This is a genomic window from Enterobacter cloacae complex sp. HYC074_NIDB, assembly GCF_056673345.1.
On sequence record NZ_CP114214.1, the window covers coordinates 1,091,391 to 1,148,542 of the forward strand.

54 protein-coding genes, 1 other RNA gene and 1 other annotated feature (2 of these 56 cut by a window edge) are annotated in these 57,152 nt (G+C 55.3%); of the genes, 36 read left to right on the forward strand and 19 right to left on the reverse strand.

Features of this window, described 5'->3' with window-relative positions:
• From cyoA to O1724_RS05260, 3 genes are all read right to left on the reverse strand, one after another.
• Positions 1 to 344: the 5' portion of a cytochrome o ubiquinol oxidase subunit II gene (cyoA, locus tag O1724_RS05250; protein WP_003859054.1), read on the reverse strand. It extends 604 nt beyond the left edge of the window; 344 of the gene's 948 nt are visible here — the first part of the coding sequence; the start codon lies at positions 342 to 344; the stop codon falls past the left edge of the window.
• Positions 345 to 822: 478 nt separating this feature from the next.
• The gene (gene ampG / locus O1724_RS05255; RefSeq protein WP_050870337.1) at positions 823 to 2,298 is read right to left on the reverse strand and encodes a muropeptide MFS transporter AmpG; all 1,476 of its coding nucleotides are present in this window, start codon (positions 2,296 to 2,298) and stop codon (positions 823 to 825) included.
• A gap of 45 nt (positions 2,299 to 2,343) precedes the next feature.
• Positions 2,344 to 2,922, reverse strand: coding sequence for a lipoprotein (locus O1724_RS05260; protein ID WP_003859052.1), 579 nt, complete (start codon positions 2,920 to 2,922; stop codon positions 2,344 to 2,346).
• Positions 2,923 to 3,225: 303 nt separating this feature from the next.
• Here O1724_RS05260 and bolA point away from each other — a divergent pair, with 303 nt between their 5' ends.
• From bolA to O1724_RS05315, 11 genes are all read left to right on the forward strand, one after another.
• A complete protein-coding gene (gene bolA, locus O1724_RS05265) occupies positions 3,226 to 3,543 on the forward strand; it encodes a transcriptional regulator BolA (RefSeq protein WP_003859051.1) in 318 nt (105 codons plus the stop codon).
• Between the two features lie 332 nt (positions 3,544 to 3,875).
• On the forward strand, positions 3,876 to 5,174 hold the full coding sequence (tig, locus tag O1724_RS05270) for a trigger factor (RefSeq protein ID WP_015571277.1): 1,299 nt from the start codon (positions 3,876 to 3,878) through the stop codon (positions 5,172 to 5,174).
• Positions 5,175 to 5,434: 260 nt separating this feature from the next.
• On the forward strand, positions 5,435 to 6,058 hold the full coding sequence (clpP, locus tag O1724_RS05275) for an ATP-dependent Clp endopeptidase proteolytic subunit ClpP (RefSeq protein WP_006809880.1): 624 nt from the start codon (positions 5,435 to 5,437) through the stop codon (positions 6,056 to 6,058).
• A gap of 127 nt (positions 6,059 to 6,185) precedes the next feature.
• Positions 6,186 to 7,460 (forward strand): ATP-dependent protease ATP-binding subunit ClpX, encoded by a 1,275-nt coding sequence (gene clpX / locus O1724_RS05280; protein ID WP_006809879.1) that lies wholly within the window; start codon positions 6,186 to 6,188, stop codon positions 7,458 to 7,460.
• 184 nt (positions 7,461 to 7,644) lie between these two features.
• Positions 7,645 to 9,999 carry an endopeptidase La gene (gene lon, locus O1724_RS05285; RefSeq protein WP_006809878.1) on the forward strand — a complete coding sequence of 785 codons (2,355 nt, stop codon included), beginning with the start codon at positions 7,645 to 7,647 and terminating at the stop codon, positions 9,997 to 9,999.
• 210 nt (positions 10,000 to 10,209) lie between these two features.
• Positions 10,210 to 10,482: a nucleoid-associated protein HU-beta gene (gene hupB / locus O1724_RS05290; protein WP_002444653.1), complete on the forward strand. Its 273-nt coding sequence runs from the start codon at positions 10,210 to 10,212 to the stop codon at positions 10,480 to 10,482.
• A 212-nt stretch (positions 10,483 to 10,694) separates the two neighbouring features.
• Complete coding sequence (gene ppiD / locus O1724_RS05295) at positions 10,695 to 12,566, forward strand: peptidylprolyl isomerase (RefSeq protein WP_032657391.1); 1,872 nt, start codon at positions 10,695 to 10,697, stop codon at positions 12,564 to 12,566.
• 148 nt (positions 12,567 to 12,714) lie between these two features.
• A complete protein-coding gene (locus O1724_RS05300) occupies positions 12,715 to 13,095 on the forward strand; it encodes a helix-hairpin-helix domain-containing protein (protein ID WP_003859045.1) in 381 nt (126 codons plus the stop codon).
• A 97-nt stretch (positions 13,096 to 13,192) separates the two neighbouring features.
• Complete coding sequence (locus tag O1724_RS05305) at positions 13,193 to 13,591, forward strand: YbgC/FadM family acyl-CoA thioesterase (RefSeq protein ID WP_023315524.1); 399 nt, start codon at positions 13,193 to 13,195, stop codon at positions 13,589 to 13,591.
• 47 nt (positions 13,592 to 13,638) lie between these two features.
• Complete coding sequence (locus tag O1724_RS05310) at positions 13,639 to 13,989, forward strand: type II toxin-antitoxin system RelE/ParE family toxin (RefSeq protein ID WP_022650479.1); 351 nt, start codon at positions 13,639 to 13,641, stop codon at positions 13,987 to 13,989.
• Positions 13,976 to 14,305, forward strand: coding sequence for a helix-turn-helix domain-containing transcriptional regulator (locus O1724_RS05315; protein ID WP_022650480.1), 330 nt, complete (start codon positions 13,976 to 13,978; stop codon positions 14,303 to 14,305). The genes O1724_RS05310 and O1724_RS05315 overlap by 14 nt, the downstream gene beginning before the upstream one ends.
• Before the next feature lie 3 nt (positions 14,306 to 14,308).
• Here O1724_RS05315 and queC read toward each other — a convergent pair whose 3' ends face one another.
• Together queC and O1724_RS05325 are read right to left on the reverse strand one after the other, a co-directional pair.
• On the reverse strand, positions 14,309 to 15,004 hold the full coding sequence (gene queC / locus O1724_RS05320) for a 7-cyano-7-deazaguanine synthase QueC (RefSeq protein WP_015571271.1): 696 nt from the start codon (positions 15,002 to 15,004) through the stop codon (positions 14,309 to 14,311).
• 66 nt (positions 15,005 to 15,070) lie between these two features.
• Positions 15,071 to 16,771: an SgrR family transcriptional regulator gene (locus tag O1724_RS05325; RefSeq protein ID WP_058659346.1), complete on the reverse strand. Its 1,701-nt coding sequence runs from the start codon at positions 16,769 to 16,771 to the stop codon at positions 15,071 to 15,073.
• 101 nt (positions 16,772 to 16,872) lie between these two features.
• Here O1724_RS05325 and cof point away from each other — a divergent pair, with 101 nt between their 5' ends.
• Positions 16,873 to 17,691, forward strand: a complete 819-nt coding sequence (gene cof, locus O1724_RS05330) for an HMP-PP phosphatase (RefSeq protein WP_058659347.1) — start codon at positions 16,873 to 16,875, stop codon at positions 17,689 to 17,691.
• Between the two features lie 39 nt (positions 17,692 to 17,730).
• Here the strand turns inward: cof and O1724_RS05335 are convergent, their stop codons facing one another.
• Positions 17,731 to 18,777, reverse strand: a complete 1,047-nt coding sequence (locus tag O1724_RS05335) for a PLP-dependent cysteine synthase family protein (RefSeq protein WP_160858076.1) — start codon at positions 18,775 to 18,777, stop codon at positions 17,731 to 17,733.
• Positions 18,778 to 18,892: 115 nt separating this feature from the next.
• Here O1724_RS05335 and O1724_RS05340 point away from each other — a divergent pair, with 115 nt between their 5' ends.
• From O1724_RS05340 to amtB, 5 genes are all read left to right on the forward strand, one after another.
• On the forward strand, positions 18,893 to 19,351 hold the full coding sequence (locus O1724_RS05340; RefSeq protein WP_015571267.1) for an Lrp/AsnC family transcriptional regulator: 459 nt from the start codon (positions 18,893 to 18,895) through the stop codon (positions 19,349 to 19,351).
• A gap of 30 nt (positions 19,352 to 19,381) precedes the next feature.
• Positions 19,382 to 21,136: a SmdA family multidrug ABC transporter permease/ATP-binding protein gene (locus tag O1724_RS05345; RefSeq protein ID WP_023315528.1), complete on the forward strand. Its 1,755-nt coding sequence runs from the start codon at positions 19,382 to 19,384 to the stop codon at positions 21,134 to 21,136.
• Complete coding sequence (locus O1724_RS05350; protein ID WP_126297073.1) at positions 21,129 to 22,910, forward strand: SmdB family multidrug efflux ABC transporter permease/ATP-binding protein; 1,782 nt, start codon at positions 21,129 to 21,131, stop codon at positions 22,908 to 22,910. The genes O1724_RS05345 and O1724_RS05350 overlap by 8 nt, the downstream gene beginning before the upstream one ends.
• 211 nt (positions 22,911 to 23,121) lie before the next feature.
• On the forward strand, positions 23,122 to 23,460 hold the full coding sequence (gene glnK, locus O1724_RS05355) for a P-II family nitrogen regulator (RefSeq protein ID WP_006809867.1): 339 nt from the start codon (positions 23,122 to 23,124) through the stop codon (positions 23,458 to 23,460).
• Positions 23,461 to 23,495: 35 nt separating this feature from the next.
• Positions 23,496 to 24,782, forward strand: a complete 1,287-nt coding sequence (amtB, locus tag O1724_RS05360) for an ammonium transporter AmtB (protein WP_126297072.1) — start codon at positions 23,496 to 23,498, stop codon at positions 24,780 to 24,782.
• A gap of 93 nt (positions 24,783 to 24,875) precedes the next feature.
• Here amtB and tesB read toward each other — a convergent pair whose 3' ends face one another.
• On the reverse strand, positions 24,876 to 25,736 hold the full coding sequence (gene tesB / locus O1724_RS05365) for an acyl-CoA thioesterase II (RefSeq protein ID WP_058675319.1): 861 nt from the start codon (positions 25,734 to 25,736) through the stop codon (positions 24,876 to 24,878).
• A gap of 203 nt (positions 25,737 to 25,939) precedes the next feature.
• Here tesB and O1724_RS05370 point away from each other — a divergent pair, with 203 nt between their 5' ends.
• Positions 25,940 to 26,467 carry a YbaY family lipoprotein gene (locus O1724_RS05370; protein WP_003859018.1) on the forward strand — a complete coding sequence of 176 codons (528 nt, stop codon included), beginning with the start codon at positions 25,940 to 25,942 and terminating at the stop codon, positions 26,465 to 26,467.
• Positions 26,468 to 26,504: 37 nt separating this feature from the next.
• Here O1724_RS05370 and O1724_RS05375 read toward each other — a convergent pair whose 3' ends face one another.
• The gene (locus O1724_RS05375; RefSeq protein WP_003859016.1) at positions 26,505 to 26,816 is read right to left on the reverse strand and encodes an MGMT family protein; all 312 of its coding nucleotides are present in this window, start codon (positions 26,814 to 26,816) and stop codon (positions 26,505 to 26,507) included.
• A 170-nt stretch (positions 26,817 to 26,986) separates the two neighbouring features.
• Here O1724_RS05375 and ffs point away from each other — a divergent pair.
• The 3 genes from ffs (at position 26,987) to O1724_RS05390 (ending at position 27,793) form a co-directional block, all read left to right on the forward strand.
• Positions 26,987 to 27,083: signal recognition particle sRNA small type (gene ffs, locus O1724_RS05380), an RNA gene on the forward strand.
• 246 nt (positions 27,084 to 27,329) lie between these two features.
• Positions 27,330 to 27,581 (forward strand): hypothetical protein, encoded by a 252-nt coding sequence (locus tag O1724_RS05385; protein WP_006809862.1) that lies wholly within the window; start codon positions 27,330 to 27,332, stop codon positions 27,579 to 27,581.
• Positions 27,578 to 27,793 carry a hypothetical protein gene (locus tag O1724_RS05390; protein ID WP_015571263.1) on the forward strand — a complete coding sequence of 72 codons (216 nt, stop codon included), beginning with the start codon at positions 27,578 to 27,580 and terminating at the stop codon, positions 27,791 to 27,793. The genes O1724_RS05385 and O1724_RS05390 overlap by 4 nt, the downstream gene beginning before the upstream one ends.
• A 70-nt stretch (positions 27,794 to 27,863) precedes the next feature.
• Here O1724_RS05390 and yczR read toward each other — a convergent pair whose 3' ends face one another.
• The gene (gene yczR / locus O1724_RS05395; protein ID WP_414539487.1) at positions 27,864 to 29,282 is read right to left on the reverse strand and encodes a MocR-like transcription factor YczR; all 1,419 of its coding nucleotides are present in this window, start codon (positions 29,280 to 29,282) and stop codon (positions 27,864 to 27,866) included.
• Between the two features lie 84 nt (positions 29,283 to 29,366).
• Between yczR and yczE the strand changes: the two genes are divergently transcribed.
• The 3 genes from yczE to O1724_RS05410 all read left to right on the forward strand — a co-directional run bounded on the left by yczE (position 29,367) and on the right by O1724_RS05410 (position 34,319).
• On the forward strand, positions 29,367 to 29,978 hold the full coding sequence (gene yczE, locus O1724_RS05400) for a membrane protein YczE (protein ID WP_023324239.1): 612 nt from the start codon (positions 29,367 to 29,369) through the stop codon (positions 29,976 to 29,978).
• A 77-nt stretch (positions 29,979 to 30,055) separates the two neighbouring features.
• Positions 30,056 to 31,126, forward strand: coding sequence for a LacI family DNA-binding transcriptional regulator (locus O1724_RS05405; protein WP_126297070.1), 1,071 nt, complete (start codon positions 30,056 to 30,058; stop codon positions 31,124 to 31,126).
• Positions 31,127 to 31,229: 103 nt separating this feature from the next.
• Positions 31,230 to 34,319, forward strand: a complete 3,090-nt coding sequence (locus tag O1724_RS05410) for a beta-galactosidase (protein WP_479983923.1) — start codon at positions 31,230 to 31,232, stop codon at positions 34,317 to 34,319.
• 51 nt (positions 34,320 to 34,370) lie between these two features.
• Here the strand turns inward: O1724_RS05410 and O1724_RS05415 are convergent, their stop codons facing one another.
• Positions 34,371 to 35,930, reverse strand: coding sequence for an EAL domain-containing protein (locus tag O1724_RS05415; protein ID WP_023315534.1), 1,560 nt, complete (start codon positions 35,928 to 35,930; stop codon positions 34,371 to 34,373).
• Between the two features lie 216 nt (positions 35,931 to 36,146).
• On the opposite strand from O1724_RS05415, the gene O1724_RS05420 reads away from it, so the two are divergent.
• Positions 36,147 to 36,407, forward strand: a complete 261-nt coding sequence (locus O1724_RS05420) for a type B 50S ribosomal protein L31 (protein ID WP_015571255.1) — start codon at positions 36,147 to 36,149, stop codon at positions 36,405 to 36,407.
• A 2-nt stretch (positions 36,408 to 36,409) separates the two neighbouring features.
• Positions 36,410 to 36,550, forward strand: a complete 141-nt coding sequence (ykgO, locus tag O1724_RS05425; protein WP_003859006.1) for a type B 50S ribosomal protein L36 — start codon at positions 36,410 to 36,412, stop codon at positions 36,548 to 36,550.
• Here the strand turns inward: ykgO and O1724_RS05430 are convergent.
• The gene (locus O1724_RS05430) at positions 36,547 to 37,257 is read right to left on the reverse strand and encodes a GNAT family N-acetyltransferase (protein ID WP_126297069.1); all 711 of its coding nucleotides are present in this window, start codon (positions 37,255 to 37,257) and stop codon (positions 36,547 to 36,549) included. The genes ykgO and O1724_RS05430 overlap by 4 nt on opposite strands.
• A gap of 101 nt (positions 37,258 to 37,358) precedes the next feature.
• Here O1724_RS05430 and pdxR point away from each other — a divergent pair, with 101 nt between their 5' ends.
• Complete coding sequence (gene pdxR / locus O1724_RS05435) at positions 37,359 to 38,819, forward strand: MocR-like pyridoxine biosynthesis transcription factor PdxR (RefSeq protein WP_126297086.1); 1,461 nt, start codon at positions 37,359 to 37,361, stop codon at positions 38,817 to 38,819.
• On the opposite strand, the gene O1724_RS05440 is transcribed toward pdxR, so the two are convergent.
• The 6 genes from O1724_RS05440 to acrA form a co-directional block, all read right to left on the reverse strand.
• Positions 38,791 to 39,258, reverse strand: a complete 468-nt coding sequence (locus O1724_RS05440) for a YlaC family protein (protein WP_022650495.1) — start codon at positions 39,256 to 39,258, stop codon at positions 38,791 to 38,793. The two genes, pdxR and O1724_RS05440, sit on opposite strands and share 29 nt — an antisense overlap.
• A 116-nt stretch (positions 39,259 to 39,374) precedes the next feature.
• Positions 39,375 to 39,926 (reverse strand): maltose O-acetyltransferase, encoded by a 552-nt coding sequence (gene maa, locus O1724_RS05445; RefSeq protein WP_022650496.1) that lies wholly within the window; start codon positions 39,924 to 39,926, stop codon positions 39,375 to 39,377.
• Positions 39,927 to 40,134: 208 nt separating this feature from the next.
• Complete coding sequence (locus O1724_RS05450; protein ID WP_015571250.1) at positions 40,135 to 40,353, reverse strand: HHA domain-containing protein; 219 nt, start codon at positions 40,351 to 40,353, stop codon at positions 40,135 to 40,137.
• Between the two features lie 27 nt (positions 40,354 to 40,380).
• Positions 40,381 to 40,755: an Hha toxicity modulator TomB gene (gene tomB, locus O1724_RS05455; RefSeq protein WP_006809850.1), complete on the reverse strand. Its 375-nt coding sequence runs from the start codon at positions 40,753 to 40,755 to the stop codon at positions 40,381 to 40,383.
• Between the two features lie 510 nt (positions 40,756 to 41,265).
• Positions 41,266 to 44,412: a multidrug efflux RND transporter permease subunit AcrB gene (acrB, locus tag O1724_RS05460; protein ID WP_126297068.1), complete on the reverse strand. Its 3,147-nt coding sequence runs from the start codon at positions 44,410 to 44,412 to the stop codon at positions 41,266 to 41,268.
• A 22-nt stretch (positions 44,413 to 44,434) separates the two neighbouring features.
• Positions 44,435 to 45,628, reverse strand: coding sequence for a multidrug efflux RND transporter periplasmic adaptor subunit AcrA (acrA, locus tag O1724_RS05465; RefSeq protein ID WP_022650498.1), 1,194 nt, complete (start codon positions 45,626 to 45,628; stop codon positions 44,435 to 44,437).
• 141 nt (positions 45,629 to 45,769) lie between these two features.
• On the opposite strand from acrA, the gene acrR reads away from it, so the two are divergent.
• Together acrR and mscK are read left to right on the forward strand one after the other, a co-directional pair.
• Positions 45,770 to 46,423: a multidrug efflux transporter transcriptional repressor AcrR gene (acrR, locus tag O1724_RS05470; protein WP_032628152.1), complete on the forward strand. Its 654-nt coding sequence runs from the start codon at positions 45,770 to 45,772 to the stop codon at positions 46,421 to 46,423.
• A gap of 113 nt (positions 46,424 to 46,536) precedes the next feature.
• Positions 46,537 to 49,884, forward strand: coding sequence for a mechanosensitive channel MscK (mscK, locus tag O1724_RS05475; protein ID WP_023324246.1), 3,348 nt, complete (start codon positions 46,537 to 46,539; stop codon positions 49,882 to 49,884).
• 1 nt (position 49,885) lies between these two features.
• Here mscK and rsmS read toward each other — a convergent pair whose 3' ends face one another.
• Together rsmS and priC are read right to left on the reverse strand one after the other, a co-directional pair.
• Positions 49,886 to 50,062: a pleiotropic regulatory protein RsmS gene (rsmS, locus tag O1724_RS05480; protein WP_022650501.1), complete on the reverse strand. Its 177-nt coding sequence runs from the start codon at positions 50,060 to 50,062 to the stop codon at positions 49,886 to 49,888.
• Between the two features lie 12 nt (positions 50,063 to 50,074).
• Entirely contained in the window at positions 50,075 to 50,602 is a 528-nt protein-coding gene (gene priC / locus O1724_RS05485; protein WP_022650502.1) for a primosomal replication protein N'', read from the reverse strand.
• Between the two features lie 50 nt (positions 50,603 to 50,652).
• Between priC and O1724_RS05490 the strand changes: the two genes are divergently transcribed.
• The 7 genes from O1724_RS05490 to adk form a co-directional block, all read left to right on the forward strand.
• Positions 50,653 to 51,030 carry a DUF454 family protein gene (locus O1724_RS05490; protein WP_015571246.1) on the forward strand — a complete coding sequence of 126 codons (378 nt, stop codon included), beginning with the start codon at positions 50,653 to 50,655 and terminating at the stop codon, positions 51,028 to 51,030.
• Between the two features lie 151 nt (positions 51,031 to 51,181).
• Positions 51,182 to 51,733 (forward strand): adenine phosphoribosyltransferase, encoded by a 552-nt coding sequence (gene apt, locus O1724_RS05495; RefSeq protein ID WP_000127359.1) that lies wholly within the window; start codon positions 51,182 to 51,184, stop codon positions 51,731 to 51,733.
• An 88-nt stretch (positions 51,734 to 51,821) separates the two neighbouring features.
• Positions 51,822 to 53,750, forward strand: a complete 1,929-nt coding sequence (gene dnaX, locus O1724_RS05500) for a DNA polymerase III subunit gamma/tau (protein WP_060579812.1) — start codon at positions 51,822 to 51,824, stop codon at positions 53,748 to 53,750.
• Positions 53,080 to 53,144: a sequence feature (DnaX frameshifting element), on the forward strand. (Overlaps the previous gene by 65 nt.)
• A gap of 53 nt (positions 53,751 to 53,803) precedes the next feature.
• Positions 53,804 to 54,136 (forward strand): YbaB/EbfC family nucleoid-associated protein, encoded by a 333-nt coding sequence (locus O1724_RS05505; RefSeq protein ID WP_003858972.1) that lies wholly within the window; start codon positions 53,804 to 53,806, stop codon positions 54,134 to 54,136.
• Positions 54,136 to 54,741 (forward strand): recombination mediator RecR, encoded by a 606-nt coding sequence (gene recR, locus O1724_RS05510; protein ID WP_479983924.1) that lies wholly within the window; start codon positions 54,136 to 54,138, stop codon positions 54,739 to 54,741. Before O1724_RS05505 ends, recR begins: the two co-directional genes overlap by 1 nt.
• 110 nt (positions 54,742 to 54,851) lie before the next feature.
• A complete protein-coding gene (gene htpG, locus O1724_RS05515) occupies positions 54,852 to 56,726 on the forward strand; it encodes a molecular chaperone HtpG (RefSeq protein ID WP_045343199.1) in 1,875 nt (624 codons plus the stop codon).
• Positions 56,727 to 56,943: 217 nt separating this feature from the next.
• Positions 56,944 to 57,152: the start of an adenylate kinase gene (gene adk, locus O1724_RS05520; RefSeq protein WP_006809841.1), read on the forward strand. It continues 436 nt past the right edge of the window; only the first 209 of its 645 coding nucleotides appear in the window; it begins with the start codon at positions 56,944 to 56,946; its stop codon lies beyond the right edge, outside the window.

Below are 57,152 nucleotides of genomic sequence, written 5' to 3' on the forward strand. Positions count from 1 at the left end.
TCAAGTGCGTGAGTGGTTTTCCAGGTCAGTACAGCAAGGAACAGGATGATCAGAATAGGTACCGTCCAGACCACAGCTTCCACTTTATTGGAGTGTGACCAGTTAGGGCTATACTTCGCATCTTTATTGCTCGCACGATACTTCCAGGCGAAACCAACAGCCATCAAGATGGCAGGAATAACCACAATCAACATCAGGCCAAAAGCCGTCAGTATCAATGAACGTTGTTCCAGTCCAATCTGTCCTTTGGGGTCTAGTAGTGCAGAATCGCAGCCACTGAGTAATACAGTGCCTGCGAATAATGACAACCATCCCAAACTTTTATTGTATTTCCTGAGTCTCATTTAACGACCTCAATTCCACGGGAGTCTGGTGGCGTTTAAAGTGTGGGGGCATTTTACGGGAAGGTTACATTACTGTAAACATCATTAGCCCTGTGTCAGGAAGGTGTTACCGGGTTCTGCCGCACATGTCACAAGTGTTGCAAATTATGTCGCGTTTTCCGGGAGAAGCCGCACGGAGTGGGCGTTATAACGAAAGGGTGCCCCAGCATACCGCAAAAGGGACAATTGGTATAACCATTGCGGAAAATACACAAATAATTAACAATTAATTATCAATAAAAAGACAACTAAAAAACGAAAATTCAATCTTTCGCATGCTGAATCGTTTAACGGAAAATAGCGTAGCGAAATAAGCTCCAATAATTTTCGAATGCTATCCCGCACAAAACAACAAATATTTTTTTTGCCGATGGCGGTTATTTCGCCGTTATAATTTCGTGTCGTTATTACAACGGGAAATAACCTTTCGCTTTTTACTTCATGTCATCTGCGTTTTCCGCAGTGACATGAAATCCAGCATCCCACCGGTCAGGATACCCACGATGGCGAGAAACACGCCTGCATCAAGAAGCTGGGTTTCAAAAGGAAGCGACAAGGTGGTCGTCGCATTGATAATGAGAACCGCGAGCCACACTACCAGCGCAAGACAACCTGCCATCAGCAGACGCAGGGCAAACCGGTAAGCAGCCTGATATTCCGTGCGCGGCATGAAGTGTTCCGTCCGCTGGGTATATTCCAGCGTCTGACGACAGACCAGCAACAATAAAATCCCCGGCACAGCCGCCACCACCGAGAAGAGATAAAATGTCGGCCAGCCGTGGGCTTCAACAAACCAGCCCGCGACGGGACCTACGTACACGCGCCCGACGGCTGAGAGGGCAGAGAGCAGGGCAAACTGGGTGGCGGAAAATGACTTATTGCACAGCGTCATCAGCAGGGCGACAAATGCCGCAGTGCCCATACCTCCGCACAGATTTTCAAAGAATACCGCCGTCGCCATGCTGATCATATGCTTGTCGGTGATCGACAGCAGCCAGTAACCGGCATTCGAAGCGCCCTGAAGGATGCCGAAGATCAGCAGAGCACGGAACAGCGACAGACGCTGCATCAATACGCCGCCGTACAGCGCGCCGACGATCGTGGCAAACAGCCCCAGGGTTTTGTTCACCACGCCGACCTCGCCCGCATCAAACCCGACGCCGCGGATCAGGAAGGTGGTGGTCAGACTCATGGCGAAAGCGTCGCCGAGCTTATAAAGGACAATCAGCAGCAGGATCAGCCAGGCATTATTGCGACCAAAGAAGTCGCGGAGCGGTGCGGCAACGGCCTGCTCCAGCGAGCGGGGAACCGGAATCACATCGCTCGGTTCAGGCGCGAATAGCGTGGCAAAAATGCAGGGGATCAGCAGAGCGGCCATCAGCCAGTACATTCCCTGCCAGCCGAGATAGCGGTCGGCAAGCCAGAGGGCCAGCCCGCCGGAAACCAGCATACCCAGGCGGTAGCCAAGCACGCTGATTGCCGCACCGGCACCACGCTCTTCCGCTGGCAGGACGTCCGTCTTCCAGGCGTCAAAAACAATGTCCTGCGAAGCGGAGCAGAAGGCGATGACCACCGCAAGCGCGGCCATCCAGCGCAGCTGTGTTGACGGCTCAAGGAAACCCATTGCGGCAATGGCCAGCAACAGCAGCACCTGCGTCATCACTAACCAACCGCGACGGCGCCCGAGGAACGGTGGGGTATAGCGATCCATCACCGGCGACCACAGGAACTTAAAGACGTAAGCCTGGCCGACGAGCGAGAAGAAACCAATGGTTTTAAGATCGATGTTCTCAACCGTCATCCACGCCTGTAACGTGCCGGAGGTGAGCGCAAGGGGCAAACCGGAGGCGAAACCAAGGATCAGCAGAATAGCTGATTTCGGTTGCTGGAAAATGCGTAAGTAGTGACTGGACATGTTCTTATGAACTGACCCGGTGAAGCACCGGGTCAGTCAGCAGGATTAACGGGCGTTCTGCTTGATGAAGTCGTGAATGCTGGTGTCCTGTGCCATGTCGGCAATGGTGTCAGTCAGCACGCTGTTAACCGCGTCAGCGATATTTTTGTTGGAGGCCTGGAATGCGCCTTCAACGGAATAGCTCGCACGGTAGTTTTTGTTCATTTTGTTGCCGTTCTTCGCGGTAGCGATGATGGCGATATCGGCTTTAGTCGCAATGTTGTAGCGAACGTTACCCTGGGAGACGTCAGCGTACAGGTTGTTCACGATGATTTGCAGATCAACCGCGCCGCTTGGGCCAATCATGTAGCCGCGGGAGGTCATCTGTTTCTCCAGCACTTCCTGCAACAGGAAGCGCAGGTCGCGGGAGGCGGTCAGCGTGACCTGTTGGTTGTCGCGAGTCACTTTCGCCAGCGCCTGGTCCTGACGCTGATCGGCGCCATTAATGCTGACCGTAACGCCCATCAGGCTTGGATCCTGCTGAGGCAGGGTAATTTTTGGTGAAACGTCAATGGTCGTCGGCGGAGTCGCGCAGCCGGCGAGCATAAAGAGTGCTACCAACGGAAAGAAGAGTTTTTTTAACATTTTCGGGTTCTCAACGAATCGTAAGCAAAGAGAGAAAAATTGCCGCCATCATAACATCGCTAACGGCCAGGGGAAGTGGTCAACGCATGTAAATTCATCGCCTTGTCCGAAAACTGACCACCTTTCCGCTTTTCTCTGCCTGTAAGTGACAAAACGTATGAACCTCATAGTGAACTTCATTCGTTTGGGTGAGAAAATCAGACGAAAGCTAAATATTTGTTGTCAGGGTGTAATGGAACCGGTAAAAGCGGCTAATATTTAAAGGGATGGGTGACATCTTAGCGTTGTCGGAGGAGTGATTTCATGATGATACGTGAACAGATAGAAGAAAAATTAAGGGCAGCGTTCAACCCTGTGTTTCTCGAAGTTGTCGACGAAAGCTATCGTCATAACGTGCCGGCAGGTTCTGAAAGCCACTTTAAAGTGGTTCTGGTCAGCGATCGCTTCACGGGAGAACGTTTCCTGAACCGACACCGCTTGATCTACAGCACCTTGACGGAAGAACTCTCCACAACCGTACATGCGCTGGCGCTGCATACCTACACCATTAAGGAATGGGAAGGGCTACAGGATACGGTATTCGCATCACCGCCTTGTCGGGGTGCAGGCACCATCGCCTGATAAATCGGATTTGCAACCGCCGGAGTTTTTCCAGTATGTTGCTTACAGATTTCGTCAAGACGGCCTTCGGGCCGTTTTGTTTTGTCTGAGTTTTGAGCGGATGGCGCGTTTTCTAAGGCTAAAAATAGCCTTAAAGTGTGAAAAAAGCCGCAGCAACATGCTCCAACCGTTCTCGACTCACCTAAGTGATGCCGCTATAATGCCGCGTCTTATTGAATGTCTTCGGGATGATTCTGGCGACAGGGAATGTGAATCTGCACATAAGAGAGCATCCCGGTATAACAGACAGATTCAGAGTTGACCGAGCACTGTGATTTTTTTGAGGTAACAAGATGCAAGTTTCAGTTGAAACCACTCAAGGCCTTGGCCGCCGTGTAACGATTACTATCGCTGCTGACAGCATCGAAACTGCTGTGAAAAGCGAGCTGGTCAACGTAGCAAAAAAAGTACGTATTGACGGCTTCCGCAAGGGCAAAGTACCAATGAATGTTGTTGCTCAGCGTTATGGCGCTTCCGTGCGTCAGGATGTGCTGGGTGAACTGATGAGCCGCAACTTTATCGACGCGATCATCAAAGAAAAAATCAATCCAGCCGGTGCGCCGAACTACGTTCCAGGCGAATACAAGCAGGGCGAAGACTTCACCTACTCCGTAGAGTTCGAAGTGTACCCGGAAGTTGAGCTGAAAGGTCTGGAATCTATCGAAGTTGAAAAACCGATCGTTTCCGTGACCGACGAAGACGTTGACGGCATGCTGGATACCCTGCGTAAGCAGCAGGCGAACTGGAAAGAGAAAGAAGGCGCTGTTGATGCAGAAGACCGCGTAACCATCGACTTCACCGGTTCTGTAGACGGCGAAGAGTTCGAAGGCGGTAAAGCGTCTGATTTCGTACTGGCGATGGGCCAGGGTCGTATGATCCCAGGCTTCGAAGACGGTATCAAAGGCCACAAAGCGGGCGAAGAGTTCACCATCGACGTGACCTTCCCTGAAGAATACCACGCTGAAAACCTGAAAGGTAAAGCAGCGAAGTTCGTTATCAACCTGAAGAAAGTGGAAGAGCGCGAACTGCCAGAACTGACTGAAGAATTCATCAAGCGTTTCGGCGTGGAAGACGGTTCTGTTGCGGGCCTGCGTACCGAAGTGCGTAAAAACATGGAGCGCGAGCTGAACGGCGCTGTACGTAACCGCGTGAAGTCTCAGGCGATTGAAGGTCTGGTGAAAGCGAACGACATCGACGTTCCTGCTGCCCTGATCGACAGCGAAATCGACGTTCTGCGCCGTCAGGCTGCACAGCGCTTCGGTGGCAACCAGCAGCAAGCGATGGAACTGCCACGCGAGCTGTTCGAAGAGCAAGCGAAACGTCGCGTTGTTGTTGGCCTGCTGCTGGGCGAAGTGATTCGTACCCACGAGCTGAAAGCTGACGAAGAGCGTGTGAAAGGCCTGATCGAAGAGATGGCTTCTGCATACGAAGATCCATCAGAAGTGATCGAGTTCTACGGTAAGAACAAAGAGCTGATGGACAACATGCGCAACGTCGCGTTGGAAGAGCAGGCTGTAGAAGCGGTACTGGCGAAAGCGAAAGTCACCGAAAAAGAGACCTCTTTCACCGAACTGATGAACCAGCAGGCGTAATTTCGCCCCAACGGTTTAAAGTTTGAACAAAAAACCCGTTGCCCTCCGGCGACGGGTTTTTTTTATCACAGCTTTAGTCCTGGAAGGGTGCTAAAACGCCCTTTCAGTGTTAGCGTTACAACAAAACGTTGTTATGCTTGAAATAGGGCATGGCGACCCCCATTAGTATGTAATCACGATGATTGAGACTGGCTGATAATCCGTCCATAAGGTTACAATCAGTACAGCAGGTGTTTTCAATTTTGAACCAGGAGACGGAAATGTCATACAGTGGCGAACGAGATAACTTTGCACCCCATATGGCGCTGGTGCCAATGGTTATTGAACAGACCTCACGCGGTGAGCGTTCTTTCGATATCTATTCCCGTCTGCTCAAGGAACGCGTTATCTTTCTGACCGGCCAGGTGGAAGACCATATGGCTAACCTGATCGTGGCGCAGATGCTGTTCCTGGAAGCGGAAAACCCGGAAAAAGACATTTACCTGTATATCAACTCGCCGGGCGGTGTGATTACGGCGGGCATGTCTATTTATGACACCATGCAATTCATCAAGCCGGATGTCAGCACCATCTGTATGGGGCAGGCGGCGTCCATGGGGGCTTTCCTGTTAACCGCAGGGGCGAAAGGTAAGCGTTTCTGCCTGCCTAACTCCCGCGTGATGATTCACCAGCCGCTGGGTGGTTACCAGGGCCAGGCGACGGATATTGAAATCCACGCCCGAGAAATTCTGAAAGTAAAAGCGCGCATGAATGAACTTATGGCGCAGCATACGGGTCAACCTCTCGAGCAGATCGAGCGCGATACCGAGCGCGATCGCTTCCTCTCTGCGCCAGAGGCAGTTGAGTACGGCTTAGTCGACTCCATTTTGACCCATCGTAATTGATGCCCGCGACGCGAGTGTGCCGCTATACTAAGGTAGGGCGGCACGTTGCCTGTAAGCAGCTTGCGTCTGAGAATGGCATTTGCGTCGTCATGTGCGGCACATAGAACTTAAAAAGAGGTTTGGACTCATGACAGATAAACGCAAAGATGGTTCGGGCAAACTGCTGTACTGCTCTTTTTGCGGCAAAAGCCAGCATGAAGTGCGTAAACTGATTGCCGGGCCGTCCGTGTATATCTGCGACGAATGCGTCGATTTATGTAACGACATCATTCGCGAAGAGATTAAAGAAGTCGCGCCGCACCGTGAGCGCAGCGCGTTACCAACGCCACACGAGATTCGCCACCACCTGGACGACTATGTCATTGGTCAGGAGCAGGCGAAAAAAGTGCTGGCGGTGGCGGTATACAACCACTACAAACGTCTGCGTAACGGCGATACCAGCAATGGCGTAGAACTGGGCAAAAGTAACATTCTGCTGATCGGGCCTACCGGTTCCGGTAAAACCCTGCTGGCAGAAACGCTGGCGCGCCTGCTGGATGTTCCGTTCACTATGGCGGATGCCACCACCCTGACCGAAGCCGGTTATGTGGGTGAAGACGTTGAAAATATTATCCAGAAGCTGCTCCAGAAGTGCGATTACGACGTACAGAAAGCCCAGCGCGGGATCGTCTATATCGATGAGATCGACAAAATCTCTCGTAAATCAGACAACCCGTCCATCACCCGTGACGTCTCGGGCGAGGGCGTGCAGCAGGCGCTCCTGAAGCTGATTGAAGGTACGGTTGCGGCTGTTCCACCGCAGGGTGGGCGTAAACATCCGCAGCAGGAATTCTTGCAGGTTGATACCTCTAAGATCCTGTTTATCTGTGGTGGTGCGTTTGCAGGCCTGGATAAAGTGATCTCTCACCGTGTGGAAACCGGCTCCGGCATTGGTTTTGGCGCAACGGTGAAAGCCACGTCTGAAAAACCAAACGAAGGCCAGCTGCTGGCGCAGGTTGAGCCGGAAGATCTGATCAAATTCGGTTTGATTCCGGAATTTATCGGCCGTCTGCCGGTTGTGGCGACCCTGAACGAACTGAGCGAAGACGCGTTGATTCAGATCCTGAAAGAGCCGAAAAACGCGCTGACCAAGCAGTATCAGGCGCTGTTTAATCTGGAAGGCGTTGAGCTGGAATTCCGTGACGAAGCGTTGGACGCGATTGCCAAGAAAGCGATGGCGCGTAAAACCGGTGCCCGTGGCCTGCGTTCTATCGTGGAAGCAGCATTGCTCGACACGATGTACGATCTTCCTTCTATGGAAGACGTCGAAAAAGTCGTGATCGACGAGTCCGTCATTGGTGGCCAGACCAAGCCGTTACTGATTTACGGTAAACCGGAAGCGCAGCAGGCATCTGGCGAATAATTCACCATTTCATACAATCAGTTAATCAAAAAGGGGGGATTTTATCTCCCCTTTACTTTTTCCGTATTCATGGCGTTGAATGTATGGGAAACATCCCCATATACTGGATTACATGTTAATGGTTGTGTGAAGCACAGTTACATGACCAGTTTACCTGGCGGACACTAAACTAAGAGAGAGCTCTATGAATCCTGAGCGTTCTGAACGCATTGAAATCCCCGTATTGCCGTTGCGCGATGTGGTGGTTTATCCGCACATGGTCATACCCTTATTTGTAGGGCGGGAAAAATCTATCCGTTGCCTCGAAGCCGCCATGGATCATGATAAAAAAATCATGTTGGTCGCGCAGAAAGAAGCATCAACGGATGAGCCGGGTGTAAACGATCTTTTCACCGTCGGGACCGTGGCCTCTATTTTGCAGATGCTGAAGCTGCCAGACGGCACCGTGAAGGTGCTGGTGGAAGGCTTACAGCGTGCGCGTATTACCACTCTGTCAGACGATGGCGAGCACTTCTCTGCGAAGGCAGAGTACCTTGATTCACCGGAACTTGATGAGCGCGAGCAGGAAGTGCTGGTACGCACCGCGATCAGCCAGTTCGAAGGCTACATCAAGCTGAATAAGAAAATCCCACCTGAAGTGCTGACGTCGCTGAACAGCATCGACGATCCTGCACGTCTGGCGGATACCATCGCTGCGCATATGCCGCTGAAGCTGGCTGACAAACAGTCCGTGCTGGAAATGTCCGACGTTAACGAACGTCTGGAATACCTGATGGCGATGATGGAGTCTGAGATCGATCTGCTCCAGGTTGAGAAGCGCATTCGCAACCGCGTCAAAAAGCAGATGGAAAAATCGCAGCGTGAGTACTATCTGAACGAGCAAATGAAAGCCATTCAGAAAGAGCTCGGCGAGATGGACGATGCGCCGGATGAAAACGAAGCGCTGAAGCGTAAGATCGACGCGGCGAAGATGCCGAAAGAGGCGAAAGAGAAAGCTGAAGCTGAGTTGCAGAAGCTGAAAATGATGTCTCCGATGTCGGCGGAAGCGACCGTTGTACGCGGCTATATTGAGTGGATGGTGCAGGTTCCGTGGAATGCCCGCAGCAAGGTCAAAAAAGACCTGCGTCAGGCCCAGGAGATCCTGGATACCGACCACTACGGCCTGGAACGTGTGAAAGACCGCATTCTTGAGTACCTCGCGGTACAGAGCCGAGTGAACAAAATCAAAGGCCCAATCCTGTGCCTGGTAGGGCCTCCAGGGGTGGGTAAAACCTCTCTGGGCCAGTCCATCGCCAAAGCGACAGGGCGTAAGTACATCCGTATGGCGCTGGGCGGCGTGCGTGATGAAGCGGAAATCCGCGGTCACCGCCGTACCTACATCGGTTCCATGCCGGGCAAGCTTATCCAGAAAATGGCGAAAGTGGGCGTCAAAAACCCGCTGTTCCTGCTCGATGAGATCGACAAAATGTCTTCAGACATGCGTGGCGATCCGGCGTCGGCGCTGCTGGAAGTGCTTGATCCAGAGCAGAACGTGGCGTTTAGCGATCACTACCTGGAAGTGGATTACGACCTGAGCGATGTGATGTTCGTGGCGACGTCGAACTCCATGAACATTCCGGCACCGCTGCTGGACCGTATGGAAGTGATCCGTCTGTCCGGTTATACCGAAGACGAGAAGCTGAACATTGCCAAACAGCACCTGCTGCCGAAGCAGATTGAGCGTAACGCGCTTAAAGCCAACGAGCTGACCGTTGAGGACAGCGCCATTGTCGGCATTATTCGTTACTACACCCGTGAAGCGGGTGTGCGTAGCCTCGAACGTGAGATCTCTAAGCTGTGCCGTAAGGCAGTGAAACAGCTGCTGCTGGATAAGAGCCTGAAGCACATCGTGATTAACGGCGACAATCTGCATGCGTACCTGGGCGTTCAACGCTTCGACTACGGTCGCGCAGACAACGAAAACCGTGTTGGTCAGGTGACCGGTCTGGCATGGACGGAAGTGGGCGGCGATCTGCTGACCATCGAAACCGCCTGTGTTCCGGGCAAAGGCAAGCTGACCTACACCGGTTCGCTGGGTGAAGTGATGCAGGAGTCCATCCAGGCGGCGCTGACCGTGGTGCGCGCGCGTGCGGAAAAACTGGGTATCAACCCTGATTTCTACGAAAAACGCGACATTCACGTTCACGTTCCGGAAGGGGCGACGCCGAAAGATGGCCCAAGCGCGGGTATTGCCATGTGTACTGCGCTGGTTTCCTGCCTGACAGGTAATCCGGTTCGTGCTGATGTGGCCATGACCGGTGAAATTACGCTGCGTGGTCAGGTACTGCCTATCGGCGGATTAAAAGAAAAACTGCTGGCGGCACACCGCGGTGGGATCAAAACCGTATTGATCCCTTACGAGAATAAACGCGATCTGGAAGAGATTCCGGACAACGTTATTGCCGATTTGCAGATCCATCCGGTGAAACGCATTGAGGAAGTTCTGACTCTCGCACTGCAAAATGAACCGTCCGGAATGCAGGTTGTAACCGCAAAATAGTGACCTCGCGCAAAGAGCGCCAATAAAAACAAGGCTGGTAAGTCATTTCGTACTTGCCAGCCTTTTTTTGTATAGCTAATTTAGATTGCTGATTGGGTTAGCCATCAACAACGGGTGTTGTAAGGTCATAGCAGGACTGATATAACTGCTGCGCGGTCGCGCTGTGAAGGATTCAGGTGCGATATAAATTATAAAGAGAGGAAGAGAACAGTGAATAAATCTCAACTGATTGACAAAATTGCTGCGGGTGCTGATATTTCTAAAGCGGCAGCTGGACGTGCTTTAGATGCTTTAATTGCTTCTGTTACTGAATCTCTGCAAGCTGGGGACGACGTTGCACTGGTAGGCTTCGGTACTTTTGCGGTTAAAGAGCGTGCAGCCCGTACTGGCCGCAACCCTCAGACCGGCAAAGAGATCACCATTGCTGCCGCTAAAGTGCCGGGTTTCCGTGCAGGTAAAGCGCTGAAAGACGCAGTAAACTGATTGCTTTCCCGCTCCAGGGAAGCTGAAAAGTACAAGGGCGCATCGTTTGATGTGCCTTTTTTGTTTGTCCAGACCTGATTTGTGCGAGTTTATGCGAGTTGTGGGCTGACAATTGCCCTGTTTTCTTGTCACAATACGCCTTTACGCGCGACGGTCAGGATTTTCCGTCAGCGTCAGGTAACCAGTCACCTACAGCGGAGTGTTGTTACACCATGATGGACAGCTTACGCACGGCTGCTAACAGTCTCGTGCTCAAGATTATTTTCGGTATCATTATCGTGTCGTTCATATTGACCGGTGTGAGTAGTTACCTCATCGGCGGTGGCGCGAACTACGCCGCAAAAGTGAATGGCCAGGAAATTAGCCGTGGGCAGTTCGAGAACGCTTTTGCTGGTGAACGTAACCGCATGCAGCAACAGCTGGGCGACCAATACTCTGAACTTGCAGCCAACGAAGGCTATATGAAAAACCTGCGTCAGCAGACGCTAAACCGCCTTATTGACGAGGCGCTGCTGGATCAGTACGCGAAAAGCCTGGGTCTGGGCATCAGCGATGAGCAGGTTAAAAAAGCCATCTTCTCGACGCAGGCTTTCCAGTCTAATGGGAAGTTCGACAACGCGCGTTACAACAGCATTGTTAACCAGATGGGTATGACGGCTGACCAGTACGCTCAGGCACTGCGTAACCAGTTGACCACGCAACAGCTGATCAACGCGGTGGTGGGCACCGATTTCATGCTGAAAGGTGAAACTGAAGAGCTGGCGGCACTGGTGGCGCAGCAACGCGTGGTGCGTGAAGCGACGATTGATGTCAACGCACTGGCAGCGAAACAGCAGGTTAGCGACGCTGAAGTTAATGCTTACTACGAGCAAAACAAGAACAACTTCATCTCTCCGGAACAGTTCCGCGTAAGCTATATCAAGCTGGATGCAGCTGCGATGCAGGAAAATGCGACTGACGCCGAGATCCAGTCTTATTACGACCAGCATCAGGATCAGTTTACTCAGCCGCAGCGTAACCGTTACAGCGTGATCCAGACCAAAACGGAAGCAGAAGCGAAAGCCGTGCTGGATGAGCTGAACAAAGGCGCTGATTTCGCCACCTTAGCGAAAGCAAAATCTACCGACATTATTTCTGCCAAAAACGGCGGTGATATGGGCTGGCTGGAAGAGTCAACTACCCCGGATGAGCTGAAAAATGCAGGCCTGAAAGAGAAAGGCCAACTGTCTGGTGTAATCAAATCCTCCGTCGGCTTCCTGGTGGCGCGTCTGGACGATGTTGTGGCGGCGAAAACCAAGCCGCTGACTGACGTTCGTGATGATATCGCTGCGAAAGTGAAGCAGGAGAAAGCGCTGGATGCCTTCTATGCTCTGCAACAGAAAGTGAGCGATGCCGCAAGCAACGACAACGAATCACTGGCGGGCGCTGAGCAGGCTGCTGGCGTGAAAGCGGTTGAGACGGGCTGGTTCAGCCACGAAAACCTGCCGGAAGAACTGAACTTCAAACCGGTTTCAGATGCCATTTTCAATGGTGGTCTGGTCGGTGAGAATGGTACGCCGGGCAGCAACTCAGACATTATTACCGTTGACGGTGATCGTGCGTTCGTACTGCGCGTCAGCGAGCACAAAGCCGAGGCAGTGAAGCCCCTGGCGGAAGTGAAAGATCAGGTGGTGGCGCTGGTGAAACACAACAAAGCGGCACAGCAGGCAAAACTGGATGCAGAGAAAATTCTGGCCGACCTGAAAGCCGGTAAGAACGATGCGCTGAAAGCGGCTGGCCTGAGCTTTGGTGAAGCAAAAACGCTGAGCCGTACCGGTCAGGATCCTGTCAGCCAGGCGGCGTTTGGTCTGAGCCTGCCGGCGAAAGACAAACCTGTCTTTGGCACCACGACCGATATGCAGGGTAACGTGGTGGTTCTGGCGCTGGATGAAGTGAAAGCCGGCACGCTGCCAGACGCGCAGAAGAAGGCCATGGTTCAGGGAATTACCCAGAACAATGCCCAGATTGCTTTCGAAGCGTTGATGAGCAACCTGCGTAAAGAAGCCAAAATCAAGCTGGGTGATGTGGTCACTCAGGAGCAATAATTACGTGTCTGCTCGCAGATTTTCGTAACGTTCTGCAAAAACTAAAGGCCGCTTTCGCGGCCTTTTCCATTTCTGCAATCTGCTGTTTGTCCCTGTTTTCCCGTGCGGCTATCGTGGCATGGCTGTCAACAAACAAGGAGAAAACAGCATGAAATGTGGAATCAAAGCACTGTTAATTACACTGGCTATTGCCACTTCCGGGATGAGTGCGGGCGCGCTGGCGGCGTCACCCTCGTCTAAAGCCCAGGCTGCACAAACTCAGGCCGATGCAACGTCACAAGGTCAGGTTAAAGCCAACGCGACGGCCAGCACGAAAGCCATTGAGGACGAGGGTACGCGGGTCAGTATTAATACTGCCTCTGCGGACGATCTTGCCCGCGTAATGAATGGCGTGGGCCTCAAAAAAGCGCAGGCCATCGTCAGCTATCGTGAAGAGTATGGTCCTTTCAAAACCCTTGACGATCTCAAGCAGGTGCCGGGTATGGGCAGCGCGCTGGTTGAGCGCAATCTCGCACACCTGACGCTGTAATCGCGTAATCACTTGCACTGCGGCAAAAATTTGCCAGGATAAAGAGGTCATACCAGTTATGACCTCTGAACCTATAACAACGAAAGGCTATTGCGCTATGCAGACACAAATCAAAGTCCGTGGTTATCACCTCGATGTTTACCAGCACGTCAATAACGCCCGCTACCTCGAATTTCTTGAAGAGGCGCGCTGGGACGGCCTGGAGAACAGCGAAAGCTTCCAGTGGCTAACCGCACACAACATCGCGTTTGTGGTCGTCAATATCAACATTAACTACCGCCGCCCGGCTGTGCTGGGGGATGTGCTCACCGTGACCAGTGAGGTCCAACAACTGAATGGCAAAAGTGGTGTATTAAGCCAGGTCGTTACGCTGGAGCCAGAAGGGCAGATTGTGGCCGATGCGCTGATCACCTTTGTCTGTATCGATCTCAAAACCCAGAAAGCGTTGCCGCTGGAAGGGGAGTTGCGCGAAAAGCTGGAGCTGATGATCGCGTAAATTTTTGTCTTTTATAAAAGACAAGAAGGGTTTTCAGGGATAAAATCATGAACAGGGACTACGTTGTTAAACGTTACCGAACCCGCGACGGAAAAATACCGTTTGAGGATTGGGTAGCAAAGTTGAGAAGAAAGGATCCGGAGCTGGCGTTTCGGATCCTTCTGCGAATCGACCGCGCTGAGAAGGGGAATTTTGGCGATTACCGTTATCTCAGAGAGGGTGTCTGGGAGTTGAAGGTTGATTGTGGTCCCGGTTATCGAGTCTATTTTGCGGTCCAGCACCGGGAAATCTTATTGTTGCTGATCGGCGGTGACAAAAAGAGCCAGAAAGCGGATGTGATGCTGGCAATAGATTACTGGAAAGATCATCAAAAGGATAAACTCCATGAGCAAAAGTGAGCGAAAATTCTCAAGTACCGTCAGCCATGATGAAGCTGTAGTCAAAATGCTGCGCGAAAATCCTTCTTACGCGCAACTCTATCTGCAAATTGCACTGGATGAAATTTACGAGGACCAGGGGATCCCAGCCTATTTGATTGCCCTCAGACGCGTTATCGAAGCGCGCGGCGGTATTGGAGAGATTTCAGCCAAAGCGGGGCTTTCACGTCAGCAGCTATACCGTACCCTGTCCGAAAATGGTAACCCAACGCTGACTACACTGATGAAAATTACCCGTGCTGCCGGTGTAAAACTGTTCGACAGCACGGTCAGGTAGCCCTTATTTCAGCCCGGTCTTTTTCTGCATTGCGGCCATAACGCCCGCTTTATCCGCAAAATAATGATTCAGACCGTTCGCGCGCAGGTTACAGGCGGCACACTGCCCACAGCCGTCCCCTTTAATGCCGTTGTAGCAGGTCAGGGTCTCGTTGCGAACGACATCCAGCTTGCCCCAGTAGTCGGCCAGCGCCCAGGTTTCAGCCTTATCCAGCCACATCAGCGGCGTTTCGAAGCGGGTCTCTTTTGCCATTCCCAGATCGACGGCGTGATTGAGTGCTTTCACGAATTCATCCCGGCAGTCCGGGTAGCCAGAGAAGTCGGTCTCACACACGCCCGTGATCACCGCTTCGGCTTTCACCTGGTAGGCATAGATCGCCGTCAGGGTCAGGAAGAGAATGTTGCGGCCCGGTACGAAGGTGTTCGGAATGCCGCTGGCATCCGGTTCGTAATCAGGCACCGGAATGCTGTCGCGGGTGAGGCTGCTGACGGCCAGTTCATTTAACAGCGTCACGTCCAGCACTTTATGAGCGCGGGCGCCCAGTTTGAGAGCCAGTTCACGAGCGACATCGATTTCAGCGCGATGACGCTGACCATAATCAAAAGTGACGCAGTGCACTTCATCATACTGGTGAAGCGCCTGAATCAGGCAGGTGGTGGAATCTTGTCCTCCGCTGAACACGACGACGGCACGTTTCATAGATCATCTCGACAGTTACAGTAAAAGCGTCATGTTAACGCCTGGCTAAAGCGGCGACCAGCTTCTTCACGCGTTTGGTGGAGGAAGCCAGGCTTCGGTGAAGTCAAACCAGCCGCGAGTGTTAAGGCGTATGCCGTTGACGCCCGGAGGCGCGCTGATTTGATACTGGTAGTTAAAGAGCGGCGTCAGGACGGCTGTCTCCATTAACCGGCTGAATATAGCCTGAAGTCCTGCGTGTCGGTCACGCTCGTCGGCCTGCGACTGCACCGCATCCAGCGTGGCCTGCAAATGGGCGAATGCCGGTGCGCTCAGCAGATGCGGCCAGAGCGCATCGCAGCGGAGCCACTGCTCAAGCGTGTACGCCGGCGCTTCGCCAATCAGTCTGTCTCCCATCATGATGTCTGCATCGGCAAGCTGCTGGCACCCGTCCCACGTTTTGGCGTCATGAAAGATGACGGTCAGTTCACAACCCTGCCGCGTAAGGTATGCTTTTAACTGGCTGGCCATGGTGTGAAGCTCAACCGGCAGGTGGTAGACCAGCGTCAATGCCTCTGGCAGCGCAACGTCGGTTAAATCAGGCCACTGGGGGATCGCCCAGCCGGGAAGCAGTTCCTCGGTAGGAGTGATGAGCCCTTCGTTCAGGGGAAGGGTGTGCAGCAGCGTTGAGAGATGAATGATATTAATCAGCCGCTTTGCCTGAAGTTCGCTCAGACGTGGACTCTGTTTCAGCGTGAGGTAGCAGAAGCCCAGACTGGTGCTGTTACTCACCAGCCGCAGGCTGGCCAGCTCGTCGGCCTCGCCAATGGCGATTTGCACCGGGTGGCGACAGCTGGTGCCCAGACTGTAGTCAAAAAGCTGGGGCGTGATCCAGTACTCGATAGCCTTAAGCAACGGATGGCCAAGATGATACTGCTCGTGGCTTTCCAGACGCACCAGTTCAGGCTCAAAAACGCTCAGCCGAAAGGGACCGCTGCCCACCACGGGGTAATCGGGATGCGCCAGACGGCTACAGTAGGTTGCCAGCCTGTGCGCCAGCCAGTAGTCAGGTTGATGGAGAATAAACGTCAGGCACTGCGGGTGCGTGGTTTCGATACGTAAGACGCTGCGGAACAGCGTGCCCATGCCGGGCTGCGATAACAGCGCCGTCAGGCTTTGCCGGAGCTGTGCCGTCTCTATTTTATCGCCGTTATGCCAGTGCAGGGTGGAGCGAATGTAGAAATGCCAGCGCAGGCCGTCAGCAGAGACTTCCCAGTGATGCGCCAGATCGCCCGTGGGTTCACTGCTGTTACCATTAAAACGCGTTAAACCAGAGAATACCTGTCCCGCCAGATGCTGCTCCGCCCGGCCAGGGAGAAACCCCGGCTGAAGCGGCTCCAGCGAGCGATAGTAGGGAATACGCAGCGTCGGCGTATCGTTCTGCCACTGTCCGCCCATAAACGGATGCAGCAGCGATCGCAAATCTTCAGGTGCGAGCTGGGCCAGCTCCAGCGCGTTGTGCTGCTGTCCACTTTTCAGGGCCTCTTCCATCATCGTATTACGCAACGAATCCGGGGTGACGTGAAAGCGTAATTCCCCACGCTTACCTCGTCCGGAGCGGGCGTGCCAGCTTAGCCAGCCCGCCTCCTGCGCCTGGCGCAGCAGGGTGCGAACATGTCGCTCGCTGCAAAAGCAGCGGCTGGCAAGTTCACTGATGGTCACCTGCTGCGGTGCGCCGGCAGACGGGTGCCACAGACGCTGATACTGGTTAAGACGGTTAAGCTGGCGCATGAAAAACCCGGAACAATAATTATCATCTATTCACTATTACTTCCGTATATCCCACGCAATACTGATGCACAAGTTAACCGCATCACATTTCGGGAGTAATCATGGCTCGGCTCGCTGCATTTGATATGGACGGCACGCTGTTAATGCCAGATCACCGTTTAGGGGAGAAAACCCTGAAAACTCTTAAGCGCCTGCGCGAGCGTGAAGTTACCCTGACGTTTGCTACTGGTCGTCATGTGCTGGAGATGCGCCATCTGCTGGGGACATTTGCCCTCGATGCGTTCTTGATCACCGGCAACGGAACGCGCATTCACTCCGTCGACGGCGATGTGCTGCACCGTCAGGATCTGAATCCGGAGGTGGCGGACATTGTCCTGCACAGCACCTGGGATACGCAGGCCAGCGTGCATGTTTTTAATGATGAAGGCTGGTTTACCGGGCGTGAGATCCCGGCCTTGCTGCACGCTCACGTTTACAGCGGCTTTAAATATCAGCTTATCGATTTGCGCCGCATTCCGGCACACAAGGTGACCAAGATCTGCTTCTGTGGCGATCACGACGATCTCTGCCGTCTGCGTATTCAGCTTAACGAGGCGCTGGGCGAACGGGCGCACCTGACCTTCTCGGCGGTGGACTGTCTTGAAGTGCTGCCGGTGGGCTGTAACAAAGGATCCGCGCTGGCGGTGCTGAGCGATCATCTGGGGCTGACGATGCAGGACTGTATGGCCTTTGGTGACGCCATGAACGACCACGAGATGCTGAGCAACGTAGGTCGTGGGCTGATTATGGGGAACGCGATGCCGCAGCTTATCGCCGCGCTCCCGCATTTACCGGTTATCGGACACTGTCGTAACGAAGCGGTGTCCCATTTTTTGACGCATTGGCTGGACAAAAATAACCTCCCATATTCCCCCGAATAGTGAGACCCTTCCAGCAAGCCAGGCTAAGCCTGGCTTTTTTTATTTCACCAGCTGCGAAATCTGCGCTTTCCACGGCTCAACATCGCCAATATTGGCCTGCACCCATTCTGCGTTGTAATAGGTGTCCAGGTATCGCTCCCCGCTGTCGCACAGCAGCGTGACGACAGAGCCGGTACGGCCTTCTTCACGCATCCTCGCGGCCAGCTGTAGCGCGCCCCACATATTGGTGCCGGTAGAAGCCCCGACTTTACGGCCAAGCTGTGTCTCCAGCCAGTGCGCCGTCGCGACGCTGGCGGCATCCGGCACGCGGAGCATTTCATCCACAACGTCCGGAATGAACGAGGGTTCGACGCGCGGGCGACCAATCCCTTCGATCTTGCTCCCCACGGGGCTGCGCAGGCTCGCATCGCGGGATTGCCAGTAATCGAGGAACACCGAGTTTTGCGGGTCAACCACCATCAGCTGCGTATCATAACCCTGACAGCGGATATAACGTCCGATGGTGGCGGAGGTTCCGCCCGTGCCCGCGCTCATGACAATGTAAGAGGGGACAGGATGCGGCTCATGGGTCATCTGGCGGAAAATGCTGTCCGCAATGTTATTATTGCCGCGCCAGTCGGTGGCGCGTTCGGCGAAGGTGAACTGGTCCATATAGTGACCATTCAGCTCGCGGGCCAGCATTTCGGAGGCCGCATAGATTTCGCAGGCGCTGTCCACAAAGTGGCAGCGTCCGCAGTAAAATTCGATCTGTTCAACTTTACGTTTCGCCGTGCATGAGGGCATCACGGCGATAAACGGCAGGCCCAACAGGCGGGCAAAGTAGGCTTCGGAGACGGCAGTTGATCCGGACGACGATTCAATAATCGTGGTGCCTTCTTTAATCCAGCCGTTACATAAACCGTATAAAAAGAGTGAACGCGCCAGGCGATGCTTCAGGCTACCGGTAGGATGGGTACTTTCATCTTTCAGATAGAGCTGAATACCGGGAAATCCAGGCAGAGGCAGGCGGATCAAGTGGGTGTCTGCCGAGCGCTGATAGTCGGCATTTATTTCGCTGATGGCATGTTTAACCCAGGTGCTATTCATCGTAGTTATCCGTTTGTCATTTTGTGCCCAGCATAGCGAAAAGCACAGAAAAAATTGTTGCTATCTGACCTTTAAAATAGAATGTAAGGAGAATAATTTTCTCTTCGAGGTGGCTATGTTAGATAAAATTGACCGTAAGCTGCTTTCTTTGCTGCAAAGCGACTGTACCCTCTCTTTGCAGGCGCTGGCAGATGCCGTTAATCTGACCACCACACCGTGCTGGAAGCGCCTCAAGAAGCTGGAAGATGATGGCATTCTGCTGGGACGTGTGGCGCTGCTGGATCCCGAAAAACTGGGGCTTGGACTGACCGCCTTCGTCCTGATAAAAACGCAGCATCACAGCAGCGAATGGTACTGCCGCTTCGTCACGCAGGTTTCCGACATGCCCGAGGTGCTCGGCTTCTGGCGCATGGCGGGGGAATACGACTATCTGATGCGCGTTCAGGTGGCAGACATGAAGCGCTACGATGATTTTTACAAGCGGCTGGTCAATAGCGTACCGGGCTTGTCCGATGTCACCTCCAGCTTCGCCATGGAACAGATTAAATACACCACAGCGTTACCCATTGAATAACTTCTTAAAATACCTTCAGGAAAAGACCGCGTGCGATTATTTGCCCAATTAAGCTGGTACTTTCGTCGGGAGTGGCAACGCTACCTCGGCGCAGTGGCCCTGCTTATTATCATTGCCATTCTGCAACTGATCCCGCCCAAAGTGGTGGGATACGTCGTGGATGGCGTTACCGAACAACATTACACCGCCGCACGGGTGATGATGTGGGTCGGTACGCTGGTGCTGACGGCCGTGGTGGTTTACCTGCTGCGTTATGTCTGGCGCGTGCTGCTGTTCGGTGCGTCCTATCAGCTTGCCGTTGAGCTGCGAGAGGACTTTTACCGTCAGCTGAGCCGCCAGCACCCTGAGTTTTATCTGCGTCACCGTACCGGGGATCTCATCGCCCGCGCCACTAACGATGTAGACCGCGTGGTGTTTGCCGCCGGTGAAGGGGTGTTAACGCTGGTGGATTCCCTGGTGATGGGCTGTGCGGTATTGATTGTGATGTCTACGCAAATTAGCTGGGAGCTCACGCTGCTGGCGCTGCTGCCAATGCCGCTGATGGCGCTGGCAATTAACCGCTACGGCGAGCAGCTCCATGAACGCTTTAAGCTGGCGCAGGCGGCGTTCTCGTCGCTGAACGATCGCACCCAGGAGAGCATGACCAGCATCCGCATGATCAAAGCGTTTGGTCTGGAAGACCGCCAGTCCGCGCTGTTTGCCGCCGACGCCGCCGATACCGGCGCGAAAAACATGCGCGTGGCGCGTATTGATGCCCGTTTCGATCCGACAATTTATATTGCGATTGGTATGGCGAACCTGCTGGCGGTGGGCGGCGGCAGCTGGATGGTGGTGCGAGGCACCATGACCCTCGGGCAGTTAACCAGCTTTGCGATGTACCTTGGGCTGATGATCTGGCCGATGCTGGCGCTGGCCTGGATGTTTAATATCGTTGAACGTGGGAGCGCCGCTTACAGCCGCATCCGCGCCATGCTGGCGGAAGTGCCGGTCGTGAACGATGGCAGCGAGCCGGTACCGGAAGGTCCGGGTATTCTCAAGGCTGATATCCGCGCCTTTATCTACCCGCAAACGGAACATCCGGTGCTTGAGAACGTCAGTTTCACGCTGCGTCCTGGTCAGATGCTGGGCATCTGCGGCCCGACGGGCTCCGGTAAAAGCACCATTCTGTCACTGATTCAGCGCCATTTTGACGTGAGCGAAGGCGATATCCGTTTCCACGACATCCCTCTGCCACGTCTGCTGCTGGATGACTGGCGCAGCCGCCTGGCGGTCGTCAGCCAGACGCCGTTTTTGTTTTCAGACACCATTGCCAACAATATTGCGCTCGGGTGTCCGACGGCGACACAGGACCAGATCGAGCACGTGGCGCGTCTGGCCAGCGTCCACGAGGATATTCTGCGCCTGCCGCAGGGCTACGACACGGAAGTGGGTGAGCGGGGCGTTATGCTCTCCGGCGGACAAAAACAGCGTATCTCTATTGCCCGCGCGCTACTGCTGGACGCTGAGATCCTGATTCTGGATGATGCGCTGTCCGCGGTTGACGGGCGTACTGAACATCAAATTCTGCATAACCTTCGCCAGTGGGGAGAGGGGCGCACGGTCATCATCAGCGCGCACCGTCTGTCGGCGCTTACCGAAGCCAGTGAAATTCTGGTGCTTCAGCACGGACATATTGCCCAGCGTGGTCAGCATGAGCAGCTCGCCGGGCAGACCGGCTGGTATCGGGATATGTACCGCTATCAACAGCTTGAAGCCGCGCTGGATGAGGAGGTGGCCGATGCGTAAGTTTGGACAGATGTGGCCGACGTTAAAACGGCTGCTGGCCTATGGCTCACCGTGGCGCAAACCGCTTTCCATCGCCGTGCTGTTGCTGTGGATCGCCGCGATTGCGGAGGTGACCGGTCCGCTGCTTATCAGCTATTTCATCGATAACATGGTAGCGAAAAGCTATTTGCCTCTCGGCCTGGTCGCCGGGCTGGGCGTGGCGTACGTCGGGCTACAGCTGACGGCGGCAGGGTTGCATTACGCGCAGTCACTGCTCTTTAACCGGGCCGCCGTGGGCGTGGTGCAGCAGCTGCGCACGGACGTGATGGATGCCGCGCTGCGCCAGCCGCTGAGCGAGTTTGATACCCAGCCGGTCGGGCAGGTTATTTCGCGCGTCACCAATGACACCGAGGTGATCCGCGACCTCTATGTAACCGTTGTTGCAACGGTTCTGCGCAGTGCCGCGCTAATTGGCGCGATGCTGGTGGCGATGTTCAGCCTGGACTGGCGGATGGCGCTGGTGGCAATCACCATTTTCCCGGCGGTGCTGATCGTGATGGTGATTTACCAGCGCTACAGCACGCCGATCGTGCGCCGCGTGCGCGCTTACCTTGCAGATATCAATGATGGCTTCAACGAAGTGATCAACGGCATGAGCGTTATTCAGCAGTTTCGCCAGCAGGCGCGTTTTGGTGAGCGAATGGGGGAAGCCAGCCGCTCGCATTATATGGCGCGGATGCAGACGTTACGCCTGGACGGTTTCCTGTTACGTCCGCTGCTGAGCCTCTTCTCGGCGCTGGTGCTGTGCGGACTGCTGATGCTGTTCGGCCTGACGACGCGCGGAACCATCGAGGTGGGGGTACTGTACGCGTTTATCAGTTACCTCGGACGCCTTAACGAACCGCTGATTGAACTCACCACGCAGCAGTCGATGCTGCAACAGGCAGTGGTCGCGGGCGAACGTGTATTCGAGCTAATGGACAGGCCGCGTCAGACCTATGGCGATGACGAACGCCCGCTGGAAAGTGGATCCATAGCGTTTGATCATGTCTCGTTTGCCTACCGCGACGACCAGCTTGTCTTGCAGAATATCAACCTCGAGGTACCGTCGCGTGGTTTTGTCGCCCTGGTTGGGCATACCGGCAGCGGCAAAAGCACGCTCGCCAGTTTGCTGATGGGCTACTATCCGTTGACGCAGGGGGAGATCCGTCTGGACGGACGGCCGCTTGCCTCGCTTAGCCACAACGCGTTGCGTAAGGGCGTCGCGATGGTGCAGCAGGATCCGGTGGTGCTGGCGGATACCTTTTATGCCAACGTGACGCTGGGACGTCCTTTCACCCCTGAGCAGGTATGGGAGGTGCTGGAAACGGTGCAGCTGGCGGATCTGGCGCGCGGGTTAAGCGAGGGAATCAATACCCGGCTGGGTGAGCAGGGCAACAACCTCTCCGTCGGGCAAAAGCAACTTCTGGCGCTGGCGCGCGTGCTGATTGAGACGCCACAGGTGTTAATTCTGGATGAAGCGACAGCAAGCATTGACTCCGGTACCGAGCAGGCGATCCAGCAGGCGCTGGCTGCCGTGCGGGATCACACTACGCTGGTGGTGATCGCCCACCGCCTGTCAACGATCGTCGATGCCGATACCATTCTGGTTCTGCACCGTGGCCAGGCCGTTGAACGGGGTACGCACAGAGCGCTGCTTGAGGCAAAAGGACGCTACTGGCAGATGTATCAGTTGCAGCTGGCAGGCGACGAACTGGCCGCCAGCGTGCGCGAGGAAGAGTCACTCAGCGCCTGATGCACCATAACAAGGCAATGCGCTAACAGACTTAACCGTTGGTGCAAAACTGAAACGCACCCTGCACTGCCATGGTGCGTTTTTTTTCACTTTTTCCCGGCGCATGCGCGCTGCGGCGCTTTCCTCCTCACCTTTCACTTCTGGCACACCCTTTGCAATATCACTCTCGTGTTAGCTGCGGCCATTACCGAATTCTGACTGGAGGGGATATATGAAGCTGGTTACGGTGGTAATCAAACCATTCAAACTCGAAGACGTGCGTGAAGCGCTGTCTTCCATGGGTATTCAGGGACTGACTGTCACCGAAGTGAAAGGCTTTGGGCGTCAGAAAGGTCATGCCGAGCTTTATCGCGGGGCGGAATACAGCGTTAACTTCCTGCCAAAAGTGAAAATTGATGTGGCGATTGCCGACGATCAGCTTGATGAGGTGATTGATGTCGTCAGCAAAGCGGCCTACACCGGAAAAATTGGCGACGGCAAAATTTTCGTTGCCGAACTACAGCGCGTTATTCGCATCCGTACCGGCGAATCTGACGAAGCGGCGTTGTAAGTAACTCCTGGCACACAGTGATAGGGATCGAGAAAATGAAGAAAGCAACAATGAAAACAGGTCTGGGGTCGCTGGCACTGCTGCCGGGCCTGGCAATGGCCGCACCTGCTGTGGCAGACAAAGCCGATAACGCCTTTATGATGATTTGCACCGCGCTGGTGCTGTTCATGACGATTCCGGGGATCGCGCTGTTTTACGGCGGCCTGATCCGCGGCAAGAACGTACTCTCCATGCTGACGCAGGTTGCCGTCACGTTTGCGCTGGTGTGCGTGCTGTGGGTGGTTTACGGTTACTCGCTGGCCTTCGGGGAGGGCAACGCCTTCTTCGGCAACGTTAACTGGGCGATGCTGAAAAATATCGAACTGACCGCGGTTATGGGCAGCTTCTATCAGTATATTCATGTCGCGTTTCAGGGCTCATTCGCCTGCATCACCGTGGGGCTGATTGTGGGCGCGCTGGCTGAGCGTATCCGCTTCTCTGCGGTACTGATTTTTGTGGTGGTCTGGCTGACGCTCTCCTATATCCCGATTGCGCATATGGTCTGGGGCGGTGGTCTGTTGGCTTCCCATGGCGCGCTGGACTTTGCGGGTGGTACCGTTGTGCACATCAACGCCGCGGTAGCAGGCCTGGTAGGCGCCTACCTGATTGGCAAGCGCGTGGGCTTCGGGAAGGAAGCATTCAAGCCGCACAATCTGCCGATGGTCTTTACCGGCACCGCCATCCTCTACTTTGGCTGGTTCGGCTTCAACGCTGGTTCAGCCAGCGCCGCTAACGAAATCGCTGCACTGGCCTTCGTGAATACCGTTGTGGCAACCGCCGGCGCTATCCTCTCATGGGTATTTGGCGAGTGGGCCGTTCGCGGCAAGCCATCGCTGCTGGGTGCCTGTTCCGGGGCGATTGCCGGTCTGGTAGGTATTACGCCAGCGTGCGGTTACGTGGGCGTAGGCGGTGCGCTGCTGATCGGTATCGTCGCAGGACTGGCGGGGCTGTGGGGCGTTACCGCACTGAAACGTGTTCTGCGCGTTGACGATCCGTGTGATGTATTCGGCGTGCACGGTGTGTGCGGCATTGTCGGCTGTATCATGACCGGTATCTTTGCTGCCCAATCTCTGGGCGGTGTGGGTTACGCAGAAGGCGTAACCCTGGGGCATCAGGTGCTGGTGCAGCTGGAAAGTATCGCGATCACCGTTGTCTGGTCGGGTGTTGTGGCCTTTATCGGTTACAAGCTGGCTGATATGACCGTTGGGCTGCGCGTGCCGGAAGAGCAGGAGCGCGAAGGCCTGGACGTCAACAGCCACGGCGAGAATGCCTATAACGCATAATCTGAGTGCCTTGCCGGGCGGCGGCTTCGCCTTACCCGGCCTGAAAAAGCGTAATTTGCAGGCCCGGTAAGAATAGCCACCGGGCTTTTTACCTCACCCGCGATTACGCATCACACCTTCCTGCACGGTAGAAGCCACCAGCACACCATCCTGGGTGTAAAATTCCCCGCGAACAAAACCGCGCGCGCTGGACGCAGAGGTACTTTCCACGCTGTAAAGCAGCCACTCGTTCATATCGAAAGGACGATGGAACCACATGGAATGGTCAATTGTGGCTACCTGCATCCCTTTTTCGAGGAAGCCCACACCGTGCGGCTGTAGCGCAACCGGCAGGAAGTTGAAATCCGACGCATAACCCAGCAGATACTGATGCACGCGCAAGTCTGCGGGTACGCTGCCGTTGGCGCGGATCCACACCTGGCGGGTGGGCTCAGCAGTATGCCCCTTCATTGGGTTATGAAATTCGACCGGGCGGATCTCCAGCGGTTTATCGCACAGAAACTTCTCTTTTACCTGCGGCGGCAACAGATGCGCGAGTGCGCGGGCTATTTCGGTTTCCGATTTCAGATCGTCCGGCGACGGGGCAGGCGGCATCTTTTTTTGATGTTCATAGCCCGGCTCTGGCGCCTGGAACGAGGCGGTCATGTAGAAGATGGGTTTCCCATGCTGGATGGCCGCCACACGGCGAGCGCTGAAGCTTTGACCGTCACGCAGAACTTCCACGTCGTACACAATCGGTTTAGCGCTGTCGCCTGGGCGTAAAAAGTAGCTGTGAAACGAGTGCACCAGACGGTCTGCCGGGACGGTCTCCTTGGCGGCATACAGCGCTTGCCCCACGACCTGGCCGCCAAAAACCTGGCGTAAGCCTAAATCTTCGCTCTGTCCGCGAAATAGCCCTTCTTCTATTTTTTCCAGGTTAAGCAATGTCAGCAGATTGTTCAGTGCCTGACTCATAGTGGTCCTCAATAAACGCCGTGGCGAAAGATACGCTGAGTATAACGCAGAAACGATAGTGGTCCGATGGGTAGAATAATCTTAATACCTGGGCAAAATTAGGCATAAATCCGTGATTTGTGCCACACTTGTTTACGTTATGTGAATAAAACGACATCGGATGGGATCGATCCCGCCGGTGCATTGATGATAAGGAGACTTCAATGAAACTCGTGCCTATGTTAAGCGGTGTTGCAATGGCGGTGGCATTGTCCGCCTGTGCGGATAAGAGTGCCGATGTAGCGGTACCAACGGCGACCCCAAACGGGATTAACACCCTTTCACAGCAAGCTATTCGACAGCCTAACGTGTCCGGTACCATCTGGATCAAACAGAAAGTCGCTCTGCCGCCGGACGCGGTTTTAACGGTCACGTTATCCGATGCGTCTCTGGCGGATGCACCGTCTAAAGTCCTTGCACAGCGTGCAGTTCGTACAGAGGGTAAACAGGCGCCGTTCAGCTTCGTGCTGCCGTACAACCCGTCTGACGTCCAGCCTAACGCGCGTATCCTCCTGAGCGCGGCGGTAACGATCAACGATAAGCTGGTCTTTATCACCGATACCGTACAGGAAGCGGTCAACAAAGGCGGCACTAAAATCGACCTGACCCTGGTACCGGTGCAGCAAACTGAAGTGCCTGTTGCAACGCAAACCAATCAGCCGACTCTGCCTACACCCCCAACACAGATGTAATTTTCCTTCGCCCTCTCCATGTTGACGGGAGAGGGCGTCAGTACTCCCAGCGATACTTCTGCATATCAATCTGTCCTGCCCCGGACACCTGCACCCCTTCTGAGAGTAATGCCTGACGCTGGCGCTGCAAGTCTGGCCCGGTGAGGGAAATGGCACCATGGCGATTGACGACCCGGTGCCACGGTAACGTGCTTCCCTCCGGTAGCCTTCTCAGCACGCCTCCAACCTGACGCGCCGCGCGCGGAGAACCCGCCAGCCGGGCGACTTCCCCATAGGTCGTGACACAGCCTTCCGGAATCGAAGCCACGATTTGCCACACTCGCTGTGGGAAAGTGTCATGTTCGTCCATTGTTTCTCCTGCGGGAAATCAGCGAAGGGTAATGTTATACGAAGATAAAGAAGATTGTCGGGGCAGTTTGCGCAATAATCCAGCATACGGTTCCCAGCGGCTTGCAATTGAGGTGCTCCACAGGGATAATGCGCCAGCGCGTTGGTTATCAACGCTCTCAATGGGGGCTCTGTTGGTTCTCCCGCAACGCTACTCTGTTCACCAGGTCAGGTCCGGAAGGAAGCAGCCAGGGCAGACGACGTGGGTGCCGGGATGTAGCTGGCAGGGCCCCCACCCATTTGTGAACCTCTCAGTTGTTCCCCTGAATAAACCTTCTAAATTATGTGACTATTGTATTTTCTGTAATACAGCCTTCATTTAACTGAAATAATAATGTCATAAACCTGTAATAATAGACTGTCATTTTATTTTCGGATGCCTTTATTCTGTCATAAGCTAAAAAATATATATCTGGATAACAAACTTATCTTCGTGTATTAAATTAAACACGTGTTCCGAAAGGATGTGACAATCATGGTTACTGCGGTTTTAAACGTTAAAATTGATGAAGCGCTAAAAGAAAGACTTCGCCACTATGCGGAAGACAATAATGAGAATTTAAGCGTGACCACAGAGAAACTGCTGCTGCTGGCATTTGAAGCAGTAGAAGAGGCGGGAGTATCGGAAGAGGATGTTGATAATCAGCATACGGAAGAAGAGAGCGTAACTCCATTTACTCCTAAAGAAATCAAAGCACTACGTAAACTTCTGAAGAAGAGAAAATGAAACAACAACTATCGACTGCCAGTGACTACAACGAGGCCTGCAATCTGTTACGTTCCGGCTACGTGAAACATGTTCGTCTTGGCTGGAATGTAGGAAGTGATGAGTTCTTTCGAATTGCGTCTGACTGGTGTGATACCGGTGCAAAAATAAAGAAAGAAGGGGATAATTTCATTATTTCGCTGAAAGGCTTCCCGATTCCTCCTCAACATTAAGCTGTTCTTCATGAAAACTGCTGACTGCATGCGTTACAGTCAGCAGTTTTTATTGTTTCTGGCGAATAATTTACACCAGGCTCCGTTTTACTGGCGCTACACTTTTATTTAACGCACGCCACAGCGGTTTGATCCGCAATAATGCCTCTTCAAGTTCTGGCGGACTGAGTGAGAAGGGCATTCGCAGATAGCGGTCAAACGCGCCTGAAAGCCCAAAGCGCGTGCCGGTGCCCATAATGATGCCTGTCGTCTCGGCGCGTGCCGCCAGCTGCGTCGCCAGCATGCCGGGTAATTCAATCCAGTATGAGAGCCCTCCCTCCGCTTCCTGAAACCGCCATTCGGGGAAATGTTCCCGCAGCATCTGGCCGCAGCGGTCGCGACGTTCTGCCAGCATTTCCCGCCGGGCAGGCAGGAAGGTTTCACTGTTTTCGATAAGCCACAGCGTGGCCAGTTGTTCCAGCACCGGAGAACCCAGATCCAGCGTGTCGCGCGTCTGCGCGAGCGTGGCGATAGTGCGGGACGAGGCGCGGATCCAGCCGAGACGCAGCCCACCCCAGAAACTTTTGCCTGCGGAACCCTGCGTCATCACCGCGGCCTCCGGGTTAAAGGCGGCCAGCGGCGGCGGGGGAGCATCGAACCAGAGATCGACCATGGTTTCATCCACCACCAGCGTGGTGCGGGTTTGCGCGGCGATGTCGGTTATGGTCTGGCGCGTCGCGGCATCCATGCAACGCCCGGTCGGATTATGAAAATCCGGCATCAGATAGGCCAGACGCGGGGCGGTCTGGGCGAGCGTTGCGGCAAAACCGTCGGTATCCCAACCCGTTTCAGGCAGCGAGACGCCCACGGGCCGGCATAGTGCTCCCTGAATGGCGGCTATTGCCAGCGGGTAAGTGGGATGATCCACCACCACGCGATCCCCGGGACCGGTCATCATTCTTAAGATCAGGGCAAAGCCGCTGACGGCGCCGTTCACCACCATCACTTCATCTGCCCGGGTGGGCAGACCGCGTGCGGTGTAGCGGGCGGCGATAGCTTCACGCAGCGCCGGAAGCCCAAGCTGATCGTACCCGGTCAGCGCCAGATTCGGCGTGATGGCCGTCAGCGCGTGGGCGTAGGCATGGTGGATCTCTGGCCCCGCGTTGAGCGCGGCGGTTGAGAGATCCAGCGCCGCACTGGCTGTGGAAAGCGTGGGCACGGCGCGGCTGTCTGGCAGGATCGCCCGCGAACCGCTGCCGTGACGGCTCTCCAGATAACCTTCTTCCCGCAGATGCGCCAGCGCGCTGCTGATGGTGGTGCGGCTTACGCTCAGTGCGGTGGCCAGCTCCCGCTCTCCGGGCAGGCGCGTGTTTAGCGCCAGCCTGCCATCCAGAATCAACAGGCGTAACGCGTCAGCCAGCTGGCGCCACAGCGGGGTACGGGAAGAGGCTTGCTGCCAGTGCCCTAACAGGCGTACCAGAGACTGGCTTCCAAAACGACGTGATGACATGTGCAGTCCACTATTTGAAAACTGGACATTAATCATAGTGCCATTTTCACCGAAGATGGAACCTGGTTCTTCGGAGAAGAGAAAATGGTACGTCGTCTGGTACAACTTTATGTCGGTTTAGGCCTGTACGGGCTTTCAACCGCGATGTTTATTCGTTCGGATCTGGGTGTCGACCCTTGGGATGTCTTTCACCTTGGCGTCGCCATCCAGACCGGGATGAGCATCGGTACGGTGATTATTTTAACCGGGGCCGCGGTGCTGCTGCTGTGGATCCCGCTGCGTCAGCTGCCGGGGCTGGGCACTATCAGTAATGTGATTTGTATTGGTCTGGCGGCAGATGCGTCAATGGCGCTGATCCCTGAGCTCACCTCGCTGCCCGTGCGCATCACCCTGCTGGTTTCCGGCATTGTGGTTAACGCCCTTGCCACCGGGATGTATATCGGCGCGGGTTTTGGCGCAGGCCCGCGCGACGGCCTGATGACCGGCATACACGCCCGGCTGGGCTGGTCGATCCGCAGCGTGCGTACCGCGATCGAGGTGACTGTGTTGATCGTCGGCTACCTCCTCGGGGGAGCGTTTGGCGTTGGAACCGTGCTGTATGCATTAACCATCGGCCCGCTGATCCAGCTCTGTTTGCCGTGGTTTCGCCAGAGACCGCGCATTCAGAAAGCTGCACAGCCGGAGCGGATTGTTTAATTTTGCGAAGCGCTCACAGGCTATGATGGCGTAACTGTGTCAGAATAGAGACTTCTCTTTTCACGACGCCAGAATGTATGAAAGCGATCACTCTTTATGACGTTGCCCGCGTGGCAGGCGTTTCTTATCAGACCGTTTCCCGGGTGATTAACGACGCGGAACACGTTTCTGCCCGTACGCGGGAAAAGGTCCGGCAGGCCATGGCGGCGCTACACTATGTGCCCAACCGTGGCGCGCAGCTGCTGGCCGGGAAACGCACCCGTACGCTGGGGCTGATGACCAGCGATCTGGCGCTACATGCGCCGTCGCAAATCGCCTCAGCTGTAAAATCCCGGGCAGTGGAGCAGGGGGCTAGCGTACTCATCTCCATGGTGGAGCAACCCGCGCAGTGTCAGGCTGCTTTGCAGGAATTACTGGCGCAGCGCGTAGAGGCGCTGCTGGTGAACGTTCCGCTGGAAGATGCCCTGGCAGAAATGCTTCAGGAAATGGCCTCGCCGACCCCGGTTCTTTTTCTCGATGTGTCCCCCACAGCTCGGGTTAACAGTCTCGTTTTCAATGCCGAACAGGGCGCTGCCCTGGGGGCAGAGCATCTGCTTTCGCTGGGGCACCAGCGAATTGCGCTGCTCGCCGGGCCGGAAAGTTCTGTCTCTGCCCGGGCTCGTCTGGCGGGATGGAAAACCACGCTGGCTCAGGCCGACGTGGAGGCGTTTGCGGTGGCGCAGGGCGACTGGAGCGCGGCTTCGGGCTATGAGAAAGGGCATCAGCTCCTGGCGGGCGCGCAGCTGCCGGAGGCGATCCTCGTCGCTAACGATCAGATGGCGCTTGGCGTTTTACGCGCCTGTGCGGAAAAAGGCGTTGCGGTACCGGGGCAGATCTCGGTTGTCGGGTTTGATGATACGGCTGACAGCGCGTGGTTTTCACCTCCGCTCACCACCGTTCGGCAGGCGTTCCGCGAGGCCGGTGAGCGCAGCGTGGAGTGGCTGATGGCACCTGCCCATCACCACGAACGCAGGCAGGAACAACTTCCCGTTACGTTGATCGTGCGTCATTCCACCGCGCCGCGCGCCGCACAGCAGGCCGATCGTGAAGATCTTGCGCAACAGCTCAGAACGCTGGCGCTGCTGGCGGAGAAACTGGCGCGCAGCTAGCACTTTTGTGATCGTGCTCGCCTGGTGACGATCAAAGTCTTTACCGCTACCGTTTACCAGGGCATGTTGGCTAAAATTGTGAGCGCTTCGCAAAGAGGTTGATATGTCTTCTACATTGCCGCTGACTCTCAGCGCACTTCTGGCGCGTCGTGACTGGGAAAACCCGGGTGTGACGCAGTGGAATCGTCTGGCCGCACACGCGCTTTTTCATAGCTGGCGCGATGAAACCTTCGCCCGCGAGGATAAGCCTTCGCGGAGCAAGCGTCTGCTTAACGGCATCTGGCGATTCAGCTTTTTCTCGGCGCCAGAGCAGGTTCCGGAGGCATGGATAACGGACGATCTGGCTGATGCCGTTGAGATGCCCGTGCCGTCGAACTGGCAGATGCAGGGATTTGATACTCCCATCTATACCAACGTCACCTATCCGATAAATGTGAACCCGCCCTATGTTCCGGTTGAAAACCCAACCGGTTGTTACTCGCTCACATTTGAGATGGATGACGCCTGGATGTGCAGCGGGCAAACCCGCATTATTTTTGACGGGGTGAATTCAGCTTTTCATCTGTGGTGTAACGGCCAGTGGATGGGCTATTCGCAGGACAGCCGTCTGCCTGCGGAGTTCGATCTCAGCGCGGTGCTGCGACCGGGGCAGAACCGCCTGGCGGTGATGGTGTTACGCTGGTGCGACGGAAGCTATCTGGAAGATCAGGACATGTGGCGGATGAGTGGCATTTTCCGTGACGTCTCGCTGCTGCACAAGCCGGAAACGCGAATTGCCGATTATCAGATCGTGACCGATCTGAATGCCGAATGCGATCGGGCGATACTCCGGGTTGACGTTGCGCTGGAAGGCACACGCTACGCCGAATGCGAGGTGGCGTTTACCCTGTGGCGTAACGGCGAAGCCTGCGCGCAAACCACGCAGCAGCCCGGATCGGCCATCGTGGACGAACGCGGCAGTTGGGCAGAACGGCTTAGGGTGGCGATACCCGTGAACGCTCCTGCGCTATGGAGCGCTGAAACACCGGAATGCTATCGGCTGACAATATCGCTTCGGGATGCGCAGGGTAACGTGCTGGAGACTGAAGCCTGCGATGTCGGTTTCAGACGCGTCGAAATCAGCAACGGCCAGCTGAAGCTTAACGGCAAACCGCTGCTGATCCGCGGCGTGAACCGTCACGAACATCATCCTGAGAAGGGGCAGGTGATGGATGAGGCGACCATGCGCCGCGACATCGAACTGATGAAGCAGCATAACTTAAACGCCGTGCGCTGCTCGCATTATCCGAACCATCCTCTGTGGTACACGCTTTGCGATCGCTACGGCCTGTACGTGGTTGATGAGGCGAATATTGAAACCCATGGCATGGTGCCAATGAGCCGCCTGGCGGACGATCCGCGCTGGCTGCCTGCCATGAGCGAACGCGTAACGCGTATGGTGCAGCGGGACCGGAATCATCCGTCCATCATCATCTGGTCCCTGGGGAATGAGTCCGGGCATGGGGCGAATCACGATGCGCTGTACCGCTGGCTGAAAACCACCGATCCCACGCGGCCGGTGCAGTATGAAGGCGGCGGCGCCAGTACGGCGGCAACCGATATTGTCTGCCCGATGTACGCTCGCGTCGATCAGGATCAGCCGTTCCCGGCGGTGCCAAAGTGGTCGATTAAAAAGTGGATTGGTATGCCGGACGAAACCCGTCCGGTGATCCTGTGCGAGTATGCCCACGCGATGGGCAACAGCTTTGGCGGCTTTGCCAGCTACTGGCAAGCATTCCGCAGCCATCCCCGGTTGCAGGGCGGCTTTGTCTGGGACTGGGTCGATCAGGCGCTGACGAAAAAAGCGGAAGACGGCACGGTATTCTGGGCCTACGGCGGCGATTTTGGCGATAAGCCCAACGACCGTCAGTTCTGCCTCAACGGACTGGTGTTTCCCGATCGCACTCCGCATCCCGCCCTTTACGAGGCGCAGCGTGCCCAGCAGTTCTTTACCTTTACGCTGGTGAGCACCGCTCCGCTGGTCGTCGAGATCCAGAGCGATTATCTGTTCCGTCATACTGACAACGAGTATCTGCGATGGTCGGTGGCGCGTGACGGTGCGGTACTGGCTTCCGGCGAAACCCCCCTTTCTGTTGCGCCCGAGGGGACGCAGCACGTTGAGATCCCGCTGCCTGAACTTGTCGCTGAGCCGGGCGAGGTCTGGCTCAACGTGGAGATCGTTCAGCCGCAGGCCACGCCGTGGTCGCCGCCCGGCCACCGTTGTGCCTGGGATCAGTGGCCGCTCCCGGCGCCGCTGTACCTTGCGCCACCGAAAGCAGGCGGAACCCCTCCGCAGCTAACGGTGCAGGACGAGGCGCTGGACATTACTCATCAGCAGCAGCGCTGGCAGTTTAGCCGTCTCACCGGAAACTTGACCCAGTGGTGGAACGAGGGCGCTGAAACGCTCCGTTCTCCGCTAACGGATAACTTCACCCGCGCGCCGCTGGACAATGACATTGGCGTCAGCGAGGCGACCCGCATCGATCCGAACGCGTGGGTGGAACGCTGGAAAGCGGCAGGGATGTATGAGATGTCCGCGCGCCTCCTCCAGTGTGAAGCGGAGCAGCATAACCGTGAGGTGGTGGTGACCACGCAGCACGTCTGGGAGCATCAGGGTAAAGCGCTATTTATGAGCTGCAAGGTCTGGCGGATTGATGACCACGGGGTGCTGCACGGTGATGTGCAGGTGACGGTGGCGTCTGACATTCCTGAGCCCGCTCGCGTGGGCCTGAGCGTTATGCTGGCGGATATCCCGGAAACGGTGCGCTGGCTGGGACTAGGCCCGCTGGAAAACTATCCGGACAGAAAACTGGCGGCGCAGCAGGGGCGCTGGGCGTTACCGCTGGAAGAGATGCAGACGCCGTATATCTTCCCGACGGAGAACGGTTTGCGCTGCGACACCCGCGAGCTGACGTTTGGCTCCCATCAGTTGCAGGGACAGTTCCATTTCTCCCTGAGCCGTTATAGCCAGCGGCAGCTGCATGAGACAACGCATCAGCACTTGCTGCGGGAAGAGGCTGGCTGCTGGTTGAATCTTGATGCGTTTCACATGGGCGTAGGGGGGGACGACTCATGGAGCCCGAGCGTAGCCCCGGCCTTCATTCTGCAAAACCGCCGGCTGCGCTACACGTTTAGCTGGCAGCAGAACGGCTGAGCCGAAACGTGCGGCCACTGCCGTGGCCGCACGTAACACCGCACAATCGGTTTATTTCCTGAGGTTGTGCGCGGCCCAGAGAATGAAATCCTCTTTAGGCAGCGCCTTGCTGAAATACCAGCCCTGGCCGTACTGCACGCCGTGGCGATGCAACCATTCGATCTGCCCTTCAGTTTCAATGCCTTCTGCGACCATCGCCAGTTTAAGCGATTTGGCCATTTCGATGATGTGGGGAGTCACGTGCTTGTACTCCAGCGCATCCACAAAGGATTTATCAATCTTCAGAGTATCGACATCCAGATCCTGCAAATAGCTCAGGCTGGAGTAACCCGTGCCAAAATCATCAATGTAGATAGCGTGCCCGGCGCGGCGAAATGCAGCGATAGCAGGTACGCTGACGGCAGGATCGGCAAACCCGCGCTCGGTTAATTCAAGGGCGATCTGGCGCGGGTGGACGCCCCATTTGTTGAGCAACTGACTCAGCTGGCGAGGCAGCTCGGGGGACGTTAAATCCGATGGCGCAAGGTTGACAGAAATATGCAGTTCCGGGTGATGGTGTAGCCAGGCGCCTAGATCCTCAAATACCTCATTTACCACTAGCCGCGTCAGCGTTGAAATAAGCCCTGTCTGCTCAGCCAGCGGAACAAAGAGATTAGGCGACAGGTTACTGCCATCTGGCTGCGGCCAGCGCATCAGCGCTTCAGCACCCACCAGTTTTCCACTACACAGCGCCACGATGGGCTGGTAGTGAACCTCGATCTCCCGGTTGTTGATCGCGTCGATCAGGCGGTGACGCGGGGACAGCAAACGGCGGAGAATGCGCAGGACAATAAGGGCAGCAACCAGGCTTAGCAGTATGCCAGCCGGTAGCCAGATGATCAGTTGCTGGTGCCAGGAAGCCGCCAGCGGTTTTAACGACGCCCAAGCGATCACCGTAAACCCCAGTTCGGGTACAGGTTTCATCACGTACATTGAGCCGTTGTATTGCACGCGCGTAACGTCCTGCTGCTCCTTAACGACAGAGAGAATATACGGGTCTAGAACATTGCTTCTGGCAAATATATGATGGGTTGAGCTGCCCACCAGGGCGGCATCCATTGAGATTTCACCAAACGGAACAACATCCACAAGCGACGCCGGATCGACCATTACCAGATAATGTCCTTTCCCGAGAACGGCCATATAACGCTGAATGCCGAGGTCGTTTTGCGAGGTGAGCCACGCGCTATAACCATCTTCGGTGATCCGCATTGGGGGCGGTAAGATCGCCGTATCACTGGATTGTTCAAGCGATGAGCAGAGCGGTTTCAGGTTATCGATATACATCACTTCCTGGATATAGCGCCATGAGAACGCGACCCGGCGCATTTCGCGTAAATGCGGGGGAGTGCAGGGCGGGGCGTGGAATGTCTGTAGGTGCGTGAGCGCCTGTTTTGCCTGCGCAACGACTCTGTCGGTACGGATCAGGACACGCGAGGCATAGCTGTCCAGCGCGTCCACAAATTTCTCCTCAGCCTGACGATGCGCCAGCCAGATACTGAGGCACACAGGGACCAGCACAGAGAAGATCAGTACGCCTGTCACCAGGCTGACCAGATGTCGGGTTCGCATGCTGTTTTATCCTTCCCATATGCCCGCCCCGGGCCTGGAGTTTGCGCGCCAGAGGAAAAAGTTTTTATCGGTAAATGATATAGTTATAGCATGCAACCGTCTCAGGCAGGTATCTGAATAAACCTTTCAAAAACAGGCTGCGCGTCACAGGGGTTGTTTTTGCAGCAAAGCTCAGATAGTATTTTGTTATGTTATAACAATACATGAAGGCCAGAGATGAAACCGAATATCCATCCAACCTATCGCACCGTTGTGTTTCACGACACCACGGCTAATGAATATTTTAAAGTTGGCTCAACGATTAAGACAGATCGTGAAATTGAGCTTGAGGGGAAAACGTATCCTTACGTTACTCTTGATGTCTCCTCTAAATCACATCCGTTTTACACCGGGAAGCAGAAGACCTTCTCGACAGATGGCAGCGCGGCACGCTTCCGCAAGCGTTTTGGCGGCTTTCTTGATGCGAAGCGAGGCTAATCATGCAGGTGCTTAACTCATTGCGCAGTGCAAAACAGCGTCACCCGGATTGCCAGATAGTCAAACGCAAGGGACGCTTATACGTGATTTGCAAATCTAACCCGCGCTTTAAGGCGGTGCAGGGGCGTAAAAAAAGGCGCTAGACGCGCGTTTCTCGCCAGCTTTCCAGGGATCTTTTCTGTTTGCCATCGGCAGTAAAATTGTCGGTGGCAAGCCAGCTTTCAAAGGCGCTCGCCAGCGCTGGCCACTCTTTGTCGAGAATTGAAAACCAGTCGGTGTCCCGGTTTCGGCCTTTAATGACCAGCGCCTGGCGAAAACGCCCTTCAAACTGAAAGCCAAGACGCAGGGCCGCTTTGCGGGAGGGTTCGTTCAGGCTATTGCACTTCCATTCATAACGCCGGTAGCCCAGGGTATCGAACACGTACCGCATCAGCAGATACTGCGCTTCTGTCGACATGGGCGTGCGGCTTAACAGTGACGAGAAGTGAACATGTCCCACTTCCACGACGCCGTTTTTAGGATCGATCCGCATCAGGGACAGCGTCCCGACAGGAGACTGGGTCTGGTTATCGATAACGGTAAAGTGGATGGGATCGGCTAATTCGCTTACGCTCGCCACCCATTCGGCAATCTCCTCTGCGGTGGCATCGGGCTCACGCAGCAGCCACGTCCAGCTTCGGGTATCTCCGGCCACGGAATACGCAGAGAACAACGCGTGGGCATGCTCCATGCGCAGCGGCTCAAGCCGACAATAGCGACCCTGAAGTACCACCCGGGACGGGTGCGGCCGAGGCTGCCAGTCGATAAGGCTTTCCCCTACAGGTTGACCAAACTCATTGAATGTATTCATCTTTATTTCCATGATGTTAAGAAGATCTCCAGATTAATGAATTGCTGGTTCCTTAAAAAGAACCACCAGGTTATGTTTTTCTGGTACCACGAGGAGGAATGATGAATATACCGGGTGATGAGCTATACACCTTGCTCCATGCTGCGCTGAAAAAACGTGGGACAGAGACGCTCCAGCGCGCGCTCTATCTTGCTTTGCGGGAGGCCATACTGTGCGGAAGGCTTCGTTCCGGCAGCCATTTGCCCGGTTCACGAACGCTGGCGCATCAGATCTCGGTGTCCCGAAATACCGTCAACGCGGCGCTGGACCAGCTCACGCTCGAAGGTTATTTGCTGCGTAGCCGCCAGGGCACGCGGGTGGGGCAATTCGCTCCTCGTACGATTGCCCGGACATTACCGGACCCGGACGTCAGTCTGACAAAACGTGTCGCCCGGCTGCCCGCGCCTGTGCCGCGTGACACTCCGGTGATGGCGTTTACGCCGGGAACGCCTGCCATCAACTATTTCCCCTTGCCGCTGTGGCGGCGGTTGTACGATCGCGTCCTGCGCGAGGAGGGAAGCGCCCTGTTAGGGTATGGCGACCCTGCCGGCGAGCCGTCGCTACGGGCCGCCATTGCCCGCCATCTTGCGCTCTCCCGCGGCATTGACTGTGACGCCAGCCAGATAGTGATAACCGAAGGGGCGCTGGAGGGCGTCAATCTGTGCACAATGCTGTTAAGCGAGCCGGGGGATGTCGCCTGGGTGGAAAATCCCGGCTATAGCGGCGCCAAAAGCGCTTTTGTCAAAACCGGTCTGGCGATGACCGGCATACCGGTGGATGACGAAGGGATGTGCTGGGAAGGGCTGTGTGCGCCTTCACCCACGCTGATTTTTACCTCGCCATCGCATCAGTTCCCTTACGGAAGCGTACTCAGCGCGCGGCGGCGTCTGGCGCTGCTGGAACTGGCCCGGCAGCACAACGCGTGGATCATTGAGGACGATTACGACAGCGAATTCCGTTATACCGGTGAGCCCGTCCCGGCGATGCTGGGTATGGTCAACAACGCGCCCGTTGTGTATCTGGGGACGTTCAGCAAAACGCTGTTTCCGTCGCTCCGAATGGGGTTCATGGTGTTACCGCCAGCGCTGGCGAAGGCGGCACGTCCCGCCATCGGCTCGCTGCTGCGCGGCGGGCATCGCGCTGAACAGCGCACCCTGGCGCTGTTTATTGAGGAAGGCCACTATGCGCGACATCTTGCCGCCATGCGCCGACTTTATCGTAAGCGATACCGCCAACTGCGAGAGGTGCTAAGCGCAGAGCTTCATACGCCGCATCGCGTTCTTGCCGGAGAAGGAGGGATGCACCTGGCGCTGGCGATTGACGGTATCGACGACCAGCGGCTGGTGGAGCAGGCAAGAGCGTTTCAGCTGGCACCCGCTGCGCTGAGCGGATATTACCTTGAGACGAAGCAGGGGCAAACCGGTCTGGTTTTAGGTTACGGCAATACCTCTGCTTCGCAGTTTGCGCCGGGTATCCGACGTCTTCAGGCGTTAATTACGCAGCAGTGGGGCGGGAAAGGGTAAAGACATCATAAAAAGAGAGCTGGCCCTTGGTGGTGACCATTTTCTGCAACTTCTCTTTTTGCCCGGCTTCGACAGCCGGCGAGTGCAGGATGCTGTCGATCAGCTCCTTCGGCACGTAACGCGTGTTGTACCACTCCCCGTTGTAGCACACGCGGAAATCGAGTACGTCGATATCTTCATACCGGTAACGCGGATTGACGTCGAAAAAGAAAAACGCGTTAAACACCACGAACAGCACTACCAGCAGCCAGACGGAATCGACCAGCGTTTCAGACTTCAGCATGACGATAAGCGTTGCCAGCCAGGCGGCGTACATGGCGACGAACAACCCGGGGTGTTTGCGAATAAAGCTGATGCTAAAGCGCGGGCGATTGTCGCGCTTTTCGCGAGTATTGAGATCGTCGATGGTGGCGGTAAGCAGGCGCTGTATCTCTGTCATTTTTTGCCTTTATGATTGTTGAAAATACAGGTGATCTGCTTATTTTATGAGAGGGGTTTACGCGATGAAAGTAACAGTTATGCCAGGAAAAAGCATAACAGTTACTCAGGATGCGCTTAGAGCATTTTAATGATTTTCGCCGGATTGCCGCCCACGACAGCATTGGCCGGCACGTCTTTGGTCACTACCGCGCCGGAAGCGATAACCGCATTATCGCCAATGGTTACGCCCGGGTTAATGATCGCACGTCCGCCGATCCAGACGTTATCACCAATGGTGACCGGTTTACCGTACTCCAGCCCGCTGTTACGTTCGGTCGCATCCAGAGGATGCGTGGCCGTATAAATGTGCACCCCCGGCGCAAGCATACAGTTATCGCCAATGCGGACAGGGCAGACATCCAGCATGACGCAGTCAAAGTTGGCATAAAAATTTTTGCCCAGATAGATGTTATACCCGTAGTCGCAGCGGAAGCTCGGTTCTATATAGGCGCCTTCGCTTTGGCCCAGCAGGTCAGCTAATAAGGCGCGACGTTCGGCCTTCTCATCGGGTGCGGTATGGTTATAGCGGTGAACAAGATGACGCGCGCGTAAACGGTCAGCCCTCAGCGTGTCATCGCCAGGGCGGTAATATTCACCTGCAATCATCTTCTGTTTTTCTTCACTCATGGGAACCTCTCTGGAATCGTTTTACGCAGCGTAAAGAGGATTAACCAGAAAGGGAACGTTCCCTAAAAGCGGCTGTGACGGGAGTCACAACATTTATGCGCATAAATACGTTTTATACGGGAACCTGGCGTTTGCACTTGAAGCGTAATTCGAAAGGTAAATTCAGCTTAACAACGGGCGTAATGCCTTTACAGTCTCTCTTCAACGATTAACGAACAAATTTCCATACCGAAGAGGGGATCTTGTCATACAGTTTATTCATGGTTAGTTCAGCCAGACGATGGTCGGCAGCTGAATAAAATACCGCCAGTTCATTATCAGAGAGCTCGTATTTATTTTTTTCAATAACACGTTCGAGGGTGTCAATTGACTGGCAGCGTCGCAGGCGCATCAAATAATCGACTTTTGTTAATGGTTTATCAGACATAAATTCACCTTAGTAATTGTAATAATTTTAACAGGAAAGACTAACCGGATTAGCTCTGCTGACATTAGTGAAGCAGCGAAATAGGCGGTTTCCTGATTTACGCCATTTCTGCAAATCCTGTGCGTTAATGCCGTAGCTGCTGAACAACATAAAGGTGTCGTCCAGGTATTCATCAATTTGCTCTATCAACTTATTATCTTCATTGTACTTAATTTTATAATTAAGTGCGAAGGTGGCGATATGCTCGATCAGCTCGTTAAGCTGTAAATTGATAGCAGACGTTGGATCGTTCACCCAGCCATGGTTACTTTCTTCAAGATTGGCAAGGCAGTCATGGTACAAGGATTCGCAGAGAAATTTCAACTGCGCGATATCATGCCTTTTTGGCGAGTACTCGTCCATAGCGCATCCCCTTCTGAGTGATTTTTTACTCACCGAACATCATGTCGGGATGGATACAACTTGCTTAGCCACATGGGAGCTGTGTTCCTGATAACTCTAACTATAAGCCACTCTGATCAAGATTTCACCGCGCTATTACGAAAAATTACAATTAAATCGTTACTGTGCGAGCCTTTACGCAAATGTACCTTTTGCAGCAACCACGTTAATCAAATAAAAAACCGTTTTTTATCGGTTCCTTAAAATTCATTGAGTTAGCGCAAAGTTTCATGTGAAGTCCGAAACCAGATATCTTCAGATAATTTCCGTTACTTAGGAATAGTCCGAATAATTTACGCCGCAAAATGATAATAAAAGAAGGCTGAGTCTCTGGTGTAAGTTATCGGCCTATTATGCCAGGCCTCATTTAAAAAGAAGAAAATAAATAGAAAAGCAATAGGTCTATTTTATGATTTTTTCTGAAAATGAAAAAGGCCGCAAATGCGGCCTTTTTATCATGTGAAACCGGTATCAGTGATGTTCTACCGAATGATTGTGCTCAACATCTTCATTTTTGCGGCTGAAGCGGCGACGAACCACCACGAAGAACACCGGTACGAAGAAGATGGCGAGAACGGTCGCCGTGACCATACCACCCATTACACCCGTACCTACCGCGTTCTGTGCGCCGGAGCCCGCGCCGGAGCTGATAACCAGCGGCATAACGCCGAGGATAAACGCCAGGGACGTCATCAGGATTGGACGCAAACGCATACGAACGGCTTCCAGCGTGGCTTCAATCAGGCCTTTTCCTTCTTTCTCCATCAGATCTTTGGCGAATTCGACGATGAGTATCGCGTTCTTCGCCGACAAGCCAATGGTTGTCAGCAGGCCCACCTGGAAGTAAACGTCGTTGGTCAGCCCACGGAAGGTCGCGGCAAGCAGTGCACCGATAACCCCCAGCGGAACCACCAGCATAACGGAGAACGGAATCGACCAGCTCTCATACAATGCCGCCAGACACAGGAACACCACAATCAGAGAAATGGCGTACAGGGCAGGGGCCTGGTTACCGGACAGACGTTCCTGATAGGACATGCCGGTCCAGTCGTAGCCGATACCCGCAGGTAGTTTGCTGGCCAGTTCTTCCATCAGGTTCATGGCTTCACCGGTGCTTCGGCCTGGCGCTGCCTGACCGAGGATTTCCATCGATGGCAAGCCGTTATAACGCTCCAGACGCGGCGAACCGTATTCCCAGCGCGAGGTTGAGAAGGCGGAGAACGGCACCATCTGGCCATCGCTACCGCGAACGTACCAGTTGTTGATATCGTTCGGCAGCATGCGGTATTGCGCTTCGGACATCACGTACACTTTCTTCACGCGACCACGGTCGATGAAGTCGTTAACGTAGCTACCGCCCCAGGCGGCGCCCAGCGTGGTATTAATGTCACTGATGGAAACACCCAGCGCCTGCGCTTTTTCCTGGTCGATATCGATCTTGTACTGCGGCGTATCTTCCAGACCGTTAGGACGTACGCCCACCAGCAGGTCAGGGTGTTTTGCCACCTCGCCAAACAGCTGGTTACGCGCCTGCGTCAGTTTTTCGTGGCCCAGACCGCCCTGGTCAATCAGCTGGAAGTCGAAGCCGGTCGCCGTACCCAGTTCAACAATCGCTGGCAGGTTAAAGGCGAAGACCATCGCATCTTTAATCTGTGAGAAGGTGCCCATCGCGCGGCCGGTAATGGCTTCTACCTTGTTCTCTGCACCTGGACGTTCAGACCAGTCTTTCAGAGAAACGAAGGCGATACCGGTGTTCTGACCACGACCCGCGAAGCCAAAGCCGTTAACCGCAAACACGGATTCGACGTTGTCTTTCTCTTTGGTCAGGAAGTAGTCGGTCATCTCATCCAGCACTTTCTGCGTACGCTCTTGCGTCGCACCGGCCGGAAGCTGCGCCATACTCAGGAACACGCCCTGGTCTTCATCTGGCAGGAACGAGCTTGGCAGACGAACGAACAGGAATGCCATCCCCACCACGATGATGATATAGAGCAGCAGGTAACGACCGGTGCTGCGCAGGATGTTACCCACGCTGTCGGTGTAGTGGTGCGTGCTCTTATCAAACATGCGGTTGAACCAGCCGAAGAACCCTTTATGCTCGCCGTGTCCGCCTTTCTGAATCGGCTTCAGCATCGTCGCGCACAGGGCTGGCGTCAGGATCAGTGCAACCAGTACCGACAGCGCCATCGCCGAAACGATGGTGATGGAGAACTGACGGTAAATCGCACCGGTAGAGCCGCCAAAGAAGGCCATCGGGATAAACACCGCGGACAGTACCATCGCGATACCGACCAGCGCGCCCTGGATCTGGCCCATAGATTTACGGGTTGCTTCCTTCGGCGGCAGGCCTTCTTCCGCCATCACACGCTCGACGTTTTCGACCACCACGATGGCGTCATCCACCAGCAGGCCGATGGCGAGCACCATCCCGAACATCGTCAGGGTGTTTATCGAGTAGCCAAATATCGCCAGAACCGCGAAGGTCCCAAGCAATACAACCGGTACGGCGATGGTTGGGATCAGCGTCGCGCGGAAGTTTTGCAGGAACAGGTACATTACCAGGAAGACGAGGATGATCGCCTCAACCAGGGTTTTTACCACTTCGTGAATCGAAATTTTTACGAACGGCGTAGTGTCATACGGATAAACGATTTTCAGACCTGACGGGAAGAACGGTTCCATCTTCTTCAGCTCTGCACGAATAGCCGTCGCGGTGTCCAGGGCGTTAGCGCCGGTCGCCAGTTTGATACCCAGACCAGATGCCGGCTTGCCGTTGAACTTCGCGATAACGTCGTAGTTCTCGCCGCCCAGCTCCACTTTCGCTACGTCACGCAGGCGAACCTGCGAACCGTCCTGATTCACTTTCAGCAGAATTTTGCTGAACTCATCCGCGGAGGTCAGACGGGTTTGCGCGATGATCGAGGCGTTAAGCTGCTGGCCCTTGACCGGCGGCGTACCGCCTAACTGACCGGCTGCCACCTGGGCGTTCTGCGCTTTAATGGCGTTAATCACGTCAACCGGCGTCAGCTGGAAGTTGTTCAGTTTATTCGGATCCATCCAGATACGCATGGCGTACTGGGAACCAAACAGCTGAACGTCACCCACACCTGACGTACGGCTGATGGCGTCCTTCATGTTGGCGCCCACGTAGTCGGAAATATCCTCCTGCGTCATGGTGCCGTTGGTGTTGATCACGCCGACAACCATCAGGAAGCTACTGGACGATTTCTCGACGCTCACGCCCTGCTGTTGTACTTCCTGCGGCAGCAGAGGCATCGCCAGCTGCAATTTGTTCTGCACCTGAACCTGCGCAATGTCCGCATCCGTACCGGATTCAAAGGTCAGGGTGATCTGAACCGTACCGGTTGAGTCACTGTTTGAGGACATGTACATCAGGTTATCGATACCGTTCATGTTCTGTTCGATAACCTGCGTAACGGTATCCTGCACCGTTTTCGCATCAGCGCCCGGGTAGGTTGCGGAGATCGTTACTGCCGGTGGCGCAATCGTTGGATATTGCGCAACAGGCAGATTCAGGATCGCAAGTCCCCCGGCCAGCATGATGATAATGGCGATCACCCACGCAAATATGGGGCGATCGATAAAGAAATTAGGCATGTCTTAACGGCTCCTGTTTAAGTTAAGACTTGGTTTGTTCTGACTGGCCAGCGGCCGACGCTTGTTGTTTGTCGTCAGATTTCACTTCCTGCGCTTTGACCTGCGCGCCAGGACGAACTTTTTGCAAACCAGTAATAATCACGCGATCGCCATCTTTCAGACCTTCCGTCACCAGCCACTTATCGCCAATCGCCTGCGTTGCAGTGATATTGCGCATTTCGACTTTGTTATCGGCACCCACAACCAGCGCGCTCGCATCGCCGCGTGGCGTACGGGTCACACCCTGCTGAGGAACCAGAATGGCGCTTGGGTTAGTCCCTTCCTCAAGACGGGCGCGTACGAACATACCCGGCAGCAGGGTTTTATCCGGATTCGGGAAAATGGCCCGGATGGTGATTGAGCCGGTGGTCTGATCGACGGTCACATCAGAAAATTCCAGTGTACCGGTCTGCGAGAACTCGATACCGTCGTTGGTAACCAGTTCAACCTTGGCTTTACCGTTTTCCTGTTTCAGTTGACCGCTTGCCAGCTCCTGTTTGAGACGCAGGAAATCGTTGCTGGACTGGGTAACGTCAACATAGATCGGGTCAAGCTGCTGCACGGTGGCCAGTGCGTTGGTCTGACCGTTTTGCACCAGTGCACCTTCGGTGACGGCAGATTTACCAATGCGACCGCTGATAGGGGAGGTCACTTTGGTGTAGGCCAGGTTAATACGCGCGGTTTCTACCGCCGCTTTCGCCGCCACAACGGCCGCGTTGGCTTGCTGCGCATCGGCCAGGGCTGAATCATAATCCTGTTGGCTGATGTACTGCGTGCCGAGCAGCTTCTTGTAACGATTCAACGTCAGCTGCGAAATTTTGGCTGCCGCTTCTGCTTTCGCCAGATCGCCTTTAGCGCTCTCATAAGACGCCTGGTAGGTTGCTGGATCAATCTGATACAGAGACTCACCTGCCTTGACATCACCGCCTTCGGTGAAGTTACGTTTCAGGATGATACCGCTTACCTGCGGACGCACTTCCGCAATGCGATAGGCGCTGGTGCGGCCCGGTAGTTCTGTTGTCATCTGGAGAGGTTCGGATTTGAGCGTCACGACGCCAACTTCTGGCACCTGCTGAGCTCCTTGTTGAGCCTCTTTGTCGTCACATCCTGTAAGCGCTAAGCTGCCTGAGAGCATCAGAACGACCGCCAGAGGCGTTAACCCTCTGTTTTTGTTCATAAGTAAACCTCGAGTGTCCGATTTCAAATTGATCAAGGGTCCTGAGTCTAAAAACCCATTGCTGCGTTTATATTATCGTCATGCTATGGTACATACATTCATAAATGTATGTAAATCTGACTCCTGTAAATTCATCAACGTATGGCACGAAAAACCAAACAACAAGCGCTGGAAACCCGACAACACATTCTGGATGTGGCAATGCGTTTGTTCTCACAGCAGGGTGTTTCGGCAACCTCGCTGGCACAGATTGCTCAGGCCGCGGGCGTCACGCGGGGAGCGATTTACTGGCATTTCAAAGACAAGTCCGATCTGTTTGGTGAAATCTGGGAGCTTTCAGAGTCCAGCATTAGCGATCTTGAGAGTGAGTATCGGGCAAAATTCCCTCACGATCCACTCTCTGTGTTAAGAGAAATTCTAGTATATATCCTTGAAGCGACAGTTGTTGAAGAGCGCCGCCGTCTGATGATGGAAATCATCTTCCATAAATGTGAGTTCGTTGGCGAAATGGCGGTGGTTCAGCAGGCGCAACGCGACCTGTGTCTGGAAAGCTACGATCGCATCGAACAGGTCCTCACGGAGTGCATGCAGGCCAAAATGCTTCCTGCCACCTTACTCACCCGCCGGGCGGCGATCCTGATGCGCGGCTATATTTCCGGCCTGATGGAAAACTGGCTTTTTGCTCCGGAGTCGTTCGATCTCAGATCAGAGGCGCGCAGCTATGTCGACATTTTTCTTGAGATGTGCCAGCTCTGTCCGACCCTTCAAAGTAAGCATCACCCCCGTTCTGCCTGATCGGGTACGGGAAAAATCGTAGACCCTTTCCGTCGTACTATTCTGCTTCAGCCGGGCGTGATATCCTTCATGCCCGACTATTTCCGGTCATTTCTCACATCACATTCACAACTATGCTGCACACCAATCGCTCGCAACATCCTGTTCTGGCCCTGTTTTTGATCCTGCTGTTTTACTTTGCAGCCGCGCCGCTTTCCTGGGCCCGTGCAGACAACGGCAGTGACATTCCCACGCGTGCTGATGTTCAGGCGCAACTCGACACCCTGAATAAGCAGAAAGATCTGTCCGCCCTGGAAAAACTTGTTCAGCAGGACCTGACGGAAACCCTGGAAACGCTGGACAAGATAGAGCGCATCAAAGCCGAAACAGCCCAGCTGAGGCAGAAGGTCGCTCAGGCGCCGGAAAACATGCGTAAGGCTACGGAGGCGCTGAATGCGCTCAGCGACGTCGACAACGACGATGAAACCCGAAAAACGCTTGCCACGCTGTCGTTGCGCCAGCTTGAGTCGCGCGTGGCGCAGCTGCTGGACGATCTGCAAACGGCGCAGTCCGATCTCTCAACCTATAACAGCCAGCTGGTTTCGCTGCAAACCCAGCCTGAGCGCGTGCAGAACGCCATGTACTCCGCATCGCAACAGCTACAGCAGATACGTAACCGTCTGAATGGCGTCACCGTTGGGGAAGGGGCGCTTCGCCCCACCCAGCAAACGCTGCTGAATATCCAGCAGACGCTGCTAAACGCGGAGATTGAACAGCAGCGTAAGAGCCTGGAAGGCAACACGGTGCTACAGGATGCGCTGCAAAAACAGCGTGACTACGTGACCGCGAATATCAACCGGCTTGAGCATCAGCTTCAGCTGTTGCAGGAAGCGGTAAACAGCAAGCGCCTGACCCTGACTGAAAAAACGGCCCAGGAAGCGGTCTCACCAGACGAGACGGCGCGTATTCAGGCCAACCCGCTGGTGAAGCAGGAGCTGGAGATTAACCACCAGCTGAGCGAACGTCTGATCCAGGCGACTGAAAACGGCAGCGCGCTGGTACAGCAGAATATCAAGGTCAAAAACTGGCTGGATCGCGCGTTGCAGGCTGAGCGTAACGTCAAGGAGCAGATTGCCGTCCTGAAGGGCAGCCTGCTGCTGTCGCGCATTCTCTACCAGCAACAGCAGACGCTGCCGTCCGCCGACGAGCTGGAAGACATGACCAATCGCATTGCGGATTTGCGTCTTGAACAGTTTGACGTCAACCAGCAGCGCGATGCGCTATTCCAGAGCGACACGTTTGTTGCCAAAGTGGAAGAGGGCCATTCAGGTGAAGTGAACGCTGAAGTTCACGACGCGCTGTTGCAGGTGGTGGACATGCGCCGCGAACTGCTCGATCAGCTCAACAAGCAGCTGGGCAACCAGTTGATGATGGCGATTAACCTGCAAATCAACCAGCAGCAGCTGGTGAGCGTTTCTAAAAGCCTCCAGGAGATCCTGACCCAGCAGATTTTCTGGGTGAACAGCAATAAACCCATGGACTGGGACTGGTTTAAATCTTTCCCGGAAACGCTGAAATCCCAGATAAAAAGCATGAAAATTACCGTGAACTGGGAGAAAGCCTGGCCTGCGGTAATGATTGCCTTCCTGGCGGGACTGCCTTTGTTGCTCATCGCTGGCGTAATACGCTGGCGTTTGAAATGGCTGAAACAGTACCAGGCGAAGCTGGCCTCGGAAGTGGGGCAACTGCGTAACGACAGCCAGCTGCACACCCCGAAAGCGATCCTGATCGATCTGATCCGTGCTCTGCCGGTCTGCCTGTTGATACTCGCCGTGGGCCTGATCCTGCTGACCATGCAGTTGAATATCAGCGATCTGCTGTGGGCGTTCAGCAAGAAGCTGGCGCTGTTCTGGCTGGTGTTTGGCCTGTGCTGGAAAGTGCTGGAAAAAGATGGCGTCGCCGTCCGCCACTTCAACATGCCGGAAAAACTCACCAGCCACTGGCGTCGCCAGATTGTACGCATCAGCCTCGCGCTGCTGCCGCTGCACTTCTGGTCAGTTGTGGCCGAGCTTTCGCCGCTGCATCTGATGGATGACGTACTGGGGCAACTGGTGATTATGCTGAACCTGCTGCTGATTGCCGTCCTTATGTGGCCGATGTGCCGCGACAGCTGGCGGGATAAAGAGTCCCATAATCTTCGTCTGGTTACCGTAACGGTGCTGGCGATCATTCCGCTGGCGCTGATGGTGCTGACGGCGACGGGTTACTTCTATACCACGCTGCGTCTGTCAGGCCGCTGGATCGAAACGGTTTATCTGGTGATTTTGTGGAACCTGCTGTTCCAGACCGTGCTGCGTGGTTTGAGCGTAGCGGCGCGCCGCATCGCGTATCGTCGTGCTGTTGCCCGTCGGCAGCATCAGGTGAAAGAGGGGGCTGAAGGGGCAGAGCCGCAGGAAGAGCCGACTATCGCCCTGGAGCAGGTCAACCAGCAAACGATGCGTATTACCATGCTGGTGATGATCGCCCTGTTTGCGGTGATGTTCTGGGCCATCTGGTCTGATTTAATTACCGTTTTCGCCTACCTCGACAGTATCACGCTCTGGCAATACAACGGTACCGAAGCGGGCGCTGCGGTAATGAAAAGCGTCACCATGGGCAGCCTGCTCTTTGCGCTGGTGTCGTCAGTGGTTGCCTGGGCGTTGATCCGCAACCTGCCGGGTCTGCTGGAAGTGCTGGTGCTCTCGAGGCTGAACCTGCGTCAGGGGGCGTCGTACGCCATTACTACCATCCTGAACTACGTCATTATTATTGTCGGGGCGATGACGGTATTCGGCTCGCTGGGCGTCTCGTGGGATAAACTTCAGTGGCTGGCGGCAGCGTTGTCGGTGGGTCTCGGCTTCGGCTTGCAGGAGATCTTCGGTAACTTTGTCTCTGGCCTGATTATCCTGTTCGAACGTCCGGTGCGTATCGGCGATACCGTCACCATCGGCACCTTCTCCGGGACCGTCAGCAAGATCCGCATCCGTGCGACCACCATTACCGACTTCGATCGTAAAGAGGTGATCATCCCGAACAAAGCCTTTGTGACCGAGCGCCTGATCAACTGGTCGCTCTCGGATACCACCACCCGCGTGGTGATCCGACTCGGGGTGGCCTACGGTTCAGATCTGGATAAAGTGAAAGAGGTCCTGCTGGAAGCCGCGAAATCACATCCTAAAGTTATGCACGATCCTGCGCCTGACGTGTTCTTCACCACCTTCGGGCCAAGCACGCTGGATCATGAGCTGCGCCTGTACGTACGCGAACTGCGCGATCGCAGCTACACCGTCGATGAGCTGAACCGCACCATTGACCGTCTGTGTCGTGAAAACAACATTAATATCGCCTTCAACCAGCTTGAAGTGCATCTGCGTAACGAGAAAGGTGACGAGCATACGGAAGTGAAGCGCGAAATTAAGGGGGACGACCCGACTCCTGCCTGAATTATTTCCCTCTCCCCTCTGGGGAGAGGGCAGGGTGAGGGGGAAGTTTCCCCTCAAAATCCCGCCGCACAATCTCCAGCGCTTTCAGCACCGTCTCAGCCGGGATCGCATGATTCTCCAGCAGCATAATTAAATCGACGGCCAGTTTGACCTCATCGGGGGCATTTTCCAGTGACATCCGCGGCTCCTGTTAACGGGTCAGGCGTTCAATGACGCGTTCAATCTCATCCAGCGCCTGACGGCAGCGGACGATGCGGCCTTCCAGCGCGCTGATTTCACGCATTAATAACTGCTGCTCTTCCAGCGTTTCGCTGGTGTTCAGGCGGGCTTCGCGCTCACGCTTCATCTCAAACAGACGGCGCTCAAACTCCTGGTTCTCCAGCCGCTTGCGCTGCCATTTTCCCAGTCCCGGCGAGGCGCTGTCCCACGCCCGTAGCGGCCAGGCGGCGATTTCCCGGTGCAGGGCGGTGATCTGCTCGGTAAGATGCTCCGCAAGCCACGCGACCTGTTCCTGCTGTTCACTCTCAACCGCGTGGCGAAGCTCGTCGAGGTTGGTCTGCGCTTCAGCAAGGTAATCCTGAATGACGGTGCTGCGGGTGCGGAAGAGCTGCCGGTCAAAGCGCGGTTTCAGCGTGGCGTGGCCCATCAGCGGTGTGGCCTGCGCCCGCAGCGCGATCAGCTGATTTTGCAGCCTCTCAAGAAGCAGTGCTGTTTTCAAGGCGCTCTCCAGTGGTAAAGTAGCCGTTCAGTTTGATAACGATTCGCATTATGCAGCGTACTATTTTAATCATCATTGGCTGGCTCGCGGTAGTGCTGGGTACGCTGGGTGTGGTTTTGCCCTTGCTGCCGACCACCCCGTTTATCCTGTTGGCCGCCTGGTGCTTCGCCCGCTCGTCGCCGCGTTTTCACCACTGGCTTCTGTACCGCTCGTGGTTCGGCGGCTACCTGCGGCACTGGCAAAAACACCGGGCTATGCCGCCCGGGGCCAAGCCGCGCGCCATTGCCTTCATCCTGATCACCTTCGCCGTCTCGTTATGGCTGGTGAAAATGATGTGGGTGCGCATTCTGCTGCTGGCGATCCTGGTTTGCCTGCTGATCTTTATGTGGCGGATCCCCGTGGTTGATGAAAAGCAACAAAAGCACTGAAGCCTCATCATGGCGGTTGCAATTATGGCGCACAGCCAGTAAATTCGACCGTTTTCGAGCACAGGTGCGCCTGGTCAAAGGTTAAACAACTGTTACTTTGACCGACTCGTCGCGCGCCGTGAGTAACACTGTTTCATTTAGGCACAAACCGATGACCGCAACTGCACAGCAGCTTGAATATCTGAAAAATAGCATCAAAAGTATCCAGGACTATCCAAAACCTGGCATTCTTTTCCGCGATGTCACCAGCTTGCTGGAAGACCCGAAAGCGTACGCCCTCAGCATTGAACTGCTGGTTGAGCGTTATAAAAACGCCGGGATCACCAAAGTAGTAGGTACTGAAGCCCGTGGCTTCCTGTTTGGCGCACCGGTTGCGCTGGCGATGGGCGTGGGTTTTGTGCCGGTGCGTAAGCCGCGCAAACTGCCGCGTGAAACCATTGCTGAGAGCTATGAGCTGGAATACGGCACCGATCAGCTGGAAATTCACGTTGATGCCATCAAGCCAGGCGACAAAGTGCTGGTGGTGGACGATCTGCTGGCAACCGGCGGCACCATCGAAGCGACCGTGAAGCTGATCCGTCGTCTGGGCGGGGAAGTGACCGACGCGGCATTCATCATCAACCTGTTCGATCTCGGCGGCGAGCAGCGTCTGGAAAAACAGGGTATTACCAGCTACAGCCTGGTGCCATTCCCGGGACATTAATCCCATATCTCACAACCTCGCTCAATGGGTGAGGTTGTGATAGCATTCCCCTCCATTAATTCACCTTCCAGCGTTGCAGAGCCTGCCCATGAGTTATCAGGTGTTAGCCCGTAAATGGCGACCACAAACCTTTGCTGACGTTGTCGGTCAGGAACATGTGCTGACGGCCCTGGCGAACGGCTTGTCGCTAGGTCGCATCCATCACGCCTATCTTTTTTCCGGCACCCGCGGCGTCGGTAAAACCTCTATTGCCCGTCTGCTGGCAAAAGGTCTGAACTGCGAAACCGGGATCACCGCCACCCCGTGCGGCGTGTGCGACAACTGTCGTGAGATCGAGCAGGGGCGTTTTGTCGATCTGATTGAGATCGACGCCGCCTCGCGCACCAAAGTGGAAGACACCCGCGATCTGCTGGACAACGTCCAGTACGCCCCGGCGCGCGGCCGCTTCAAGGTCTATCTGATCGATGAAGTGCACATGCTGTCGCGCCACAGCTTCAACGCCCTGCTGAAAACGCTGGAAGAGCCGCCTGCACATGTCAAATTCCTGCTGGCGACCACCGATCCGCAAAAGCTGCCGGTCACGATCCTGTCGCGCTGCCTGCAATTCCATCTGAAGGCGCTGGACGTTGAGCAGATCCGCGCTCAGCTTGAGCATATTCTCGATGAAGAGAACATTGTTCATGAACCGCGTGCGCTGCAACTGCTGGCCCGTGCGGCGGACGGCAGCCTGCGCGATGCGCTAAGCCTGACCGACCAAGCGATTGCCAGCGGTGACGGTAAACTCTCCACCGACGCGGTCAGCACCATGCTCGGCACGCTGGATGACGATCAGGCGCTGTCGCTTATTGAAGCGATGATCGCCGCCAACGGTGAGCGGGTGATGACGCTCGTCAACGATGCCGCCGCCCGTGGCATTGAATGGGAAGCGCTGCTGGTCGAGATGCTCAGCCTGCTGCACCGCGTGGCGATGCTGCAACTGTCTCCGTCGGCCATTGGCGCGGACATGGCGACCATTGAGCAGCGGATGCGTGAACTTGCGCGCACCGTGCCGCCGGCTGACGTTCAGCTTTATTATCAGACGCTGCTGATCGGCCGCAAAGAGCTGCCGTTTGCACCGGATCGCCGGATGGGCGTTGAAATGACGCTGCTGCGCGCACTGGCCTTCCATCCGCGCAAGCCACTGCCGGAGCCGGAAACGCCCCGGCAGTCCTTTGCGCCGGTTGCGCCGACCGCGGTAATGTCACCGCAGCAGGTGCCACCGCAACCGGCATCGCCGCCGCCGCAAAACGTGCCGCTGTCGGATGCCACCAGTTCGGTGCTTGCCGCACGAAGCCAGTTGCAACGTGCGCAGGGAGCAACCAAACCAAAAAAGAGTGAACCGGCAGCGCCTGCAAGAGCGCGGCCGGTGAACAACGCCGCGCTTGAACGACTGGCCTCGGTAACGGAGCGCGTGCAGTCGCGTCCGGCACCGTCCGCGCTCGAGCAAAAAGCCCCGGCGAAAGAAGAGGCATACCGCTGGAAGGCGACTACCGTTGTTGAAACGGTCAAGGAAGTGGTCGCCACGCCAAAAGCGCTGAAAAAGGCGCTGGAGCATGAAAAAACGCCGGAGCTGTCCGCGAAGCTTGCGGAAGAGTCCATTGCGCGCGACGCCTGGGCCGCAGAGGTCAGCAAACTGCAACTGCCGAAGCTGGTTGAGCAGGTCGCGCTGAACGCCTGGAAAGAGCAGGACGGTAATCAGGTGCGTCTGCACCTGCGCCCTGGCCAGCGGCACCTCAACTCCCCAGGCGCGCAAAAGGCGCTGGCCGAGGCGCTTACCGCATTACAGGGTGTGCCGGTTGAATTGACTATCATTGAAGATGATAATCCGGCGGTGAAAACGCCGCTCGAGTGGCGACAGGCGATTTATGAAGAGAAGCTCGCGCAGGCGCGCGAGTCGATTATCGCGGATAACAACATCCAGACCCTGCGCCGGTTCTTCGACGCCGATCTGGATGAAGAGAGTATTCGCCCCATTTGATCGTGAGTCTGACTTACGGTTGTAATCCTTAACGTGAAAGAAGAGAGAAGCCTATGTTTGGTGGAAAAGGCGGTCTGGGTGGCCTGATGAAGCAGGCTCAGCAGATGCAGGAAAAAATGCAGAAGATGCAGGAAGAGATCGCTCAGCTGGAAGTCACGGGTGAATCCGGTGCCGGTCTGGTCAAGGTGACCATCAACGGTGCGCATAACTGCCGTCGCGTGGAAATCGACCCGAGCCTGCTCGAAGACGACAAAGAGATGCTGGAAGATCTGGTTGCAGCCGCGTTTAACGATGCCGCTCGCCGTATCGACGAAACCCAGAAAGAGAAAATGGCCTCTGTTTCCAGCGGTATGCAACTGCCGCCGGGCTTTAAGATGCCATTCTGATGCAAACCAGTCCGCTGCTCACGCAGTTGATGGAAGCACTGCGCTGCCTGCCGGGCGTTGGCCCGAAGTCGGCGCAGCGTATGGGGTTTACGCTATTGCAGCGCGACCGCAGCGGCGGGATGCGCCTGGCGCAGGCTCTGACCCGCGCCATGTCAGAAATTGGCCACTGTGCGGATTGCCGGACCTTTACCGAGCAGGACGTATGTAACATCTGCACGAACCCGCGTCGTCAGGAAAACGGTCAGATTTGCGTGGTGGAGAGTCCGGCGGACATCTACGCCATCGAACAAACCGGGCAGTTTTCCGGCCGCTATTTTGTGCTGATGGGGCATCTCTCCCCGCTGGACGGCATCGGCCCGGACGATATCGGTCTCGATCGTCTGGAGCAGCGCCTGGAGTCGGAAACCATCAAAGAGGTGATCCTCGCCACCAACCCCACGGTGGAAGGGGAGGCAACCGCCAACTACATCGCCGAACTGTGCGCGCAGTACGGCGTTGACGCCAGCCGCATCGCCCACGGCGTGCCGGTCGGCGGTGAGCTGGAGATGGTCGACGGCACCACGCTGTCGCACTCGCTGGCCGGACGTCACAAGATTATTTTCTGACCAAACGGAGGCTGCGCGCGCGGCCTCCGCTTGAAAATTTCCCCCCTTATCCCCATCTCTCACTCAACGTTTTACAACCCCATTAAATGGCATTGTTGAGGTCGACTTAGATGAAAGGACAAGAAACCCGTGGTTTCCAGTCAGAAGTAAAACAGCTTCTGCACCTGATGATCCATTCCCTGTATTCCAACAAAGAAATTTTCCTGCGTGAGCTGATTTCCAACGCCTCCGATGCGGCGGACAAGCTGCGCTTCCGCGCGCTGTCTAACCCGGATCTGTATGAAGGCGACGGCGAACTGCGCGTGCGCGTCTCGTTCAATAAAGAGAACCGCACCCTGACGATTGCCGATAACGGCATCGGGATGAACCGCGACGAGGTGATCGACCACCTCGGGACCATCGCCAAATCCGGCACCAAAGCGTTCCTTGAGTCCATGGGCTCTGACCAGGCGAAAGACAGCCAGCTGATTGGTCAGTTCGGCGTAGGCTTCTACTCGGCGTTCATCGTGGCGGACAAAGTCACCGTGCGCACTCGCGCCGCGGGCGACAGCGCCGAGAACGGCGTGCTGTGGGAATCCAAAGGGGAAGGCGAGTACACCGTTGATGACATCACCAAAGCGGATCGCGGCACCGAAATCACCCTGCACCTGCGTGAAGGCGAAGACGATTTCCTGAACGACTGGCGCGTACGCTCCATCATCAGCAAGTATTCCGACCACATCGCGCTGCCGGTTGAGATTGAAAAACAGGAAGAGAAAGACGGCGAAACCGTGGTTTCCTGGGAGAAAATCAACAAGGCGCAGGCGCTGTGGACGCGTAACAAAGCTGAAATTAAAGACGACGAGTACAACGAATTCTACAAGCACATCGCCCACGACTTTACCGACCCGCTGACCTGGAGCCACAACCGTGTGGAAGGTAAGCAGGAGTACACCAGCCTGCTGTACATCCCGGCACAGGCGCCGTGGGACATGTGGAACCGCGATCACAAGCATGGCCTGAAGCTGTACGTGCAGCGCGTGTTCATCATGGACGACGCCGAGCAGTTCATGCCGAACTATCTGCGCTTTGTGCGCGGCCTGATTGATTCCAACGACCTGCCGCTGAACGTCTCGCGTGAAATCCTTCAGGACAGCACCGTCACCCGTAACCTGCGTAACGCCCTGACCAAACGTGCGTTGCAGATGCTGGAAAAACTGGCGAAGGACGATGCGGAAAAATACCAGACCTTCTGGAAACAGTTTGGCCTGGTGCTGAAAGAAGGTCCGGCGGAAGACACCGCGAACGTGGAAGCTATCGCTAAACTGCTGCGCTTCGCCTCTACGCACAACGACTCCTCCGCCCAGACCGTGTCGCTGGAAGAGTACGTCTCCCGCATGAAAGAAGGGCAGGAGAAGATCTACTACATCACCGCCGACAGCTATGCGGCAGCGAACAGCAGCCCGCACCTGGAGCTGCTGCGTAAGAAAGGCATCGAAGTGCTGCTGCTGTCTGACCGCATCGACGAATGGATGATGAACTACCTGACCGAGTTCGACGGTAAGGCGTTCCAGTCCGTTGCCAAAGCTGACGAGTCCATCGACAAGCTGGCAGATGAAGTGGACGAAAGCGCGAAAGAAGCCGAGAAGGCGCTGGAGCCGTTCATTGAGCGCGTGAAAACCCTGCTGGGTGACCGCGTGAAAGAGGTGCGCTTCACGCACCGTCTGACCGATACGCCAGCCATTGTCACCACCGATGCGGACGAAATGAGCACCCAGATGGCGAAACTGTTCGCTGCGGCGGGCCAGGCCGTGCCGGAAGTGAAATATATCTTTGAGCTTAATCCGGATCATCCGCTGGTGAAACGCGCGGCGGATACCCAGGACGACGCCCGCTTTGCGGAGTGGGTTGAACTGCTGCTGGATCAGTCCCTGCTGGCCGAGCGCGGTACGCTGGAAGATCCTAACCTGTTCATTAAACGTGTGAATGCGCTGCTGCTGGCGTAATCTTCCCTCACCCCGACCCTCTCCCACAGGGAGAGGGTGAAAGAGTTCCCTCTCCCTGTGGGAGAGGGTTAGGGTGAGGGCACCAGACCGCACTCTCCCAAATTATCTCCCCTCATTAACCGTTTCAGCCTCCCCGCCTTCCTTGAGCGATACCCGTTCTGGTGGTATTGTTTAGCGCTTTTGAAAAATTGAATCGACATTTGAGGGGATTTTCGCAATGCGTATTATTCTGCTTGGCGCTCCGGGCGCGGGTAAGGGAACTCAGGCTCAGTTCATCATGGAGAAATACGGTATTCCGCAAATCTCTACTGGTGACATGCTGCGTGCCGCTGTTAAATCTGGCTCCGAGCTGGGCAAACAAGCTAAAGACATCATGGACGCAGGCAAGCTGGTGACCGACGAACTGGTTATCGCGCTGGTAAAAGA

Coding starts and splice junctions, on each gene's coding strand:
- ampG (WP_050870337.1), bottom strand. CDS start 2,298: ATGTCCAGTCACTACTTACGCATTTTCCAGCAACCGAAATCAGCTATT.
- O1724_RS05260 (WP_003859052.1), bottom strand. CDS start 2,922: ATGTTAAAAAAACTCTTCTTTCCGTTGGTAGCACTCTTTATGCTCGCC.
- bolA (WP_003859051.1), top strand. CDS start 3,226: ATGATGATACGTGAACAGATAGAAGAAAAATTAAGGGCAGCGTTCAAC.
- tig (WP_015571277.1), top strand. CDS start 3,876: ATGCAAGTTTCAGTTGAAACCACTCAAGGCCTTGGCCGCCGTGTAACG.
- clpP (WP_006809880.1), top strand. CDS start 5,435: ATGTCATACAGTGGCGAACGAGATAACTTTGCACCCCATATGGCGCTG.
- clpX (WP_006809879.1), top strand. CDS start 6,186: ATGACAGATAAACGCAAAGATGGTTCGGGCAAACTGCTGTACTGCTCT.
- lon (WP_006809878.1), top strand. CDS start 7,645: ATGAATCCTGAGCGTTCTGAACGCATTGAAATCCCCGTATTGCCGTTG.
- ppiD (WP_032657391.1), top strand. CDS start 10,695: ATGATGGACAGCTTACGCACGGCTGCTAACAGTCTCGTGCTCAAGATT.
- O1724_RS05300 (WP_003859045.1), top strand. CDS start 12,715: ATGAAATGTGGAATCAAAGCACTGTTAATTACACTGGCTATTGCCACT.
- O1724_RS05305 (WP_023315524.1), top strand. CDS start 13,193: ATGCAGACACAAATCAAAGTCCGTGGTTATCACCTCGATGTTTACCAG.
- O1724_RS05310 (WP_022650479.1), top strand. CDS start 13,639: ATGAACAGGGACTACGTTGTTAAACGTTACCGAACCCGCGACGGAAAA.
- O1724_RS05315 (WP_022650480.1), top strand. CDS start 13,976: ATGAGCAAAAGTGAGCGAAAATTCTCAAGTACCGTCAGCCATGATGAA.
- queC (WP_015571271.1), bottom strand. CDS start 15,004: ATGAAACGTGCCGTCGTCGTGTTCAGCGGAGGACAAGATTCCACCACC.
- O1724_RS05325 (WP_058659346.1), bottom strand. CDS start 16,771: ATGCGCCAGCTTAACCGTCTTAACCAGTATCAGCGTCTGTGGCACCCG.
- cof (WP_058659347.1), top strand. CDS start 16,873: ATGGCTCGGCTCGCTGCATTTGATATGGACGGCACGCTGTTAATGCCA.
- O1724_RS05335 (WP_160858076.1), bottom strand. CDS start 18,777: ATGAATAGCACCTGGGTTAAACATGCCATCAGCGAAATAAATGCCGAC.
- O1724_RS05340 (WP_015571267.1), top strand. CDS start 18,893: ATGTTAGATAAAATTGACCGTAAGCTGCTTTCTTTGCTGCAAAGCGAC.
- O1724_RS05350 (WP_126297073.1), top strand. CDS start 21,129: ATGCGTAAGTTTGGACAGATGTGGCCGACGTTAAAACGGCTGCTGGCC.
- glnK (WP_006809867.1), top strand. CDS start 23,122: ATGAAGCTGGTTACGGTGGTAATCAAACCATTCAAACTCGAAGACGTG.
- amtB (WP_126297072.1), top strand. CDS start 23,496: ATGAAGAAAGCAACAATGAAAACAGGTCTGGGGTCGCTGGCACTGCTG.
- tesB (WP_058675319.1), bottom strand. CDS start 25,736: ATGAGTCAGGCACTGAACAATCTGCTGACATTGCTTAACCTGGAAAAA.
- O1724_RS05370 (WP_003859018.1), top strand. CDS start 25,940: ATGAAACTCGTGCCTATGTTAAGCGGTGTTGCAATGGCGGTGGCATTG.
- O1724_RS05375 (WP_003859016.1), bottom strand. CDS start 26,816: ATGGACGAACATGACACTTTCCCACAGCGAGTGTGGCAAATCGTGGCT.
- O1724_RS05385 (WP_006809862.1), top strand. CDS start 27,330: ATGGTTACTGCGGTTTTAAACGTTAAAATTGATGAAGCGCTAAAAGAA.
- O1724_RS05390 (WP_015571263.1), top strand. CDS start 27,578: ATGAAACAACAACTATCGACTGCCAGTGACTACAACGAGGCCTGCAAT.
- yczR (WP_414539487.1), bottom strand. CDS start 29,282: ATGTCATCACGTCGTTTTGGAAGCCAGTCTCTGGTACGCCTGTTAGGG.
- yczE (WP_023324239.1), top strand. CDS start 29,367: ATGGTACGTCGTCTGGTACAACTTTATGTCGGTTTAGGCCTGTACGGG.
- O1724_RS05405 (WP_126297070.1), top strand. CDS start 30,056: ATGAAAGCGATCACTCTTTATGACGTTGCCCGCGTGGCAGGCGTTTCT.
- O1724_RS05410 (WP_479983923.1), top strand. CDS start 31,230: ATGTCTTCTACATTGCCGCTGACTCTCAGCGCACTTCTGGCGCGTCGT.
- O1724_RS05415 (WP_023315534.1), bottom strand. CDS start 35,930: ATGCGAACCCGACATCTGGTCAGCCTGGTGACAGGCGTACTGATCTTC.
- O1724_RS05420 (WP_015571255.1), top strand. CDS start 36,147: ATGAAACCGAATATCCATCCAACCTATCGCACCGTTGTGTTTCACGAC.
- ykgO (WP_003859006.1), top strand. CDS start 36,410: ATGCAGGTGCTTAACTCATTGCGCAGTGCAAAACAGCGTCACCCGGAT.
- O1724_RS05430 (WP_126297069.1), bottom strand. CDS start 37,257: ATGAATACATTCAATGAGTTTGGTCAACCTGTAGGGGAAAGCCTTATC.
- pdxR (WP_126297086.1), top strand. CDS start 37,359: ATGAATATACCGGGTGATGAGCTATACACCTTGCTCCATGCTGCGCTG.
- O1724_RS05440 (WP_022650495.1), bottom strand. CDS start 39,258: ATGACAGAGATACAGCGCCTGCTTACCGCCACCATCGACGATCTCAAT.
- maa (WP_022650496.1), bottom strand. CDS start 39,926: ATGAGTGAAGAAAAACAGAAGATGATTGCAGGTGAATATTACCGCCCT.
- O1724_RS05450 (WP_015571250.1), bottom strand. CDS start 40,353: ATGTCTGATAAACCATTAACAAAAGTCGATTATTTGATGCGCCTGCGA.
- tomB (WP_006809850.1), bottom strand. CDS start 40,755: ATGGACGAGTACTCGCCAAAAAGGCATGATATCGCGCAGTTGAAATTT.
- acrB (WP_126297068.1), bottom strand. CDS start 44,412: ATGCCTAATTTCTTTATCGATCGCCCCATATTTGCGTGGGTGATCGCC.
- acrA (WP_022650498.1), bottom strand. CDS start 45,628: ATGAACAAAAACAGAGGGTTAACGCCTCTGGCGGTCGTTCTGATGCTC.
- acrR (WP_032628152.1), top strand. CDS start 45,770: ATGGCACGAAAAACCAAACAACAAGCGCTGGAAACCCGACAACACATT.
- mscK (WP_023324246.1), top strand. CDS start 46,537: ATGCTGCACACCAATCGCTCGCAACATCCTGTTCTGGCCCTGTTTTTG.
- rsmS (WP_022650501.1), bottom strand. CDS start 50,062: ATGTCACTGGAAAATGCCCCCGATGAGGTCAAACTGGCCGTCGATTTA.
- O1724_RS05490 (WP_015571246.1), top strand. CDS start 50,653: ATGCAGCGTACTATTTTAATCATCATTGGCTGGCTCGCGGTAGTGCTG.
- apt (WP_000127359.1), top strand. CDS start 51,182: ATGACCGCAACTGCACAGCAGCTTGAATATCTGAAAAATAGCATCAAA.
- dnaX (WP_060579812.1), top strand. CDS start 51,822: ATGAGTTATCAGGTGTTAGCCCGTAAATGGCGACCACAAACCTTTGCT.
- O1724_RS05505 (WP_003858972.1), top strand. CDS start 53,804: ATGTTTGGTGGAAAAGGCGGTCTGGGTGGCCTGATGAAGCAGGCTCAG.
- recR (WP_479983924.1), top strand. CDS start 54,136: ATGCAAACCAGTCCGCTGCTCACGCAGTTGATGGAAGCACTGCGCTGC.
- htpG (WP_045343199.1), top strand. CDS start 54,852: ATGAAAGGACAAGAAACCCGTGGTTTCCAGTCAGAAGTAAAACAGCTT.